Here is a 57,671-nt window from a genome sequence, read left to right on the forward strand (position 1 = left end):
CAGCTAAAGCGGTTTTGGGCGCCAATTATTCTGGGGTTGTCGTCAGTGACCAATATGGTGGTTACAACTGGATATCACCAAATAAACATCAGCTATGTTGGTCACACGTGATCCGAAACCTACAACAGATTGCGGATTACACAGGTAAAGGACATACAGCTAAAATAGGCCAACGACTTGTTATGCTGAGCAAATTGGTCTTTCGAACGCGACATCGTTGGGAGTCCGAAACGATAAAATATAGCCTGTACCTAAACAGATTAAGTCGAATAAGACAGCGTTTTAATTACTGGCTCAATAAAGGGAGCAAGCAAATACCAATTCAACGCTATCAAGGTCGCTGCAAAAAACTGGATGAGCATAGCCCAAGCTTGTGGTTGTTCTTAACTAACCCCAAAATACCATTGACCAACAATGAAGCTGAACGCCGGCTTCGTGGCTTTGTTATTCAAAGAAAAATCAGCTACGGCACTACCTCGGATGCAGGCGACAAGTTCCGAGACCGCCTACACTCGCTAATCGAAACTTGTAAAAAGCGAAAGATATCGTCACTTGATACGCTTTCACGCATAGTCAATGCTGTTGTTCGTCAGCAGCCGTACCCAAATGTGCTCGATCTTAAACACACGAGTTTTTACCTAAACACTTAGTCAACACGGTACTGGTGAACGCTTACTTTAAAACTGGTAATTGAGACTCACCCCTGCGCCATACTGATAGTCTGAGAACTTCATATCACGTAGTTCGACACTAATGACACCTCCAAGCCTTAAGGTGTTGAGTAACTGGTATTGCAGACTGGTTATAAGATCGGCGTTCAGACCATCTAACCAACTTTCTGGCTCAATGCTGCTATGAAGCCATAGCTTGTCTGAGACTTTTATCTCACCGAAGATTGCTCCTGAAATCCCAACGTCCTCTGTTCTAAGTCGGGTTCCGGATTTTAGGAACATATACTCTCGGCCGGAATAGATCCCTACACGTAAACCAGCATTGCTGAAGTCGTTTTGGTATTTGAATCCAATCTGGGCATGTAGTTGTAGCAAATTGAATTTATTTGAATCAACAAATGTCAGCTCATGGGCTAGCATTGTTGAGGCGTATAGACCGTACCAACTGCTAGAGTCGATTCTGGCTTTGACCTGAAAAGGGATTTCGTTGCTGCTTAACGACTGCTTTGATAGCAAGCCTCGAACGTCGAAGTTATCGAACCAGTTGTCTATTGTTGTCATTTGTCCGGCAGCACTGCTAACCGGAGACAATAGCATCACCATCAATAGCACTTTATTGGCGGTAGTATTCATAGTCTGGATACTCCGAGTTGAATTCGATTAGTGGGATATAACGGATATGACTTGATGAAATCTGAATCGCGATAGCGCCATGTTGAGCTGCTGAGAAAATGCTGTCGCTGCCAACTCCTGAAGATCTCAGTGCTGCACCGCCGCCTCCTGATACTAAGTAGGTGATTCCATTACTGCCGGTTTGGATTTGTAATTGGTGATCGTGTCCTGCCAGGCAGACGCAGACACCATATTGTTCGGCTAATACTTCAATCGTATCTTTCAGGTAGGTGTTATCGTGGTAGTAGCCATAGACCCGTAAAGGGTGATGAGTGACAATGATTTTTCTCTCTGCAGTTGATGTATTGAGTTGTTGGTCTAGCCAGGCAATTTGCTCATACCGAGTGCGGTTTTTTGTCATCGGGTAGCTATCTAGAAAGAAGATTTCAGTTTCTACCCCGCTTATGCCAACATGTTTGGTGTTTACTTTGTAATAGCGAGACGGAAGCTGAAGTATCTGGCTATGTTGCTTGGAAAATTCGATCATTGCATCAGCGTCACCATAATGGTCGTGGTTGCCTAAAACCGCGTATATTGGTACTGGCTGAGAGTCGGCTTTCATTAGCTCTGGACGTAGGTAATAATCTTCAAAGTGGCTATAACCTAACGTATCATCGGGAGAGCTTAGTCCATCGGGGTAGATAATATCTCCGGTATGTATGATCGCATCTACGGGATATTGCTGGTGATAGTTGGCTATTATGTCGCTAACTTGTTTTTGTTCGTCATTGGCGACGCCAGAGTCTCCCATCACGACGAGGTTGACAGTATCGTTGGGGATTTGACTACCTGACAGGAGAGAAAATGCGTTGGTTTTCTTGAAGGGAGGGTCGCCAATCTCGATGTAACGATCGGCCGCTCGTTTACCTTGTTCCTCCAGAGGATTGCACCCTTGTAGCAGTGAAGAGGGAAGTAAGGTAAGCGGAAATGCTTTTAGTAAGCTCCTTCTTTTCATAATTGCTGAACTAACTTAATCAATGAATTTGCGTGATTATCGGTGAGTTCTGAACGCAATAATGTTATCTGTTTAATTGTTATTGATAATTAAGATAGTTCTTAGGGCTTTTTAGTCTATTGCCTACAGGTTATTACAGGCATAAAAAAACCACTCTATTGAGTGGTTTTTAAAATATCAGCTGTACAGATAATTACTTCAGGATTGCTTCATTGCCGTTTTCACGGATGTGTTTAAGCATGCCTTTAATGCCGCGCGCGCTTGACGCAACTACGTTACCAGATTTCATGTAGTCAGTACCGCCAGCAAAGTCAGTAACGATAGCGCCAGCTTCGCGAGCAATCAATTCACCCGCAGCGATGTCCCATGGCTTTAGGCCAAGCTCAAAGAAGCCATCAACGCGGCCAGCAGCTAGGTAACATAGGTCTAGAGCAGCAGAACCAGTGCGACGGAAGTCAGCGCAGTCTACGAATAGAGCAGACATGATCTTTAGGTAAGATTCAGAGTGTTGCTTCTGTTTGTACGGGAAACCAGTTGCCAGAACTGTGCCTTGAAGGTCTTTAAGTTGCTTAACACGGATACGAGCGTTGTTTAGCTGAGCACCAGCACCACGTTGAGCGGTGAATAGTTCGTTTAGCATTGGGTCGTATACACACGCTACTTCTGTTTTGCCTTTAATGCGAACAGCGATAGATACAGAAAAATGAGGTAAACCTTTTACAAAGTTGGTTGTGCCATCCAGTGGGTCGATGATCCATTGAACGTCTTGGTCTTTACCTTCGATGACGCCATTTTCTTCAGCAACGATACTGTGATCAGGGTACGAAGCCTTGATTGTATCGATGATTATAGTTTCCGCTTCTTTGTCTACGTTAGTAACAAAGTCATTCGTGCCTTTTTGAGTAGATTCGATCTTCTCAACATTTTCTAAAGATTTAGCAATATGATTGCCAGCTTTTCGTGCAGCACGAATAGCGATATTAAGCATTGGATGCATACTAATTTCCCAACGGATGTTAAAGAACAGAAAAACGGGCGGCAGTATACCAGATAAATAGCCAAATGGAAGTGGTTAGTTTTTGTACTTTCAGTTTTAATCGCGAAAAGGGTCTGACCATTTTACTCAGGTATATGGTACTATCTTGCGGCTCGAATTTTACTCTTGGAAATCATTAATGCTCAACAACGTAAAAGTTGTCCTCGTTGGGACATCTCACTCTGGCAACATCGGTTCAGCTGCTCGTGCAATGAAGGTTATGGGCTTATCGAATCTGGTTCTCGTTGATCCTCAGTGTCGCGTTGATGAACAGGCTATTGCTTTGGCCGCAGGGGCAGCCGATATTGCACAAAATGCCACAATTGTAGATGACTTAAATGAAGCGGTTGCTGATTGTGCATTAGTTGTCGGTTCTAGCGCACGTTCGCGCACGTTAGAGTGGCCGATGCTTGAACCTAGAGAATGCGGTGAAAAATTTGTCTCTGAAGGTCAAAACTCGCCGGTTGCGCTGGTATTTGGTCGCGAACGTACAGGGCTGACAAATGATGAACTTCAAACTTGTCATTATCACGTGTGTATTCCCGCCAACCCTGAATACAGTTCACTCAACTTAGCAATGGCAGTTCAGACGTTAAGCTATGAAATACGTATGGCGTATTTAGAGCATGAGCAAAGTCAGTTCGCCAAGCAAGAAGAGTTAGAGTACCCAAGACACAAAGAGTTGGAATTGTTTTTTGCACACCTTGAAAAAGTGGTAAAGGATACCCAGTTTATCAGTGAAGCACAGCCAGGTAAGGTGATGAACAAACTGCGTCGTTTGTTCAACCGAGCAAGGCCTGAAGCGCAAGAATTAAATATCCTTCGTGGTGTGTTGACTGCGATCGAAAAGCATATCTCCAAGTGATTTATAACCCCATATTTAAGATGGTTAAATACCTGACTAAAATAGTCAATTAAATACTTGACCATTTTAGTCGGGTATGACAAAATTCTTACCACATAAACGGTGTGGATATGGTGTTATATGAGACTTACATCTAAAGGAAGATACGCAGTGACAGCCATGTTAGATGTGGCTCTGCACTCACAGCAAAACCCAGTACCTCTGGCTGATATTTCAGAGCGTCAGGGTATTTCATTATCTTATCTAGAGCAGCTTTTCTCTAAGTTACGTAAAGCTGGTTTAGTTGCGAGTGTTCGTGGACCAGGTGGTGGTTACCGCTTAGGTGAAGACGCATACTCGATTGCGATTGGTACAGTAATCGCAGCAGTGGACGAATCAGTCGATGCTACTAAATGTAATGGTAAAGGGGATTGCCAAGGCGGCTCACGCTGTCTGACCCACACCTTATGGCGCGATTTAAGTTCACGCATTAGTGACTTCTTGAATAACATCACTCTTGGTGAGTTGATGAAAGATAACGAAGTCTTAGAAATTTCAGATCGACAAGATATCGATCTTGCCGTTAATCATGGGTTTGCTAATAAAAATACAAGCACCGCGCCCATCGGTGTTAACGTCCGCTCTTAAGCGGTTTGCCTGTTACATTGGAGTAGAGAATGAAACTTCCTATTTATCTAGATTATTCAGCGACCTGTCCTGTTGATCCTCGTGTAGCTGAAAAAATGGTTCAGTACATGACTATGGACGGTACGTTTGGCAACCCAGCGTCACGTTCACACCGCTACGGCTGGCAGGCAGAAGAAGCAGTAGATACTGCTCGTGAGCAAATTGCAGATCTACTAAACGCAGATCCACGTGAAATCGTATTCACTTCGGGTGCGACTGAGTCAGACAACCTTGCAATTAAAGGTGCAGCTCACTTCTACTCGAAGAAAGGCAAGCACGTAATTACTTGTAAAACAGAGCACAAAGCAGTTCTAGATCCATGTCGTCAACTTGAGCGTGAAGGTTTTGAGGTGACTTACCTTGAGCCAGAATCAAATGGTCTGATCGATCTTAAGAAGCTTGAAGCTGCGATGCGTGATGACACTGTTCTAGTTTCAATCATGCACGTTAACAACGAAATCGGCGTTATCCAGGATATCTCATCAATCGGTGAACTATGCCGTGAGCGTAAGATCATTTTCCATGTAGATGCTGCACAGTCTGCTGGCAAACTACCAATCGACGTTCAAGAAATGAAGATTGACCTAATTTCTTTGTCAGCACACAAGGCTTACGGTCCTAAAGGCATTGGTGCTCTATACGTACGCCGTAAACCTCGCATTCGTTTGGAAGCTCAAATGCACGGCGGTGGTCATGAGCGTGGTTTCCGTTCAGGCACACTTCCTACTCACCAAATCGTTGGTATGGGTGAAGCGTTCCGCGTCGCTAAAGAAGACATGCAGAAAGATTTTGACCATGCACTAGCGCTACGTAATCGTCTACTTGATGGCGTTAAAGATCTTGAAGCTGTAACGGTTAACGGTGACTTAGAGCAACGTGTACCGCATAACCTAAATGTGAGTTTCGCATTCGTTGAAGGCGAGTCACTGCTTATGTCGCTAAAAGACCTAGCGGTTTCTTCTGGCAGCGCATGTACATCAGCAAGCCTAGAGCCATCATATGTACTACGTGCTCTTGGCCTGAACGATGAGTTAGCACACAGTTCAGTTCGTTTCTCATTTGGTCGTTTTACGACAGAAGAAGAAATTGACTACGCAATTGAACAGATTCGTACTGCAGTGATTAAACTGCGCGACATGTCTCCTCTATGGGATATGTACAAGGAAGGAATTGACCTAGATACGGTTGAGTGGGCACACCACTAATCGCAGGTTATTCCCAGGAAATAGATAGAGGATTCGAGGTAAATTATCATGGCATACAGCGAAAAAGTAATTGATCACTACGAGAACCCACGTAACGTTGGTTCATTTGACAAAGAAGACCCATCGGTAGGTAGCGGCATGGTTGGTGCTCCTGCGTGTGGCGACGTAATGAAGCTTCAAATCAAAGTAACACCTGAAGGTATTATTGAAGATGCGAAGTTTAAAACATACGGTTGTGGTAGTGCGATTGCATCTAGCTCACTGGTTACTGAGTGGGTTAAAGGTAAGAGCATTGATGAAGCTGCGGCGATTAAAAATGCTGAAATTGCAGAAGAGCTAGAACTTCCACCGGTGAAAGTACACTGCTCAATCCTAGCGGAAGACGCAATTAAAGCAGCGGTAGCTGACTACAAGAAAAAACACCAACAATAAGTAATCGGTATATAATAGGAGGTTCATCCTCCTATTCCATTCGCAATATAGACAAACTAGGGTGCAGTATGGCCATCACAATGACAGAAACCGCGGCGAGTCGCGTTAAAACATTCTTAGAAAACCGAGGCAAAGGCATTGGTTTACGCTTGGGTGTGAAGACGACAGGCTGTTCTGGAATGGCGTATGTACTGGAGTTTGTTGATGAGCTTAACGAAGAAGATTCAGTCTTTGAGCACGACGGCGTAAAAGTGATAATCGATCAAAAAAGCCTAGTGTATTTAGATGGCACTGAATTGGATTACGTTAAAGAAGGCTTGAATGAAGGGTTTGAATTTAATAACCCAAATGCGAAAAGCGAATGCGGTTGTGGTGAAAGCTTCAACGTTTAATTGATAGTCCCTGTGGGCGTTCAGGTCCACAGGGTTATTGCCAAGGACCGAACTCTCCATGAATTACTTTGAATTATTTGGGCTACCAAGTCAGTTTCAACTGGATGGTAGCCTTCTTTCTTCACAGTTCCGTGAACTTCAAAAACAGTTCCATCCCGATAATTTTGCCACTGCTTCAGAACGAGATCGTCTCATGGCGGTACAAAAAGCGGCTGAAATTAACGATGCGTACCAAGTGCTAAAAAGGCCAATCTCACGCGCTGAGTACTTGTTGGCGGAGAATGGTGTTGAGATTCGAGGTGAACAACAAACACTGCAAGATCCTATGTTTCTTATGGAACAAATGGAATTGCGTGAGGAACTTGAAGAGATTTCAGTAAGCTCGGATCCTGAAGAAGCTCTGTTCGACTTTGAATCTAAAGTGAGCAAAATGTTTAAGCAGCAGCTTACAGCTGTAGAGCAGGAGCTTAATGACTCAGACTGGCAGCAAGCGGCTGACCGAGTCCGAAAGTTAAAATTTATTGCCAAACTTCAAAACGAAATAGGACTAGTGGAAGACAAACTCCTCGGCTAGTGAAAAAAAGGACCACCCATGGCACTACTTCAAATTGCAGAACCGGGTCAAAGCTCGGCACCCCATGAGCATAAACTGGCAGCTGGTATCGACTTAGGTACGACTAACTCGCTAGTTGCTTCTGTGCGTAGTGGTGATGCTGCAACATTAAAAGATGAACATGGCCAGAGTATCTTACCTTCGGTAGTGAACTATTCTGGAGATACACCTCAAGTGGGTTATGCAGCTAAAGCGAAAGCAGAAGTGGACCCTGTAAACACTATCATCTCCGTAAAACGCTTACTGGGTCGCTCTCTAGAAGATATTAAAAATCGTTACCCAAGTTCTCCGTACCAGTTTAAAGCGAGTGACAGTGGTTTACCTATCATTCAAACCGCGAGCGGCGACAAAAATCCAATAGAAGTTTCTGCTGACATTCTAAGAACCTTAGGTCAGCGAGCTGAGCAAACATTAGGTGGCGAGCTTGCGGGTGTGGTTATTACTGTTCCAGCCTACTTTGATGATGCTCAGAGAGCGGGTACCAAAGACGCGGCTAAGCTAGCGGGGTTACATGTTCTGCGCTTACTCAATGAGCCAACTGCTGCTGCGATTGCTTACGGTCTTGATTCTGGTCAGGAAGGCGTGATTGCCGTTTATGACCTTGGTGGTGGTACATTTGATATCTCCATTCTGCGCCTGTCAAAAGGTGTCTTTGAGGTTCTTGCTACTGGTGGCGATTCTGCGCTGGGCGGTGATGACTTTGACCACTTGTTTGCTGACTACCTCATCGAAAAAGCAGGTTTGACGACCCCTTTATCTGCCGAGCACAACCGTATTGTGTTAAACGTAGCAACTCAAGCAAAGATCGATTTCTCTGCACGAGAAAGTGTTGATGTTGAAGTGCTGGGGTGGACTGGGACGGTTAGTCGTCAAGAATTTGAAGCTCTGATTCAGCCGTTAGTTAAGAAAACGCTGATGTCATGCCGTCGTGCATTAAAGGATGCAGAAGTCGATAGCGATGATGTTCTGGAAGTGGTGATGGTTGGCGGATCTACTCGCGCATTGCTGGTTCGTGAAATGGTGGGTGAGTTCTTTGGTCGTTCGCCATTGACAAGCATTAACCCTGATGAAGTTGTAGCGATTGGTGCTGGTATTCAAGCGGACATTCTCGCGGGTAACAAACCTGATTCAGAAATGCTATTGCTGGATGTTATTCCACTATCGTTAGGCATTGAAACAATGGGTGGATTGGTTGAGAAAATTGTTCCACGTAATACCACCATTCCTGTTGCACGAGCACAAGAGTTTACGACCTTCAAAGATGGTCAAACTGCTATGAGTGTTCATGTTGTACAAGGTGAGCGCGAAATGGTCGATGATTGTCGTTCACTTGCACGTTTCTCTTTGAAAGGTATTCCGCCAATGGCAGCAGGTGCTGCGCATATTCGTGTTACCTACCAAGTTGATGCAGATGGCTTACTCTCGGTTACCGCCATGGAGAAAAGCACCGGTGTTCAGTCGGAAATCCAAGTGAAACCCTCTTATGGATTGAGTGATGATGAAGTCGCCACCATGCTACGAGACTCAATGACTTATGCGAAAGAAGACATGCAGGCTCGTGCTTTAGCAGAGCAGCGTGTTGAAGCTGACCGCGTGATTGAAGGTTTGATTGTTGCAATGCAGGCGGATGGTGATGAACTCCTTTCTGAGCAAGAACGACAAGTACTGCTTCAAGCGATTGAGACACTCATTGAGCTACGAAATAGCGACAGTGCTGATGCAATAGAACAAGGTATCAAAGATACTGACAAGGCGAGCCAAGACTTCGCTTCTCGCCGTATGGATAAATCGATTCGAGCTGCACTGTCAGGTCAATCAGTAGATGATATTTAAGAGATAGAGTTATGCCTAAGATTATCGTATTACCGCATGAAGATTTGTGCCCAGAGGGTGCGGTTTTAGAAGCCAAGACAGGTGAAACGGTCCTTGATGTTGCGCTAAAAAACGGCATCGGTATTGAACATGCGTGTGAAAAATCATGTGCTTGTACTACATGTCATATTGTTATTCGTGAAGGTTTTGACTCTTTAGAAGAGAGTGATGAGCTTGAAGACGACATGCTAGATAAAGCATGGGGGCTTGAGCCTGAGTCGCGCTTAGGTTGTCAGGCAAAAGTCACTGATGAAGATTTAGTTGTTGAGATTCCTAAATACACACTAAACCACGCATCGGAAGACCATTAATCGTCTCAACCCGACCACCCATCGTAACGCTATAGTAAGGAAGGTAAGTAATGAAATGGACAGATTCTCGCGATATTGCTATTGAGTTATGTGATAAGTTTCCTGATACAGATCCTAAAACCGTTCGTTTTACGGATTTGCACCAGTGGATCATGGAACTTGATGACTTTGATGATGAACCAAACCGTTCGAATGAGAAGATACTGGAAGCTGTGATCCTATGTTGGATGGATGAAATGGATTAACCCTAGCGGTAAACCCCTTTCAGTTAACAAAATTTACTAAAAAAAGCGGACCTTATGGTCCGTTTTTTTATCAATTTCACATTAAAGTGTTAACATCCAGTGGTAAATAGAAGAAGGCGTAGACAACGCCAGTAAAGACAAGGAGAAACCATGTCTAGACAGATGTCAGTATTTCTAAGCCAAGAAGCTGCAGCCCCTCAATGGGGAGCTAACGCGATCGTTTCATTTTCTGATCACGGTGCGACTATCCACCTCGTTGAAGAAGACGATCTTGGCACGATTCAAAAGGCGGCTCGTAAACTTGATGCTCAAGGCGTGGCGTCTTTAACTCTCGCTGGTGAAGGTTGGAACTTGGAAAACGTTTGGACGTTTCACCAAGGTTACCGCGGCCCTAAAAAAATTAACCAGCTTGCATGGCAAGAACTTGCACAGGCGGATAAAGTAGAGCTAGAAGCGCGTATCAAAGCGACCGATTTTACGCGTGATATTATCAACAAGACTGCGGAAGAAGTGGCGCCTCGTCAGTTAGCGACTATGGCTGCTGAGTTTATTAAATCTGTTGCTCCAGAAGGTACAGTCACGGCTCGTATCGTAAAAGATAAAGATCTGCTAGCGGAAGGTTGGCAAGGTATTTATGCGGTCGGACGCGGTTCTGAACGAACCTCTGCAATGCTTCAACTTGACTTTAACCCAACAGGTGATGAAAACGCCCCTGTATTTGCTTGTTTAGTTGGTAAAGGGATTACGTTTGATTCAGGCGGTTATAGTATCAAACCATCGGGTTTTATGACTGCGATGAAAGCGGATATGGGCGGTTCTGGTACCATCACAGGTGCTTTAGGCTTAGCCATCATGCGTGGCCTAAACAAACGTGTAAAACTCATTCTTTGTTGTGCAGAGAACATGATCTCTGGTCGTGCGCTTAAACTTGGCGATATCATCACTTACAAAAACGGTAAGACTGTTGAGATCATGAATACTGATGCTGAAGGTCGCCTTGTGCTTGCGGATGGACTAATCTACGCGAGTGAACAGAACCCACAACTGATCATTGACTGCGCAACCCTAACTGGAGCTGCGAAAAACGCTTTGGGTAATGATTACCATGCGCTAATGAGCTTTGATGACGAACTGTCTCATCAGGCACTCATAGCCGCTCGTGAAGAGAACGAAGGTTTGTGGCCACTGCCGCTTGCAGAGTTTCACCGAAGCATGTTGCCATCTAACTTTGCTGACCTGTCAAACATCTGTAGTGGAGACTACTCACCAGGTGCTAGCACAGCGGCGGCATTCCTGTCTTATTTTGTGCAAGATTACAAGAAAGGTTGGTTACATTTCGACTGCGCTGCAACGTATCGTAAAGCGGCAACAGATAAGTGGGCCGCAGGTGCAACAGGCGTAGGCGTACGTAGTTTGGCTGCTTTGCTCATGCAGCAAGCGAGCAAATAACATTAAGAGGCCGCAGAGCCTCTTCTATTAAAACAAAGATAAAACGAAAGGATACCTTATGGCTCTTGAAAGAACTTTTTCTATCGTTAAGCCCGATGCAGTAGAACGCAATCTCATTGGTGAAATTTATCACCGCATTGAAAAAGCAGGTCTACAGATCATTGCAGCTAAAATGGTTCGTCTAACCGAAGAGCAGGCGTGTGGTTTTTATGCTGAGCATGAAGGCAAACCGTTTTTCCCTGCTCTAAAAGAGTTTATGACATCTGGCCCGATTATGGTTCAGGTGCTTGAAGGCGAAGATGCGATTGCTCGTTATCGTGAACTAATGGGTAAAACCAACCCTGAAGAAGCGGCATGCGGAACGATTCGTGCTGATTACGCAGTGAGCATGCGCTATAATTCAGTACACGGTTCAGACAGTCCGGAATCAGCAGCTCGTGAAATCGAGTTTTTCTTCCCAGAGTCGGAGATTTGTCCTCGCTAAGCTAAGGACAATAGCAAAATATGAGGTGCTGCTTGTTACCGAATGAGCAGCATTTTTATTCTGAGAAAGCTTAATCAATACCAGCAAATTTACCATTTAGTTGGTGAATTAACTGCTAATATTGGTGAGACAAGTTTTTTTTACATACAGCGCACGCAAGGGTATCAGTCTTGACAGATTGTGATATACTCTGCGCGCAATTTATACCTTATAAACAGAGTAAGACAATGGCAGATTTATCAAAGTACAGAAACATTGGTATTTTCGCGCACGTTGATGCGGGTAAAACTACCACCACTGAGCGTATTCTTAAGCTTACTGGTAAAATCCACAAAACTGGTGAAGTACACGACGGTGAGTCTACAACTGACTTCATGGAACAGGAAGCTGAGCGCGGTATTACAATCCAATCAGCAGCGGTAACGTGTGAGTGGAATGGCCACCGCCTAAACGTTATCGATACTCCGGGACACGTTGACTTCACAGTTGAAGTATACCGTTCACTTAAAGTACTTGACGGTGGTATCGGTGTATTCTGTGGTTCTGGTGGTGTTGAGCCTCAGTCAGAAACAAACTGGCGCTACGCGAACGATTCAGAAGTTGCTCGTCTGATCTTCGTAAACAAACTAGACCGTATGGGTGCAGACTTCTTCAACGTTGTTGACCAAGTGAAGAACGTACTAGGCGCTAACCCACTAGTTATGACTCTGCCAATCGGTCGTGAAGACGATTTCGTTGGTGTTGTAGACGTACTAAACCGTAAAGCTTACGTTTGGGACGAAACTGGTCTACCAGAAAACTACGAAATTCAAGATGTTCCAGCCGACATGCTTGATGACCTAGAACAGTACCGTGAAGAGCTAGTTGAGACTGCTGTAGAGCAAGACGACGAGCTAATGGAAGCTTACATGGAAGGCGAAGAGCCAACTATCGAGCAGCTAAAAGCTTGTATCCGTAAAGGTACACGTGACCTAGCGTTCTTCCCAACGTTCTGTGGTTCTGCATTCAAGAACAAAGGCATGCAACTTATCCTTGACGCTGTTGTAGATTACCTACCAGCTCCAAACGAAGTTGATCCTCAGCCTCTAACAGATCCAGAAACTGGTGAGCCAACTGGCGAAGTTGCTACTGTATCTGAAGACGAGCCACTAAAAGCGCTAGCATTCAAGATCATGGATGACCGTTTTGGTGCCCTAACATTCGTACGTATCTATTCTGGCCGCCTGAAGAAAGGTGACACAATTCTGAACGCAGCGACTGGTAAAACAGAGCGTATCGGCCGTATGTGTGAGATGCAAGCAGATGAGCGTAACGAGCTAACTGAAGCTCAAGCTGGTGACATCATCGCTATCGTAGGTATGAAGAACGTTCAAACTGGTCACACTCTATGTGATCCTAAGCACGAATGTACTCTAGAAGCTATGATCTTCCCAGAACCAGTAATCTCTATCGCTGTTTCTCCGAAAGACAAAGGTTCTACTGAGAAAATGGGTATCGCGATTGGTAAGATGGTTGCAGAAGATCCATCATTCCAAGTTGAGACTGACGAAGACTCAGGCGAAACTATCCTGAAAGGTATGGGTGAACTTCACCTAGACATCAAGGTAGATATCCTTAAGCGTACTTACGGCGTTGAGCTAGAAGTAGGTGCTCCACAGGTAGCTTACCGTGAAACTATCACTCAAGCAGTTGAAGATAGCTACACGCACAAGAAGCAGTCTGGTGGTTCTGGTCAGTTCGGTAAGATCGATTACCGTATCAAGCCAGGTGAAGCAAACTCAGGCTTCACGTTCAAATCAACAGTTGTTGGTGGTAACGTACCTAAAGAATTCTGGCCTGCAGTAGAGAAAGGCTTCGCGTCTATGATGGACACTGGTGTTCTAGCTGGCTTCCCTACTCTAGACGTAGAAGTTGAACTGTTCGACGGTGGTTTCCACGCAGTTGACTCTTCAGCAATCGCTTACGAAATCGCTGCTAAAGGCGCATTCCGTCAGTCTATGCCTAAAGCGGGTGCACAACTTCTTGAGCCAATCATGAAGGTTGACGTATTCACTCCAGAAGACAACGTTGGTGACGTAATCGGTGACCTTAACCGTCGTCGTGGTATGATCAAAGACCAACAAGCTGGTACTACAGGCGTTCGTATTAAAGCAGACGTTCCTCTATCAGAAATGTTTGGTTACATTGGTCACCTACGTACTATCACTTCTGGTCGTGGTCAGTTCTCTATGGAGTTCGGTCAATACGCACCATGTCCAGCAAACGTTGCTGAGCAAGTAATCGCAGAAGTTAAAGAGCGTAACGCTAAGAAGTAATTCTTATTGTTAGCTAAATAACTTTAAAGCCCCAGTCGCAAGACTGGGGCTTTTTTATATAGGGTAACGTGCTCCTAGCGCTTAGTTTCCCAAACTACCTTGTGCTACGGCTATCAATGATGCCTAAACCTAACGAATGGCTCTTTTTTGTTGCTTAGCCTGCTATTTCGCTATGTAGCCAGTTTGCAAAAGCAGCGATTCGATTTCGTCGAGGGGACTCATCATTGTAGAACAGGTTGAATTGGATGCCTGGGGTCATACCAATATCAAATGGCTTAATGAGTAACCCTCTCTCTACATAGTCGGCGGCGAGTGAGTCTGAGGCTAAACAAGCGCCATGACCAGCCATAACCGCATTCATCGCATGATCGAAGGTACTGACATCCATCCATCTCACCGACTCTTTGTTCATCTCAACACCAGCTTCGGCAAACCAAGCGCGCCATGGGTAACCTCCTGATTCATAGTGAATCAACCAGCAACCAAGTAGCTGTTCGGGCGTCGACAAGTTGATTGTTTTCGCTAGGTGGGGAGAACAAAACGGGTAGATCGTTTCTTCAAATAGAAACTCTTTATGTAGCTTGTGGTTGTCACTGACGTCGAGAGTATCGCCTTGCCATATAGCTAGGTCGGCATCATCCTGTTTTAGTTTGGGAGCGTCGCAACTGGTAATGATACGAATAGGGATACTTGGGTATTGAGTAGAGAATTTCCATAATCGCGGTAGTAACCAACGAGACGCAAATGACGGCGTTGAACTAACGCACAGCAAGCCTTCAACAGGCTCGCTCTGGATTTGATTCAGACCACTGATAATAGTTTCGAAGCCTTGAGAAACATGTTTAAACAAGATTTTTCCTTGTTCGGTTAAACGCATTTCTCGGCCATCACGGACAAATAGCTTACAGCCTAACCCATCCTCTAATTGGCGAATTTTTTGGCTCACAGCAGCCTGACTAATAAAAAGCTCTTCGGCTGCTCGGCTATAACTATTGAGCCTTGCCGCGACTTCAAAGTAGCGCAATCCTGGCAGGTGATGCAACCTAGCATCCATATACTGTCCCTATGTATTCTTGTGGCAAGTGAGCATCATAATCGCTTTACTTTATGCCGAAAAGTAAAAAGGAGAGCGTAGGCTCTCCTTTTAAATATCAGTACAAAACTACTCTTCCCACACGACGAGCTGACCTTTAGGCCAGTTGTGCCCAATCTCGTGGTATTTTTGCTCAAGAACATGACGTTTAATTTTCAAAGTCGGAGTCAAGATACCATTCTCAATGCTCCACGGATCTTTGATCATTAAGACGCCTTTTATCTGTTCGTGAGACTCTAGCTCGGTGTTCATTCTCTTGATGACTTTTTTCGTCGTACGCTCATAACGGGCACGATCAAAATTAGGGAAATCATGAGGAACCACAAGCAAAATTGGCGCTGGAAGTCCCAGACCAATCAGACACATCATTTCTATACGGCTGTACTCGAACAGTTTTTTCTCAATTGGAACAGGGGCGACAAACTTACCTTTAGCTGTTTTAAAGGTATCTTTTTTACGTCCCTGAATGTTTAAGTATCCTTCGCTGTCTATAGAACCAACATCACCAGTGTGTAGCCACCCTTCCGAGTCAAATGACTCTTGAGTCGCGATGTCGTTCTTATAATAGCCGGAGAATAAACCTTTTCCTCGGACCATGATTTCATTGTCTTCGGCAATTTTCAGTTCAATACCGGGCCCAGCATTACCAACACTACCGATTTTGTCTGCACGGAATGGGTAGTTAAGTGTGCTGTAGGCAAACGACTCAGTCATCCCCCAAGCTTCTGTGATGTTCAGACCGACGCTGTGGTACCACTCAAGTAACGCCGGAGACACAGGGGCAGAACCACAACCTAGCACGCGTGCTTTGTCCAAACCGAGTCCATCTGCGAGTTTCTTCTTAATCAAAGAGTTAACAAATGGAATTTTGAGCAAGATGTTCAGTTTTTTCTGCGGCAGTTTATCTTGAATACGCTGTTGGAACAGGGTCCATAGTCGAGGCACTGAGATAAACAATGTGGGTCTTTGCATTTTTACATCTTCGATAAAAGTATCGAGAGACTCAGGGAAGGCAGTCTGAACTCCTCCCATGATCGAAGAACCGAAAATATAGACTCGCTCTGTAATATGAGCGAGTGGTAAATAGGAGAACAGACGATCATTCTCTTGAATACCGATGTGATTGATGAGTTGTTGGACCGACCAACTAAACGCGCCATAAGTGAGCATTGCGCCTTTAGGTACCCCCGAAGTGCCGGAAGTATAAACTAACGACATCAATTTATCGTCGTAATGTTCAGGATGATACTGGCTTGGTTCACAATCAGCGATCAACTGTTTAAATTGGTATTGGCAACTTGGTGCAGAGTCATACGGCAGAGCGATGGTGATAAGGTTAGGCATCGTGTCGATCACTTGCTGTGTTGCTGCTGCATCATCAAGCTTACCGCCAATCAGCGCTTTACTTTCACTGTGCGTCAGACAGTATTCGATGGTATCAGCACCAGCGGTTGGGAAGATCGGCACGCTGACAAAGTCACCAAGCGTCATGGCTAAATCACAGATAAACCATTCGGCACAGTTTTTTGATACCAGTGCAACTTTGTCACCTGGCTGGATACCCAAATTATTGAGTGCTGTGACTAGCTTTAGTGCTTGATCAGCAACTTCCGCGTAGGTGAACTCGATAAACTGGCGGTTGATAATCTGTTTAAGATAAACCTCATTAGGGCGCTCCGCTGCCCATTTTAGGATCATCTCGTTGGGTGGTGGGAGAGCACAGGTTGGTTTGCTTAACTCGTTAGGCTGAATCATTCTCTAACTCCGTGTTATTGGCAAAATTATGGTTATTTTTGTTGTTAATAGATTGTTAACTCTAGCATGGTAAATAAATAGGAGGAAAGCACTAAGAGTAAGTTTAGGAGTTTCTTGTGACCAGCGCGTGATTAGTGAAGTTGACGATAGACTGCAGGGCTAATCCCCGTCTTTTTTTTGAAAATGCGGGAGAAGTAAGAGACATCGTTATAGCCGCACTGGAAAGCGATAAAAGATATTTTCTCTTTGCGCTCATTGGTTAGCAGCTGCTTAGCGAGATTGATTCTTTTGAGTGTCAGGTAATCCCGGAAACTGACTCCAATCGTTTTGTGAAAAAACTTAGAAAAATACGTCACTGAGTAGTGACAGTATTCTGCTACGTCCTCTTCTCTAATCGTTCTTGAGAGGTTCTTATCGATATACCTCAGCATTTCAACCAGATCTTTGTTGATATGTTTTTGTTGATGGTTCTCTACTAACTTATGGATATTAAGGATTTCTTGGTGTTTTGAAAACTGGTAGTAGACCTGCTTATTGAGTTCATCACTCCAAGCCCGAGAGTCATCGTGATTGAGGTTAAAGGTTGAATAAACCACATCCAATTCAGCAATTTCTTGGGGGAGTCCATTGTCGTATACCACGATTAGATTTTTATCTAGGTTTTGACAAAGCTTTGCGGCAGTCAGAAGCAGTGAGTGAAAAGAGGCTTCGTAACAGAAAAAACAGAAATGTATTTCAGATTCACTAAGGACAGACACATCATACCCATAGTCGAGAATATGAAAGTATCTTTCCAGATCTCGAACGATATCTTTGGCGACGTACGTCACCGATTGTCCGAGCCAGTAACCTTTGTGCAACACATCCACTGTGTAAAGTCCTTATTTTGTTTTAGTTTTAATCACACGAACTGTACCAATTAGCTTAGTATGTTAATTGATATTAACCAAGCCTCTCATTGAGAGATTGAATGATTAGCCGGTGTTTTAATGTGACTAATATCACTTAAGTGCAGTGGTCAGCTTTCTGTCAAGTATCAAAAGTGAGAATGGGTAGCTTTAATTGAGTGGCTATATAGTAGTAACTAAAAAGTGCTTTGTAAGCGCATTAAATTAAAAAGAAAATATATGAAGGACTATTCTTTGAATAAATAGCCTAATTTTAGAATTTGCTTATTTGACGAGCGGATGTACTTATTTTTTCTGATAGTTAATGGCAAAAAAGTACCAAAGATAGCCAAAATAATCCTAACTGTTATTGCTCAAATAAATCTAAATTATCAATAAGCGAAATGGCTTAATGAACTTTGGAAGGAGACAAATCATGAGCAAGCTTATTAAAAATATTTCTGAATTTATGAAAGACGAAGAAGGCTTAACGGTTGTGGAGTACGTTGTTGGTGCAGGTTTATTGGTAGCCGGTCTAGCAGGTATTTTTGGTACTTTCAGTTCTGCACTAGAAGCACAGCTAGGTACAGTTCTTGATAATGCACCAGATGGTTCAGGTAACTAATATACCGACATAAACGCATATCCTCGTCTATAGTTGATTAAGAATTAAGTTGCCCATAACTGTGTTGTGGGCAACTTCCTTTTGTTCAACTTGGAGGTTTTTGGCTATGTCTTTCATTAGTTTCTTTAGGGATGAAGAGGGGTTAACCGTCGTCGAGTATGTGGTAGGTGCGGGTTTATTGGTGGTTGGTTTTTCGGGGATATTTATTGTGTTCGGAGAACTGTTATCTCAACAATTTGGGTCTATATTTAGTGAGTAGGACTGACTAATTTTGGGGACAGTTAGATGGATGTTTTTATTTGGATCGTGCTATTTGCTATAGCCGTTTCTGATGCAAAAGAGCACCGAATACCTAACTCATTATTATTAGTGGTTCTTTTTGTTAGCTTTATTAATAAGGCTGTTGTCCTTCAGGACTATAATTTCCTACTCTGGTCATCTGTTAGTGGCATTACATGTTTTGGCGTTGCTTTAGTTTTTTATTTTTTAAAAGTGATGGCTCCCGGTGATGTAAAACTTTTGGGTGTCGTGGGTTTTTGGCTTGGCAGTAGGCATATTTTGGGAGCGGTTTATTGGATTGCAGTTGCAAGCGTAGTTATTGGCCTCTTCTATGCCTTTCTTCGCCTCGCAGAGTCACCTAACCAATTCAAATCGTTACTAAACAAATACTCGATCTATGTCATGTATGGTTCTTCGGGCAGTAAAGCTTTAACCAGCCCAAACGGTAGCAGAGGACGATATCAAATGCCTTTTGCGCCAGTCGTTGTTGTTGGAGTAGCGCTTTATTTCTATTTTCTGAATTAATCACAAGGAGTGTTTATGGTTCAGGCAATGTCCAAGGTTCAACATCGAACAGAGTTGACGCCGCAAGCTCCGCAACCCCCTGTGCCAACAAGCTTCGACGACTTAGGAATACCCAAAGCGGTGGTCGAAAATCTGGTCATCAAACACATTGCCGCCTATCCCAAGTCTGACATTCTCCAATTGACCAAGTTGTTATGTATCAATAGTCATATGATTGAGGATGTCATCGCAGGCCTAAGAGCAAAGTCAATGGTCGAGGTTTTTCAAGCTGCTTCCTCAACGTTTTCCACTCAATCTACCGGACATGTGCGCTATGGTTTGTCAGAATCAGGCATGCAGGAAGCCGATACCGCTTTTGTAAAAGATGCCTATTTAGGCCCAGTGCCCGTCTCTTTGAATCAATATTGCGAAATGGTCAAGGCGCAGGACGTTCGAGCTCAAATGGTTAATCGAGCCGATGTCGAATATGCACTCTCAGATGTGCTGGGCGCTCATCGTATGGTCGGGGTTTTGGGGCCTGCGATTAATTCTGGTCGGGCGTTGTTGCTTTACGGCAGTGCAGGTTCAGGTAAAACCTTTGTCGCGACAAAAATTCTTAACTCACTCAACACTTCGGTTTACATCCCTCACGCTGTCTTCGCCGCGGGTAACATCATCAAAGTCTTTTCGCCTCAGCATCACAAGAGGGTATCCAGCTCAGATATTCAGTCCATCACGTTTAAAGAACAATTTGACCGCCGCTGGTGCCTTTGTGAACGACCCAGTATCCAAGTCGGTGGGGAATTAACCATGGACATGCTGGAGGTCAACCACAGCGAGCACAACAAGGTATGGATGGCTCCGCTACAGATGATGGCGAACAACGGAATTTTTATTATCGACGATTTGGGCCGCCAGCCGATGCCAGTTGATACATTGCTGAACCGATGGATCGTACCGATGGAATATTTCTACGACTATCTGAACTTGCCCAATGGTCAACAGATCTCAATACCTTTCATCCTCACTCTTGCCTTTTCTACGAACCTAGATCCGGAAAAGATCAGTGACCCGGCTTTTTTACGTCGACTTGGCTACAAGATTCAGTTTGGTCCTCTACTCGAAGAAGAGTATCGCGAACTGTGGGGCATTATTGCGAAATCTAAAAATCTGACCCTTACCCAAGGGTGTTTTGAAACTTTATTTGACTTACATCGTCAGCATGACGTGGGCTTTTATCCTTGTTTACCAAAAGACATTGTAGGGATCAGCCGAGATATCATCGTATTTGAAGAAGTTGAACCTGTTATCTCCTCTGAAATCGTAAGCCGTGCGTGGGAAGTGTACTTTACAGCTGATGGCAAAGGAGGAGGTGCTCGATGAGTCGAAATCAAGTCATATTACTCTTTTTACTCTCCATTGCGTTTGGTTTAGGAGCCGTGTTTTTCGCCAAACAGTGGATGGACAACCAATTGCAGCCTCAAACTGAAGTAGAGGTGGTCGAGCGAGAGCCGGTGATCATTGCCTCTCAGGAAATACTCGCAGGGACGGTTATTGAGGAGCAACACATTACCAACAAGTTGCTAGAAAAAGCGTGGCGCTCTGAATCTCAATTTACATCGGCTGAAGAGTTGATCGGGCAAGTTGTTGCGAGCAATGTTTATCCGGGCGAGATAATCCATGTTAGCCGTCTAGCCAATCAGGGAGAGGGTTCAACGTTAGCATCTCTAATCCCAGAGAATAAACGTGCTGTGACTATTCGGGTAAACGATGTCATTGGTGTTGCGGGCTTCTTGCTGCCGGGCAATAAGGTGGATGTGCTAAATACGATTAAATACGGAAAAAACTCGGCTAATACCGTAACAGTGCTCAAAGAAATTAAAGTATTAGCTGTTGACCAAACGGCGAGAACCAAAGAAAACAAGCCAATTATCGTAAGGGCTGTGACGTTAGAGGTGACACCTAGTCAGGCCGAAAAGTTGTTGTCTGCCCAAAGTCGTGGAGACATACAGTTAGCATTACGTAATCCTCATGAAGAGGAAAAAGTGGTCAAAAAATATGTTGCCCCTAGTGTCACCATTATTAAGGGCACTGAATCCAGCAATATCCGCGTCAGGGACTGAGGTGAGCTATGAATAAAATAATAACACTGTTTTTTATCTTGCTGCTGTGCAGTGGTGTTACCTATGCGGCTTCACAATCAGGGAAAGTGGTCAAAGTTCCCCACCATAAATCCACACACGTAACATTAGCTGGCAAAGCAAAGCGTGTTTCATTGGGTGACCCGGATGTGCTTGATATCGTGATGCTCAAATCCGATGAGCTGTTTTTGATTGGTAAGAAGCTTGGCTCGACCAACCTGATGGCTTGGGATAGCCGTGGTCAACTGATTGAATCCATCAATATTGAAGTCACTCATGATTTAAACAGCCTCAAGGCCAAACTCTTTGAGTTTTTACCCAATGAAACCATTGAAGTGCACAGTGCCCAAAACCGATTGATTCTGAGTGGGCAGATAAGCAATCAAGCGGCAATGAATATTGCTTTGAGAGTGGCAGAAACCTACTCCGCTGGACGAGAAGCAGACAAGGAAAATGAGTCTCTGAGTAAGCAAGTTGATAAAACTGGCGTGATAAATCTGATGACGATTGGTGGTGCGCAGCAAGTCATGCTTGAAGTTACCGTTGCTGAAGTTCAGCGCAGCTTAGTGCGTAAGTTTGATGCTAACTTTGCTTTCTTCCAATCCAGCGGCTCTAAGTTTAAATGGGGCGGGGCATCTACCGCAGCTGGTATCGCGGGTGCGACGCCAATTTTTGAGATACCGACATCTGGTGATTACGGGATTTTAGGCTCCTTTATTGATGGCAATACCTTATTTAGTTTCGCCCTCGATGTCGCCCGACAAAACGGCACTGCGAAGGTATTGGCTGAGCCCAATTTGACTGCGTTGAGTGGCTCAAAAGCGGAATTTCTAGCTGGGGGTGAATTCCCAATCCCAGTACCGGATGATAAAGGTATAACGATCGAGTACAAAGAATATGGTGTGGGTCTGAAGTTCATCCCAACCGTGTTAAGCGACAAAAAAATTAATCTTAACTTAGCGGTGGATGTGAGTGAAATTGCCAACAGTTCTTCGCTGACTTTGTCTCCAGGTAGTACCAATAGCACCTACGTTATCCCTCCCATTACGCGTCGCAGTGCTTCGTCTACTCTTGAGCTAGCGGATGGACAGACGATTGGTATCGCTGGACTACTGAGTGAAAATGTACGTGATGTGGCGAGCAAGATGCCCGGTTTAGGCGATATTCCGATCTTGGGGCAAATGTTTAATAGCCAAGAGTATGTTTCAGGTGAAACTGAGCTGGTTATTTTAGTGACACCAAGGCTCGCGCAGCCAATTGACCGAAACAAGGTCACTCTGCCGACTGACTCTTTTGTCGAACCTAATGATTTTAAGTACTACTTACTCGGTCGTGGTTCGTATATCGCGCCTGTCAAGAAAACACCCAAAGCAAAACCTGCCGATGAACAAGAGTATGTTGACCGAAGTAAAGGCGGCACTGAAGGCACATTTGGACATAGTTTGTAGGAGAGCGATATGAAAAACGTAATAACTATAGCGATTGTTGTTTGTTGTTCCGCTCTGCTTCTCGGCTGCGCGAATAAACCGCGTTTAGGGCACCATGTGGCCAAGGTAAAAACACAACAAACATACAATCAAAATGCATCTCAAGAAAACTTGGGAGTCATTCCTTCGGGTAGTGGTGAACGAATGGAAAGTGCCTATCAAGTCTATACAGGCAAACAGAGCTCCGACTTAGGAGGCACTGATAGTCAAGTTTTGCAGGGGTTTGCTAATTAGACCCTAAGGATGGACGCAATGAGGTTGCCAAGAGAGCGAATAGGTAAATATTCGCGACAAAGGGGCTTGGTTTTGGTCATGGTGACGGTAGCGATGCTTGCTTTGGTAGGCGTCGCTGCCTTGTCTATTGATGTAAGCCATGCTGTGCTAAATAAAGCGAGATTGCAAAACAGTGTCGATGCTGCTGCGTTAGCTGCCGCCATTGTCATGGATAGCGAAGGGACAAATGCCCAAGCGACCACCGCGGCCAACTCAACATTGAATAACGTCGCCGCGGCTACTGGCAACTCCGAAATGGACTTCTCCAATGCGACCGTCACAGTAGAGTATTCAAACGATCCCACCATATTTCCTCAGTCGAGTGGCTATAACGCGAACTTGGATACTTATGTTCGTGTCACTGTAAGTGCATACTCGCTTGATAATTTCTTTGCTTACCTATTTGGCGTCGATAAACAGTTAGTATCGAGCGCGGTGGCAGGACCAAGCCCGGGTATTGATGTGGTCAATGTTGTGCCTATGGCAGTATGTGAAGGTGATTCAGGCACTGGAGGTTCGACTGGCTACGATACAGGAGAACTCTACGCACTTAAAATTGCTGAACAGAATCAGAGTGATATGGGATCGGGTAATTATCAACTGCTTGACTTTGGTTCTGGTGCAGACACGGTGAGAAAAGCTCTCGCTGGTGGTTATGAAGGAAGTGTTGGGGTAGGTGATACCGTTATAACCAAACCCGGCAATACGATAGGTCCGGTAGGCCAGGGGCTAAACACGCGTTTTGGTGCTTATAGCGGTGGTGGGCTATCTGCCAGTGATTTTCCTTCAGACATCTACGTAAAGGAACCGGACACCAAAGCGACTTTAGATAATGATGGCAATATCGTTTACAACGATGAGAGTGTTGAAGGTGAGCCGTGGGGATACGAAGATTATAACGATGCGTTGCCGGATTGCTCAGGCGATCCTGACTGCAAAATGGACTCAGGCGGACAGCATGATCGACGTATTTTGGTCGTTCCAATTGTGGACTGCACGGGAGCCAGTGGTGGGACAAGCAGCTTTACCGTTACTGCATTAGGGTGCTTCTTTATGCTGCAAAAAGCACCGACCTCCAATAGCGGTAAAGAAGCCGTGTTTGGGGAGTTTATTTCTGACTGTACTGCGTCGGGCGGGAATCCAGGTCAAGATTCTAGTAATGAAGGTCCTTATACCATTGTCTTGTATAAGGATCCGGGAGGGGATGAATCATGAACAAACGCGATAGGAATCACTCCCGAACAACAGGATTGGCAGCAGTGGAAATGCTGATTGTTCTGCCAGTATTAATGATGATTTTAATGTCGATTGCTGAGTTTGGTAATGCGTTTGTTCAATATACAAACTTAACCAAAATGGCTCAGAGCGGAATTCGTTATGCAACCGCTGGTGTAACTGGTACATCAAGCTATGACCAAATCGCCGATGTCGATGAAATTAAAAACATGGTCGTTTACGGTAAAACTGTTGTGGGGGACGGGGCTGTATCTTTGATGAGTGGCATAGACACGTCAGACGTCACTGTATTACATGAGAATGGTTATGTCACAGTCACGATTAATCATACTTATGTTCCGGTTATTACTGAGTTTAGCTCGACGCTCAATTTTGCAGTGCCTTTAAATGCTTCGGCAATGATGAGGACTGCACCATGAAGAAGCAAAAAGGTCTATCGATCATAGAATTTACCTTGGTCTCAACCGCGTTGTTATTGGTAATTTTTGCTGTGATTGAGGTAGGGCGTTACATCTATTCATTGCAGATGGTTAATGACATGACACGAATCGCCGCGCGTTTGGCGGTTGTTTGTAAAGTTGAGGATAAAGCCAATATTCCAGCCTTAGCGGTAGTCAGCGGAGCGCCGTATGGTTTCTCTGCTAGCAATCTGACCATTGAGTATCTCGATGCTTCGGGGAATGTTATTCAAGGAACTCTGACAGATGATGCAATCTTTCCTACAATTGAATATGTGAGGGCTAAAGTCGTTGATTTTGAATATCAATTTACTGGCTTGCTCAGTTTCATCAACTTGACTGGAGGCCTGTCTGTTCCGGAGTTTGAAACGACTCGACCAAGGGAAAACCTAGGTCATCACAGAGAGACCCCCTTTAATGAAGAAAATAGCACGGACTGCTAGGAGAACGAGATGGGAGAAGCAGTGACGCTAACGACTCATGGTGACCAACCCATAAGACTGAAAACAAACTTAACTGTTTGGGTATTCTATTTATCTGACGCCTTTCACCTTCATATCAGTCATGAGCTGTCAAAGTGCCCTAGTGTCAGCTTTGAAATGATTTCGTTCCATGGTCTGGTGGTAGGTAATCTTGCACACTTCTCTCCACCTGATCTTATTTTTGTAGAGACGGGGCCGAATTGGGCACAAAAAATTGTTGAGCTTCAACAGTATGAGGGGCCAGAGCATGCTACTGGCCATGAAGCGTCATTGATTGTTTTCGGCAATGAGAATGACAATGGCGCACTTAAAATCGCTTTACGCATTGGAGCCGCAGACTTTATTTCCGACAAAGCGACCTTGGGGGATCTGATTCCGCTACTTAGGAATGTTGCTGAAGAAAAAGTGGCAAGCAGAAACCTTGGTGAGCTGCTTGTATTTATGAATACTAAAGGTGGTGCGGGTGCATCAATGTTGGCGCTCAATACCGCCATTACGATTGCAGAACAGAACCCAGATAATGTTCTATTTGTTGATCTAGATACTCAGTTTGGCGTGATAGAAGATTATCTTAACGTTTCTTGTACTTACGGTCTCACAGATGCCATCGCGAATCTTTCTGATTTGGATGAAGTCTCTCTGGGTGGGTTAGTCACTAAGCATGAATCTGGTCTGCACACTATCGGTTTTAAACGTGAAAATAGCCATGAGAATTTCGAAAAAGCCCCTCAACTCAATCAGTTAATCCCTATCTTACGTGAAAGATACCCATACATTGTGATCGATTTATCTCGCGGGCTTGATCGGATGTTTGGTTCGGTTATCTCACCCGCGACGAAACTGTTCTTGGTGACTCAACAAAACTTAGTCGCGATTAAAAATACGACGCAGATTATCAAAGTTCTGACGTTCGAGTTTGGTGTCTCTAGAGATCAAATGGAAATTATCGTCAATCGTTATGAGAAGCGACAGTCGATCAAATTAAAAGATATTCAAGAAACCATAGGTGGCATGAAAATTCACACCATACCTAATGAATTTAAAGTTGCGCTTGAAAGTGCCAACTTAGGCCGACCTTTTATTCTGTCCAAAAAAGGCAGCGCAATTTCCAAGTCAGTTCAACGATTAGCACACTCTTTAGTTCCGGATAAGGAGAGTGAGAAAGGTTGGTTTAAGAAAATGTTCTCCTAACAAAGCTTGATAATAACAAGGGGCTAATATGTTCTTTAAAAGGAAAAACATAAACCCGGAGCTACAAAAGAAAGTGGTTGAAGCTGAGGAGCGTCAAATCCAGCAAGCGAATCAACGACAAGAGGCTGTGACTACAGAGCCACAAACAAGTCAAGTGGTAGAAGAAAAGGCTGCTGAATCTTTTCAAGAAAGAAAACGTCGCGAGGCTGAAGCGAAAGGTCATGCCGTTGAAGAAGAGAAGAAGCAACTCGAGCTAGAGCTTTCGGTTAAACATTATTATCACCAAATGTTGCTTGAAACGCTCGACTTAGGCTTGTTGGCGAGCTTGGAAAAGGAACGTGCTAAGTCTGAGTTGCACGACGCCGTTGTACAGCTAATGGCGGAAGACCAAACGCACGCATTGAGTGCGGAAGGACGTAAACGGGTAATACAACAAATCGAAGATGAGGTTTTTGGTTTAGGTCCTCTTGAGCCACTGCTCAAAGACCCGACTGTGTCGGATATTTTGGTGAATGGACCTAAGCACGTCTTTGTTGAGCGACGTGGTAAGTTGGAATTAACTCCTTACACCTTTCTTGACGAGCGACATCTTCGCAACATTATTGATAGAGTCGTGAGTCAGGTCGGTCGACGTATTGATGAAGCATCACCTATGGTCGATGCTCGTCTGACTGACGGGTCACGTGTAAACGCTATTATTCCACCTCTTGCGCTTGATGGTTCATCAGTGTCGATTCGCCGCTTTGCGGTAGAGAAGTTGAATATGGATAACCTGCTCAACTATAACTCTCTGTCTCCCGAAATGGCTCAGTTTGTTGAAGCAGCGGTGCGTGGGGCGATGAATGTACTCATCTCAGGTGGTACCGGTTCAGGAAAAACCACCACACTTAATATCTTCTCGAACTTTATTCCTTCTGATGATCGTATTGTGACGATAGAAGACTCGGCAGAACTTCAATTGCAACAACCTCATGTCGTTCGACTAGAAACACGTCCCGCTAACCTTGAAGGCAAAGGGGAGATCACCCAGCGAGATTTGGTGAAAAACTCACTGCGTATGCGCCCCGACAGAATTGTACTGGGGGAGGTTCGTGGTGCTGAGGCGGTTGATATGTTAGCTGCGATGAACACTGGCCACGATGGTTCGTTAGCGACAATACATGCCAATACGCCGCGCGATGCTCTCTCTCGGGTAGAGAATATGTTCGCGATGGCGGGCTGGAATATGACCGCCAAAAACCTACGCTCTCAAATTGCGTCGGCCATTCATTTGGTTGTGCAAATGGAACGTCAGGAAGACGGTAAGCGACGTATGGTCAGCATTTGTGAGATCAACGGCATGGAGGGTGAAATTATTACCATGTCGGAGATTTTTAAGTTCCAACGTAGAGGAATGGATGAAGAAGGGAATGTCTTAGGACACTTTACGGCGACGGGAGTCGTGCCGCAATGTCATGACCAGCTCTCTAAAAAAGGCCTTCATCTTCCTTTCGAAATTTTTAATGAGTCACACTCATAGAAGGGGGCATTATGCAGCAGGATGCGACACTCTTTTTTGTCTTACTTTTCTTCGCAGTGGTGTTTATTTCGCAGGCGCTGATTCTGCCTGCAGCAGGGAGTAAAGCAAAGCATAAAGAGTTATCAGAACGATTAAAGGAGTCCCAGTCTAAATTAGATGAAGAGGCACGTTCACTGCTTCATGAACATTACTTAAAAAGCCTGACCCCTTGGGATCGTCGTTTAGTAAAAATTGAGGCACTGTCGTCACTCAAGAAAATGATTGAGCTGTCTGGATATGACTGGAGTTTAACTCAAACCCTACTCATTACATCTATCTCGTCGGTTTGTTGTTTTTTTATCGCGCTGTTTATTGGTCAACCTCTTTATGTCGGGATCGCAGCGATTATTGCGGTTTGGATGTGTCTATATTTTTGGTTAGGTAAGAAGATTTCAGATCGCTTGGCGGCCTTTGAAGAACAGTTGCCTGAAGCCCTAGATATCATGCGTCGTATGTTACAAGCGGGTCAGCCGGTCACCCAGGCCTTTAATGAGGTGGGGTTGGAAATGCCTGCACCAATCGGAGTTGAATTCAAAAACACGTTCAACTTACTCAATTACGGCTATGACATGCGGATGGCGATCATGCAGATGGCGGAGCGTACACCAACGGTTTCCATGCTCGCGTTTTCCAGTGCGGTTTTGTTGCAAAAAGAAACTGGCGGTAATCTATCGGAGAACCTTGAGAAAGTATCAAGAGTGCTGCGGGCACGTTTTAAGCTGCAAAGAAAAATCAAAACCTTGTCAGCGGAAAGCCGCCTGTCGGCGTGGATATTGGTTCTTTCACCTTTTGTTCTGTTCATTTTCCTCAGTGTGATTAACCCTGGCTATGTCGAGCCGCTCTATACCGACCCAAGGGGAATGAAACTTGTGAGTGGGGGGGTCGTTAGTCTATTTTTTGGTTCACTGTGGATCAGAAAAATCATTAACTTCGAGGTGTGATATGGACTCTGTACTGACCTTTATTTCGTCCTTTAACCTTGATGAACAGACTGTTTTTTTAGGCTTGATCCTATTGGCAACCGTGTTGATCATTTTCACTCTATCGCTGTTACTCGTCGGCTCAAAATCGCCGTTAAAAGCCAAACTTAGCCAACTTAAAAGTACTAGTGGTGTCGAAAAGCAGCGGACAAAACGCTTAGAGAATACTTTAGAGTCGCTTGCACCAGCCATGAAACCTTCCAACTCTAAAGAGAGTGAAAGCATTCGTGAAAAGCTGATGCATGCGGGCTATCTTGATGCGAGTGCGCTCACTATCTTTTATGCAATTAAAGCGTTGTCGTTAGTGGTAGGGCTACTGATGGCGGCAGGATTCTTCTTCTTTGCTCCAGATATGCCAATGCGTAACCTTGCCATGATTGTTAGCGTTGGTGTCGGCATGTATGGACCGAATATTGTGCTCGGATATATGGTTGATAAGCGGCAATCAAAGATTCGCAGTGGGATTCCAGATGCCTTAGATTTATTGGTTGTGTGTACTGAGTCTGGGTTAGGGTTTAACGCTGCTCTTCGCAGAGTCGCGGATGAGTTGACCATATCGCACCCTGAATTTGCTGATGAACTGGATACCGTATGTGTCAAAGTAAAAGCAGGGGTCGAATTGTCGGATGCGTTTAATGACTTGATTCATCGGACGGGGCTGAAAGAGATCGCTGGTCTGGTGACTATGTTGGCCCATGCATCAAGAATAGGCGGTAGCTTGTCACAAACGTTACGTGAGTATACTGAAGACTATCGAGACAAGCGTAATCAAGAAATCGAAGAGGTTGCAGCTAAGATTCCAACGAAAATGATTTTTCCTCTGTTGATCTTTATTTGGCCTTGCTTCTTTATCGTTGCAATTGGTCCGTCAATGCTGCTCTTCACTGCATCTATGGGAAAATAAGGACGGACTATGAAAGGAATTCAACTGGTTGTATTCGCTTTATCTGCGATATTACTTTCCGCATGTGCCTCTAAAGAGTCGAGCTTAGACACTTCTCTCTATGATGGTAAACCTATCGACTCACTTTCGTCAGAAGAACCACCGACGACAGAGAAAGAGGCCATCGAACGGGGTGACAAGGCGCTGAGTGGCGGAAACACCGATTTAGCCTTGTATGAATACATTCGCTCTCTTTCGTTTGAAAACGGTCAGTATAGAGATCGTTCACTGTTCAACATTGGTCGTATACACCAATCTAGAGGGAACTTAGCGCTGGCTGAAAAAGCCTATCTGATTGCGATTGAGGAGAATCCCAACAATATCCAAGTCCTTGAACAGCTTGGTATCCTCTACAGTCGCAATGGAGATATTCAGCAGGGTGCCAGCTATTTTATGCGAGCAGTCAATGCGGATCAGGTGAGGTTTAATAACAACAAGACCTTGAGTAACACTGACCTAAGTACGGTGGAAGCCGTCAATAAGCTTCAGGTTGATAGTTACTCGCCTGAATATGCCTTAATGGGGTTGGGGGTCATCGCTGACTTGGACAAAAACCACGAATTGGCTCAAGCCTTCTATAAGCAGGCGCTCAGTATTGATCCTGACTCGGTGAAAACCTTGATCAATGTTGGATACTCTTTCTATATGGCAGGGGATTATCGCAAAGCCCAGCGTTTCATTATACAGGCATTGGATAACGAGCCCAATAATGATAAAGCTTTGAATAATTTAGCGTTAATTTATCTAGCTAAAGGTGAGATTAATCGTGCTCTGAACGTATTTTCTCAGCATATGACGAAACCAGAAGCGTTAAATAATGTGGGTTATTTCCTTACCCTTCAGGGTAAACCAGAACAAGCGATTCCATATCTCCAGCAGGCGATTGATTCGAGACCGACTTACTACAAAGTCGCTAATGAGAATCTAGAAAAAGCCCTTGCTATGGTTAGGGAGGAGAAAGCTAGATAAGATCAATAGAAAAGGGGGAGCACGCTCCCCCTTTTCTCTACCCGCATTCTTGTTAAGCGATATAGCCAGTAGCGAACCCCGCCAGCATAAAGAATGCGACCATCCAAACAATCGGCAGTTTCTGTTGCTTGAGTAAATAGAAGCCAACGAGAACCAGCGAGATATCAAGTGGATTCATCACTGCGCTGGTAAATACCGGTTGGTATAAAGCGGCGACCAGTAACCCCACAACCGCAGCATTTACTCCGTTGACGGCGCCAGAAACTTTGTGATTTTTAGCCAGTGATTGCCAGTTCTTTAGTACTCCAAGTAGCAATAAAAAGCCCGGTAAGAAAACCGCTAAAGTCGCCATTAACGCACCCGTAATCGGGGCTGAAGGCATCAACTCATAACCTATGTAAGTTGCAAAGGTAAACATAGGCCCAGGAACCGCTTGTGCTGCCGCATAGCCTGTTAGGAAGGCATCTTGGCTTAGCTGATCACCGACAATGTTTTGTAGCAGTGGAAGAACCACATGGCCGCCACCGAAGACCAAACTACCTGCTTGGAAAAAGTCGCTGAATAGACCTAGTGCGGGTAATACTTGCGCCGCAAACGGCAGTCCAACAAGCAAAGCAACAAACAGGGCAAGAGGCGTAATAGAAGGCTCAAACTTGCTGGTGCTGAGCGCGTCGTCATTACCTAAATATTTTACACCGATCAAAGCAGCCATTATCAGGACACCCATTTGGGTCGCAATACCAGGTAAAAGTAAGAGTGCGACAGCCGTTATCAAACAAAGTGCCACCGATAGCTTCTCTTTGCAGAAGTTTTTGTACATCCCCCAAGTTGCATCGGCAACCACTACAACCGCAAGTAATTTCAAACCATGAACCACATTATGAAAGGTGGTGGTTTCAGTCAGTTGGCTACTTAACATAGCTAACGCCAGCATGATAAGTACGGAAGGTAGTGTAAAGCCAATAAACGCCATACACGCGCCGCCAAGGCCACCTCGTTTGTAACCTAGAGCAAAGCCCACCTGGCTTGAACCGGGTCCGGGTAAGAACTGGCTAAGCGCAACAATTTGCGCGTACTCTTTATCATCTAGCCAGTTGAGTTTTTCAACAAAGGTATTTCTGAAATAGCCAATATGTGCCGCAGGACCGCCAAAGCTAATCCAGCCAAGCATAAAGAAGGTTTTGAAAATCGACAGCATGGTTACGTTACTCTTTTGCTAGGTCAAGAGACCTTTAATACTGCCAATAATGTACGCAATGAAATAAAATGATTCAAATTGATAGTCTTAATACAGACTATGAACAAAATGGGACGGGATGAGTGAAAGAGTTTAATTGGAAAGGGGTCGACCTCAATTTGCTGGTGGCTTTTCAAGCCTTGTTTCAGACTAACAGTGTCAGCGCGGCTGCAGAGCAGTGCTTTGTCAGTCAGTCTGCTATGAGTCATACGTTGCAGAGAATGCGAGCGCTATTTGATGATCCTTTATTCGAACGAGTGGGGGCGACGATGCAGCCGACTCGGTACGCTCAAGACATTGCTCCAGTGATCGATAAGCTGCTTGGTAGCATTAAGAATGACTTATTGGTTAAGAAGCACTTTGTTCCGCAAAGCTATACTGGCGTATGGAAAATAGGACTAACAGATTACGCTGAGCAGCTTTTTGCGCCAGCGTTGTACGACGCGATCAAACACCAATCACCAAATTCACAGGTCAGTTTTTTTAACGTCAATCGCAGCAATTATGTAGATATCGTTGAGAGCGAAGCGCTGGATATCGTGATTGGAAGTATCGAAAACCTTAATCGACGTTTTCTGTCTGAGCTGCTCTATACAGAGCAACACTTGTGCTTATTCGATCCTAATACGGTTGAAGCAGGTGATACGATGTCGATTGAGGAGTTTGTAGCAGTAGAACATGCCTTAGTTAGCCCTGATGGTAGTCTGCAAACTCAAGTTGATAAATCATTGTATAAGCTCGGATATACCAGAATAGTAGGTGTGGCATCACGCAACTTTCTTACTATCAGACGCTTGTTACTAGGTCGGAAATTACTGTGTATTGTGCCGAAACGTTTTGCTGAAATGGAAATGTATTCACATGATCTGCAAGCGATCACTAGCCCGATTGAGATCCCTGATTTTGATATTCGCCTATTGTTTGCCAAAGCCAATCAGTATGAAGAAAAGAACTGCTGGATTCGACAAATCGTTACTGAGACGGTTCGCTAGTGAGTCGATGAGATATCCAACCACAGCCTTTCCAGATGAGTAACGTCAATATGATGCTTAGATAGCCATCAATCGCGTAGTGCCATGCAAGATGGACAGAGCCTATTTGGATAAAAATCATGTATGCCCACATGAGTAAGCCAAGTTTCTTGTTGTACTGGTAGCTGGCTAATGCCATCAGCATCGCAACGGAGACGTGCATACTCGGCATCGCCGAAATACCCGCTCCAATGCCTCCCTCGCGACCTAAGTAGTTAAGCCAAAGGGTATCCTGTACATCTAAGGCCCAGACGGGAAACCATCCCGCCTCAACCATGATGCGACTTTGATCGTTGAGCAAATCGATCAACGGCAAATAGTGAGTATGCTCGGGATTGAGTAAGTGGGTATAGCAAGGGCCTGCAGAAGAGAGCAGAGTGGCGGTAATACCACCTATCAAAAGCCAGCTTGACATATAAGCGATCAAGTACTGATTGCGAAGATGAGTTAGGTCACGACGAACGATAAAAAACAATGTCATCCCCCACATAAGCAGAAACCATAGGTGGTAGAGAAAGTTGATCCCATAGGTCGCAAAGGGGGAAGAGAAGATCCCATGAGTGATCTCCCAGGGTGAAACTCCGAAATGAAGCCACTTATCTAATTCATAGAAAGCCAAGTCATACTGAAATGGTTTGATGTCCGGTATCACAGACTTAAGATACGAATAGCATGAGTAAGTGAGATTCAGCGCTAATACCAACAGAATAAAGCTTATCGCCTTTGAAAGTGGATTAAAGAAACCGATCAGGGTTTTGATATAGGCTTGTATCGGATGAGGTCGACGGTGATAAAGAAGATAAAGGTAATAGGCGCTGCTCCATGTGAGAAAGGTGATGTAGCAGATTCGAATCAGGGTGCTGAGGTAAGTAAATGCGCTGTACTCGATGTGAGAAGCGTAGCTAAACATTAGCGACATCAAATACAAAGCAATGGTCGTAAACAGGACGTAACCATAAAGGAGCTTGTCTTGATAAAAGGCCTGCTTAATTTGTTGCCAGTGGCGAGTCCGTGCTTCTGACGTCAGTATTTGCATATAAAGTAATGATTTCACATAGCTTTAAGTCAAGTATAGAACATGCCTAACGACTCGATTTATCAACTTAGCCTAATGTATAGCGCGTCCAGACTTTTGAACGCCAGTGATATGACAGAACAAGCAAGTGGCGGCCGCGCACCTTGCTGATCACTATATCTGGTCTTGAGCGGGATAAATGATCCGAAAAGACGCTTTTCTGTTCGTGAAGGTCGTAGTTGACAGTGATAGACAAAACAAAAAAGGGCACCACTAGGTGCCCAAAAGGGGTTGTTATTATTATTTTAGGGTAACGGCAGGAGCGGCCTCTTGTAAGCGCTCTTGATCATTGAGTGACTTTTCGTATTGGCTGTACTTCCACCAAGCAAAACCTAGGAAGATAACAATGCCGCCAACGTTGTAGAAAATGATGGTCATGATGTCTGCGCCTGTTGGGAACGTTGACGCTAGGAAGCCCACAGTGAAGATACCGATCAGAATCAAAACCACGGCAATCCCTGTCATGCGTGAACCCATTTTGAAATCACGTTCTAGATGATCCAGTTTTAGGCGCAAGTTTAGGTAAGCCAGCATAATGAACAGCGGTGGGAGCATTGAAGCCGCTGCGGTCATATTGATCACCGTATTCATAAGATCCTGAGCTGTATTTGAGCCTAAGGTTGGGATAATCATTAGTGGGAATACGATGGCGTACTGTACCCAAGCTGCACGTGCTGGAACGCCATTTTCATTAAGCTCTACCGTTTTCTTACCAAAGATACCTTCAGGAATTTCTGAGAAGAAGATTTTTACAGGTGTTGCAGTCCACATTAGTAGAGAGCCAAACATGGCTGTGAATGAAACCAAGCCCACGAAACGGTTCATCAGGATTTCAGGTAGGCCAAAGTAACTTGCTAGCCCTTCAAATACCTGAACTGAGCCACCTGTGTATTTTAGCTCTGAGCTAGAGACAAATACGTTGATGAGTACAGAAGAGACAGAGTAAAGCGCACCAATAAAGATACCTGCAATAATGATCACTTTTACAAAAGACTTAGAACCACCTTTAACGTCGTTGACGTAAACCGCGACAGACTCAGCACCGCCCGCAGCCATAAAGATCCATGTAGTAATACCAAGGAATGCCCAACTGAAATCAGGGATCATTGCTTCAACAGTTACTGGGTCAGCCGGTTCTACGCCGCCAAGTAGCGCAGCGCCAGAAAGCAAGATGTACGAGATAGTCAGTAACAGCATTAATGATGAAGTGACGGAAGTAATTGGCCCTAGCATTTTTGCGCCGTTGGTAGACACATAAGTTGCGAACGCAAACAGGATCATACTGAGAGCAGTGGTCGCGAATGGTGTCAGAATGTACTCATAGCCGAGGAAAGCATAGGAAGCGTAGGCGATAACGCGTGGCAGTAGTGAGGTAAAGAAGAACAGGTTTACGAACCAGTAAGTGTAAGCAGAAATAAATGCCCAGCGACCACCGAGTGAGCTTTTAACCCAAGCATAAACCCCAGCTTCTGAATCTTTGTTGAGAGAAACGAACTCAGCGATGATTAAGCAGAAAGGGATGAAATAAAAGATGGTCGCTAAGAAGAACATTGGTGCCGATGCTAGACCGATTTCAATATTGTTGTTAATGACGTTGTTGAAACTGAATACGGCAGCGAAGGTTAAGGACAGCAAGCCAAACTTGCCTATGGTGTTACGTTTGGTATCAGACATTTGTTATATCTCCGAAGAGTCACGTGTTTGTAGGGTTTTATCGAGAGGCTGATGCGACAGGCATCGCCCCTCGTTGTTATTGGTATGAATGTCTTGGTTACTTGTTGAGGAAGTAGCCATCTTCGATGGTTACTTTCAGCACCACTTTGCGCACTCGGTTGTCACCTAAGAAACGATAGCCTTGGCTATTGTCAAAAATGGCCAACTGACCTGCGCTCAGTTCACGTACTTGCCCTTTACCTATCAGGTATTCACGATCCGTTTCATCGCTATACGCCTCAAGCTGTTGTAGCTGAGACTTATCCGCAAATTCTACTGATTCTTTGCCTTCCAGATAGTAGTGCACATCAAAGTAGCGGCGGTTACCGATAAAAGTGTCATTGTTCAGTGAAATGCCATCTTCAATCATGTACACCAGTGAGTCGCCAATGGAGTGCATTACGCCATCTTTGATGTTGACGCAGTTTTCAATCGCCTCAACACAGCGGTTCCATTTACGACCATTGCGGTACACTTGTTTGAATTGCTCTAAGCTTTCTAACACGATCATGGGTTATGCCTCGTTTACATCAGTTGTTGTGACACGCTTGTTCTTAAAGAAGGCGTCACCAAAGTTGTGTGCAGCCAGTGCTTGGGCGTTACAGTCACCCGCTTGCAGTGGCATTAGTGTCAGGCCATAGCAAAACTCATCCATGTAGACACGGTATGAATCGAGCACTTCACTGCCCCAAGAATTGGAACCAAGTCCCATCAATTTGTGGTCGAGATTCAGAGTGATGTAACCACTTTTCTCAAGCTCAATTGTGTGCTGAGCTTGATGTAGATTTTGGTTGGTGTAGAACCAAGCGCTGAAGTTGATCTCTTGCTGAGGCTTTACTAACAAACCGGTGCCATTGCGATTAGTCAAAGCTGCCCAGCGAACGTTTTGACGGTTGCCGTTAGTTTGAGGGAATGGGTAGTTCTCAAACATATCAGCGACGGTTGTCTGGTAAACATCAATCATGTTGGCTTGCTTGCTGTCTTGGTAGTTTTCTTCTGGGCCACGACCATAGTATTTGACCTGTTCGAACTCACCATTGATCCCAAGATCTAAACCGATCACAGGAATGACATGCGGGTAATTGCCATAGCGTTCGCCGCTCAGTTCTAGGTTGAGTTGTCCTTCAGCGTTGATCTGGTAGCGGTAGCTACAACGCATCCCGAAATCGAATACTGGTGGCGCGATGATACTGGTCGTGGTGATTTCGACTTTGCCATCAATCAGCTCAACATTGAGGGTGCGGAAGTGCTCTTGCATGATTTGAAGGTGGGCAGGTTGCCACAATCCTTCATGCTCTTGCTTGTGGTTGTCGATCATTGGTTTGAAGAAGTTGAGCTTCGGTTCAGATTTGATCAGCTCCTCACCATTGACCAACCACGAGGTTAGCTTGCCATTGACTTTCGAGAAGTTAATTGCAAAGTTATGGCCCTCAATCAAATAACCAAGACGGCTCTCCTCGATATTTAATCTGGTTGCGTTGGCGTTACTATAAGTTGTAGTGGTTGCCGTATTTGCTTTGATTGGGTATTGGTAAACCGCAATGTCGTGGTTAGCCGCGCTGTAGAGAGTGCAGCTATCTTTACGCACGGTAAAGTTAACGAAGACTTCACGTTGATCCAATTCCGGGATCGCAATCTCAATGTCTCGTTCAGAGTTGGCGGCTAAGTCAGCTACTTTGAATTGAACGGTGCGTAAAGTCTCACCTTCGGCGCGAATATCTGCGGTAATGGTGTAATCGTTGATGTCTGAGAACCACAGCTTGTTTTCAATGGCAAACTTACCCATTTGTGGGTCGATAGCGCGGATTTTTACTGGCGCGATCACCTGCTTGTACTCTTTCAAGCCTGGGCCTGGAGTTTGGTCAGGGTAGATCAAACCATCCATACAGAAGTTGTAGTTGTTAGGGTAGTCGCCATAGTCACCACCGTATTTGTAGAAAGACTCACCTTTCTCATCGTGGGCTAAAATGCCATGGTCACACCATTCCCAAACATAATGACCTTGGATGTGATCATGTTTGTAGAACACATTTTGATATTCAGTCAGACCACCTGGGCCATTACCCATAGCGTGGGCGTATTCACAGATGATGCGCGGTTTTTCGTGCGGGAACTCGCCGAAATAGTTCATCAATTGTGCACGTGAGTACATGGTTGAAATGACATCAACAACCTCCGCGTCACGGTCTTCTTCATAGTGGACGAGGCGAGTGTCATCAATCGCTTTGGTTGCCGCGCACATCGCGCGGATGTTACAGCCGTAGCCTGATTCGTTGCCCATCGACCACATGATGATGGATGGATGGTTTTTTTGTGCGTGGATGTGGCGTTCGGCGCGCTCGACAAACACAGCTTCCCAGGCGGCATCATTCGTGATTCGGCTCAAATCTCCCACGTTGGCAAAACCATGAGTTTCTACATCGGTTTCCGCCATAACGAACAGACCATAGATATCACACAGTTCATAGAAGCGAGGGTCATTAGGGTAGTGAGCTGTACGCACAGAGTTAATATTGTGTTGCTTCATCAACACGATGTCTTTCTCGACGCGATCCATTCCCACCGCGCGACCCTTTAGATGATCGTTGTCGTGACGGTTAACCCCGTGGAGCATTACATATTGATTGTTGATGTAAAACAGGCCATCACGCACCTTAATGTCACGGAAGCCAACTCGTTGTGGGATCACTTCCAAGATGTTGCCTTGATTATCACGCAGAGTGATCAGAAGTTGATAAAGGTAAGGATTTTCAGCGGTCCAGTGAACTGGGTGGGTCATTTCGATGTTAAAGCGAGCCTGAGCAGATTGGTCGATAGTCAGGTTACTGCATGAGCCTTGAGCAATAACCTGACCTTTATCCATCAGAGCGTAGTCTAGTGAGTAGCCATGCGCTTGCTGGTTACTAAGGTTCTCAAGTTCCACCTGACAAGAGAGCGTTGCTGCGACGTAGTCGTCGGCAAAGTCAGTGCGGACGGTAAAATCTTGCACATGGGTTTGTGGTCTACCCACAAGGTAAACATCACGGAAGATGCCGGCGGTCCACCACATATCCTGATCTTCGATGTAGGTAGAGTCAGCCCACTGCATCACGCGCACTGACAGAAGGTTATCACCTTGTACTACGTATTTTGAAATGTCGAATTCGGCGGTAAGTCTGCTCCCTTTGCTAAAACCGACATATTGACCATTTACATAGACTTCAAAGTAGGTTTCCACACCATCAAATTTGATGATGGTTTGTTGATCATTCCAACTCTCGCTCAGAGTGAAATTACGCTGATAAGCGCCAGTTGGGTTATCGCTTGGCACAAAAGGAACATCAATTGGGAAAGGAAAACCTTCATCAGTGTATTGAAGATCGCCATGGCCTTCCATTTGCCACATATTTGGAACCGTAATCTGGCCCCACTGTTCCATCTTGTCAGTGTAAAACTCCTCAGGAACCAAGAGCGGGTTTGTGAAGTAGTTAAAACGCCACTGTCCGCTTAGCAGCATAAAGTGGTTGCTGAGCTCGCGTTGAAAAGTTTGTGCGCTGTTGACGGAATCGTATGAGAAAAAATAGGCACGTGGTGCCATGCGGTTCTCATGTAGGTGTAGGAAGTTTTCCCAATTGTTCACGATTGCTCTCCCTCGGCTTAAAGCGTCCGATGACTGCCGACGTTCTGTTAAAAAATGCTCAGTGAGCTTATGGGAAAGATATTAGTAAAACTTTTACTAAAATAAATTAGTGAAAACGTTTTACTTTAACTGGATCACGATTTATTCGAGTCGGTAGGTGAAAGCTGTGATCACGATTAAAGAATAATGTTTAACCACATCTTATTGCTGGGTGAGGGGGGAGTAGCTGCATGGGTTTGAGTTTTAAATAATAAAAAAGGCACTGAAATTCAGTGCCTTAGAGATGCTGTTTGATTGATTTTATTTGAATCGTTGTTCAAGATGCGGAGTGAGAATGGCTAGCCACTGCTCTGGAGTCATTGAGTGGTGCCTCTTAGTTTTAGCTTGCTCGGAACATAAACCTGTAATGGTAGGGCGCGACCATCACGAACTTTTTCAATGAGAAGGTTAACGCCTTGAACTCCCATCATCTCTGAGTGAATTCGCACCGTAGACAGGGATGGGAACGTAAACTTTGCGGTAGGAATATCGTTAACACTAATAAGCGAAATGTCTTCAGGGATATTAAGCCCGTGCTCATGAATGGCTCTTAACACCCCAATCGCAATTGAATCCGAGGCAATAAATAACGCTCTAGGGAAGTCTGGTTTTGCCAGCATTTCTTTAGCAAGCTTATAGCCAGATGAGCTGGTGAACTCGCCACGATAGATATCATCAAGTGACACTACGCCTTTAAGTTGCCCATATTCAGCGAAGGCAATTTCACGAATGTCGGCACAATTGGGTTTATCCTGCCCCCCAATAAAACCAATACGTTTAAAGCCCTGGTCGATGAAAAAATCGGTGATTTGTTTGCTGATTCGTTTGAGGTCAATGTCGACAGAATCGAATTCAGAGTCACAGTCACTGAAGTCGACATAGCAAATATTGTCAGTCATCTTAGTCAACTGGGCTAAGGTGGTCGGATTGCTTCGTCCAACCAAAAGAACACCCGTTATCTTATTGCTTGCTGCGATGATTTCATTGTTATAACAATTTGTTAGCTCAATGTTTAGTTTATCGCATTGAGTTTCGATGCCGTGGCGGATAGAAAGGTAATAGGGGTCGTTGACTTCCGCTTCCTGAGGGTAGTTGTATACCGCCATAAAGTGATGATTTTGTTTTCTAGCTAGCGCCGCTTTCTTGGAGCTACTGGTTTTATACTCTAGCTTTTCTGCGATCTCAAAAATGCGGTGCTTAGTCTCTTCTTTAACACTTAATGTTGGATCGTCGTTAAGTACCCTTGATACGGTAGCTAAGGAAACCCCCGCTTCCGTCGCAATATCTTTCAATGTTGCCATTAATTATTACGTCCCTTTATTACTTGTTGCGCTTACGTAGGCAATCTAACTATGCCAAGTATTGTAAACAATCACACCGATCAAGTACCGATTTTTAGTAAAAAATAGCAAACATTGTTATCTATTCGAATGCTGAATGGAAAAAGCTTCAACGGTAATCTGTTTACTGCGGCCAATCGGTCATCAACTTTGATTAACTAAACCATTTATCACACTAATCTTGAAGGTCATTTATGGTTAATTTTGTGGAAGCGTTTACATAACGCGAAATTGATCACGGATCTTGGACGTCGTTGATTGATAGACTTTTGCCATCGAAGAGATTTGAGCATGGTATTGCTCACCGATTGATGGAGATCGAATAGTGAAAGTTCTTGTTACCGGCGGTATGGGATACATAGGCAGTCATACTTGTGTGCAGATGATTGAAGCAGGTATTGAACCCATTATTGTAGATAATCTTTGCAACGCCAAAGAAGAGGTGCTTACTCGTATCGATGCTCTGACTGGTAAAACACCGACGTTTTACCTGGGTGACATCCGTGATGAAGCATTTCTCGATTCTGTATTTTCGAAACATGACATCACGTCGGTGATCCACTTTGCTGGGCTAAAAGCGGTTGGTGAATCTGTTGAAAAGCCCCTCGAATACTATGACAACAATGTTAATGGCACTGTGGTTCTTGCTCGTTCGATGCGTAAAGCGGGTGTCAAAAGCCTTGTTTTCAGCTCTTCTGCCACTGTTTATGGCGATCCTCAACAAGTTCCTATCACCGAAGAGTCGCCAACTGGAGCGACGACAAACCCTTATGGTCGCAGCAAATATATGGTTGAACAGTGCCTCAGTGATCTGTTTACTGCTGAGCAGGACTGGAGCATCACGTTGTTACGCTACTTTAATCCTGTTGGAGCACACCCTTCTGGAACGATGGGGGAAGATCCCCAAGGTATTCCAAATAACTTGATGCCATTCATTGCTCAGGTTGCTGTCGGGAGGCGTGAGCGCTTGTCTATTTTTGGTGACGATTATCCTACACAAGATGGTACCGGTATCCGCGACTATATACATGTCATGGATCTCGCTGACGGGCATATCGCGGCACTGAACTCTGTGGGGAGTCAACATGGTTTGCATGTCTACAACCTAGGCACGGGGAAAGGATCGAGTGTATTGCAGATGGTGGAGGCGTTTAGTCGTGCTTGTGGACATGCCGTTCCTTACCAAATATGCCCTCGTAGAGCTGGTGATATTGCAGAGTGCTGGGCAAGCACTGAAAAGGCTGAAAAAGAGTTGGGATGGCGCGCGCTGCGCAGTATCGATGAAATGACAGCCGATACTTGGAGTTGGCAGTCAAACAACCCTCAGGGTTATTCCGCCTAACACCATATTTGATTTGAAAATAGTTTAAGTAGTTGAGTAAGTACGATGTCGAAGATTGAGTTTAACCCTGTGGATCATCCACACCGCCGATTCAACCCATTAACTGGGCAGTGGATTCTTGTATCGCCACATCGAGCTAAGCGACCTTGGAGTGGCGCTGATGAGAAAGCGGCTGTAGATGAACTACCTGAATATCAAGCAGATTGTTTTCTATGTCCAACAAACCAACGTATTTCGGGGGATGTGAACCCAGATTATCAGGGCACTTATGTGTTTAGTAATGACTTTGCTGCATTAATGCCAGATTCACCAGATGCACCTGAATCAGACAATCCATTGTTCAAAACACAAGGCGTTCGAGGGCTGAGTCGAGTTATCTGTTTTTCTCCTGATCACAGCAAAACCTTACCAGAACTCTCTGTGACTCAGATCCGCGGTGTGATAGATACTTGGAACCGTCAGATCGAAGAGTTAGGTGAGCACTACATCTGGGTTCAGGCATTCGAAAATAAGGGGGAAACCATGGGCTGTTCTCAGCCTCACCCACACGGTCAGATTTGGGCGAACAGTTTCCTACCGAATGAAATCGAACGCAAAGAGCAGAATCTTAAAGCCTACTACCAACAACACGGCAGCAATTTGCTGGTGGACTATGTGAATGCTGAATTGAAAGATGGTTCACGAGTTGTGGTGGAAACCGAGCATTGGGCAGCTTTGGTGCCATATTGGGCGGCATGGCCATTTGAAACCCTGTTACTGCCTAAAAAGCATATTCGCCGTATGAGTGAATTGACTGACGAACAACGCGATGATCTTGCCGTGGCGATCAAGAAGTTGACCAGCCGTTATGACAACTTGTTCCAATGCTCATTCCCTTACTCAATGGGCTGGCATTATGCCCCCTTCTTTGAACAGGGGACGGATATTGAACATTGGCAGCTTCATGCACTGTTCTATCCACCACTTTTGCGCAGTGCCACAGTACGAAAATTTATGGTTGGTTACGAAATGTTGGCCGAAAGCCAACGTGATCTCACCGCAGAACAAGCTGCACAACGTCTTCGTGACTTGAGTGATGTTCATTACAAAGAACAGAAGTAACCAACCATTTTAGCCAGCAATGCAGTGCAAGCGCTGGCATGAAAAATTTAACAGAATTCTAGAGGGCTTTATGTCAGAACTAATCAACAGTGTGAAAGCATCATTTAGCCAAGTACTTGGCTACGCAGCGAGCCATATCATTCAGGCTCCAGGGCGCGTCAATCTTATTGGTGAACACACCGACTACAACGATGGTTTTGTATTGCCATGTGCGATCGACTATCAAACGGTCGTTGCTGCGGCGAAACGTAACGATAGTATTGTGCGAGTTGTTGCCGTTGATTACGAAAACCAAACCGATGAGTTTGATATCACCCAAGAGATCACTTTTGTTAAGGATAAAATGTGGGCCAACTACATCCGCGGTGTGGTCAAGTGTTTGCTCGCCCGAGGCTATGAGTTTGGCGGTGCAGATATTTCTGTGAGTGGTAACGTACCGCAAGGCGCGGGCTTGAGTTCTTCTGCTGCGCTAGAAGTCGTGATAGGTCAAACTTTTAAAGTGCTTTATCAGCTAGAGATTTCTCAGGCGGAGATTGCGCTCAATGGTCAACAGGCAGAAAATGAATTTGTTGGCTGTAATTGCGGCATTATGGATCAGATGATTTCCGCTGAAGGCAAAGAAAATCATGCAATGTTGCTAGATTGTCGAAGCTTGGAAACCGAATCTGTCTCTATGCCTGCTGATATGTCCGTCGTGATCATCAACTCCAATAAAAAACGCGGTCTGGTGGACAGTGAGTACAACACTCGCCGTCAACAATGCGAGCAAGCGGCCAGTCTCTTTGGTGTTAAAGCGTTACGTGATGTCACTATGACTGAGTTTGAAGCGAAAGCAGATCTACTTGATGAAGTGGTCGCTAAGCGTGCTCGTCACGTAATCACCGAAAATGAGCGAACACTTGCAGCCGCTCAAGCATTGCGTGCAAACGATCTCAAGCGTATGGGGCAGTTAATGGCACAATCGCACATTTCTATGCGTGACGATTTTGAAATTACCGTCAAAGAGATTGACACCTTAGTGGATATTGTTAAAGCGGTTATCGGCGAGCAAGGCGGTGTACGTATGACGGGGGGCGGCTTTGGTGGTTGTATTGTTGCAGTAATGCCGCCTGAACTTGTCGAGCCAGTCAAAGCAGCTGTTGCTGAGCAATATCAAGTCGCAACCGGAATAAAAGAGTCTATCTACGTTTGTCAGGCCAAAGATGGCGCCGGCCTGATTGAAATGTGCTAAGGACTGTTGATGGAAAATTCTCTTTTTCGCACCATGACTGAGCAGCTTGCCTATGACGGTCAGCCCGCTCAGTTATTTGAATTAACCAATGTGAGTGGGGTTCGCATTGTGTTGATGGACATCGGAGCAACATGGCTCAGTTGTCGTTTGCCTTTGGCGTGTGGTGAGCTGCGTGAAGTTTTGTTAGGTGTAGGGACCATGGCAGACTTTGAGCGTCAGCCTAGTTACATGGGGGTAACGGTTGGCCGCTATGCGAACCGCATTGCCAATGGGCTTTTTACGCTTGATGGGCAGTCATATCAGTTGTCTGTGAACCAGGCTGGTAACTGCTTGCATGGTGGCATCTCGGGTTTTGATAAGCGGCGCTGGCAAGTGGTCGAACAGCAAACCAATACCATTATTTTTGGCTTGAGTTCAGCCGATGGGGATCAAGGTTTCCCTGGGAATCTTGATGTTCAACTGCGCTATCAGCTCCATGATGATGGACGATTCGATATTGAATACATCGCTCATTGTGACAAAGCGACGCCGATAAATTTGACCAATCATGCTTATTTTAATCTCAATGGTACAGAGAGTGAGTTGGATGCCCGTTCACATCAACTGCAAATCGAAGCGGATTACTACTTGCCGACGAATGAGAATGGTATCCCACTTGACGATTTGGTCAGTGTCCAAGGTACTGGTTTTGATTTCCGCAGAGTCAAAAGTGTCGCTCAAGACTTATTAGCGGATGAACAACAACAAGCCGCTAAGGGATATGATCACAGCTACTGGTTTGATCCACAACGTGATACCAGTGCACCTGTAGCGACGTTGACCAGTCAGGATCAGCAAGTGTCTCTTTCGGTGATAACTGACAAACCCGCGATGCAACTCTATTGCGGCAATTGGTTAGCGGGTACGCCAGCGAGAGCGGGAAAAGAGTATGCAGATTATGCGGGATTAGCCCTAGAAACGCAGTTTTTGCCGGACTCGCCCAACCACCCACAATGGCCGCAGTCAGGTGTAATTCTACGTCCGGGAGAGGAATATCGTTATCAAACGACATTCCAATTTTCCCGCTCGCGATAATCGCCAGATTGAAAAAGCCAGTCACACGACTGGCTTTTTATTATTTAAGGAAGCGTCAGCTACGCCGTTTAGAATCCTTCATGCTGGTCAATTGCAACGCGAGCTTCACTCATCGAGCAACCGGTTTCTTGCACGAGTTGACTAACGGTCATGGCGGGATTGCTGAGCAGTATTTGAGACAAATCGACGTCAGGTTCGGGCAAGGATTTGCCAATCGCTGCAACTATCCACTGTTGATCCTCATCTTTTAGAGTTTCTATCAATGAGCGCAATTGCTGTTCGTGTCCGCTCAACTGCCAATGCCTTGAACGTCGAATTCGCTTTAACTGACAACCATGCTGGTTGGCACATTTGATCACCGCTGTTTTGTCAGCAACTCGGTGGACGAAACTGTTGAGAGTGATGGACAACATGCCTTAGAGTTCCTCAAACCAATGTTGGACAAAATCGATGAAGGCTGACAGCTTGGTGCTACGACGAAGCTGAGGAGGGAAGATCAGGTAGATGTTGCTTTGAGTCATTACATAGTCAGGTAAGACTTGCAACAGTTTGCCGCTATCCAGCGCGGGCTTGACTAAATAACAGGGCATCTTGATCACACCTTTGCCTTTCAACGCCGCATCAAGCAGTAGAAGGTTATCGTTGATGAGCATATCGCCATCTGTTGCCACTTCAATCATCTGATTATCGTTTGTGGAAAATGGCCATTTACGTAGATTTGGATCAGATAAACAGTTGTGTTTAGTGAGATCTTGCGGATGAGTCGGGATGCCGTTTTGAGCCAAATAGTCTGGTGAGGCGCAGCAAATGTGTTGGTACGGCATCAGTTTTTTCGCCACCATATTCTCTGGTGGGGTATTGGTCGCACGGATGGCTAGGTCGAAGTTGCTTTTGGTGAGGTCTTCTCTGGTATAGCCAATGTCTAAGTCAAATTCGATGTCAGGGTGCAGCAGTTGAAATTGATGGCAAATCTCGATCAGAAAGCGGTGGCTGAAAATGGTGGGGGCGGTAATTCGTAGCAGTCCGCCGACGGTACTCTTGGTGTGATCGAGTTCCTTTTCTAACTCAAGGATTGACGCATTGATACCTTGCATTTTTGCTAGAATCTTTTCCCCTACGGCTGTTAAGCGAACACTGCGCGTAGAGCGGATTAATAAGCTGGTTTCTAGCTCCTGCTCTAGCTGGAGTATTTGCGATGAGAGATAGCTCCTCGAAATGCCGAGATTATCTGCGGCTTTAGAAAAGCTAAGTTGTTTGGCTACCTCGCCAAATAGTGCGTAGCGCTCGAAACGCTTGTGCATTTTATGCATCAACACAAACCTATAATTCGAAATCTGTTGTTGATTATATCGTTCAATATAGAAAATTAAAGTAAGTTAATTGTGCGTTATACCGAATTATCTTTTCGTCTTTATGGTCTTAATCGTCCTGCTGGCTAGCAGTATACTGAATCCAGAACAGCGCAAGTATCGCTGATAAATTGCATCTTTCAGGGGACAAATATGAACAAGTCACACCCGGTTTTTTCACCGATGATCCAAGGTTACTGGCGCATGGCAGAGTGGGGTATGAATACTCAGCAACAGCATGCGTTTGTACAGCAACATCTTGAGTTGGGTATCACCACGGTTGATCATGCTCCAGTGTATGGACCAGACTCTGCATGTGAGAAAATGTTTGGTCAGGTGCTGGCACTCGATAGTCGCTTGCGTGACCAGATTCAGATCGTTTCAAAATGTGGTATTTACCGTGGTGAAGGCAAGCAGGTCAATCACTACAACAGTAGCAAGGCTGCGATTATCGAATCGACTGAACAATCTCTTCGCCGTTTAAATACCGATCATCTCGACGTCTTGCTATTGCACCGTCCAGATCTGCTGATGGATGCCGATGAAGCCGCCGAAGCGTTCGCACAGTTAAACAGTGCTGGTAAAGTAAAGCATTTTGGTGTGTCTAACTTTACCCCAGATCAGTTCGCGTTACTTCAATCTCGCCTTGATGTACCACTTATCACCAATCAGATTGAAATTAATCCGGTGAACTTACAAGTGACGGAAGATGGTACGCTGGAGCAGTTACAAAAGCAGCGAGTTCAGCCGATGGCTTGGTCATGTCTTGCTGGTGGTCGAATATTTAGCTATAGCAGTGAACAGGCATGCCGTCTACGTGACACATTATCTGAAGTTGGCCAAGAAATTGGAGCCGACTGTATTGACCAAGTCATTTTTGCTTGGGTGATGAGAATGCCTGCGCGCCCAGTTCCTATCATTGGTAGCGGTAACATCCAGCGCGTGAAGACAGCGGTCGGCGCATTACAGCTGGAGTTGACACATGAACAGTGGTACCGCATCTGGGTTGCATCGAAAGGTCATGGTGTCGCGTAACTACCTGAATCAAAAGAGGGCTCTAGTTTGAGCCCCCCTAAATACCGTTACGCTTGTTGGCTACTTGGCAATTTTTGCAACCGAGTTACGACGTACTAACGTTGGTGTAAACATGATGGCTTCGTTGTTAGTTGCTTCTTGTTTGGCGAGATTTAATGCTAGTCGCGCAGCGCGCTCTGCCATCATAGCGATAGGGTAACGAATCGTCGTCAATCGAGGGCTGATGTAACGAGCAATCAGACCGTCATCGAACCCCATCATAGAGATTTGATCTGGCACTTTGATGCCATTTTCATCGAGTACAGACAGTGCTCCCGCAGCCATGTAATCGTTATAGGCGACCACACCAGTGATATCGAGTGATTTGGTGAGTAAGGTGGTCATAGCAACTTCACCACCATCGTTGTTTGGCTCACCACGTTCGATATAGCTGCTAGGCAGTTCAATATTGTTGTCTTTTAGCGCCGCGAGATACCCTGCAACTCGTTGCGAAGAGTCTTCTATTTCGTGAGCTGACGCTACACAAGCAATTTTAGTGTGTCCATGACGGATCAGGTATTCAGTCGCTAGATAAGCCCCTTTGAAGTTATCGAGTGCGATGCAGCGTTCCGCAATTTCTTCAATAAATCGGTTTATGAGCACCAGACCTTTGACTTCTTTCGCGTAGCCGATGAGCTCTTGATCAGATAAGCCTTTTGAGTGGATGACCAGAGCCTCACAGCGATTGTTGATAAGCAGTTCAATCGCTTTGCGTTCTTCTTCAGCATCATGGTAACCATTTCCGATCAGTATATGTTTACCATGTTCGTGAGCGACATTGTCCACTGCTTTGACGAGGGCTCCGAAAAAGGGATCGGACACATCACCAACCAATACGCCAACGGTATTGCTGCTCTGGCTAACAAGCGCTTTGGCGGCGGCATTGGGTCGGTAGCCTAGTTTTGCCATCGCTTTTGAGACCGATTCTATCGATGCTTTGCTCGCTTTAGGAGACTTATTGATCACTCTGGATACTGTAGCAATCGATACGCCAGCTTCCTTGGCGACATCTTTTATGGTTGCCATATTTGACCTCGAAAAATACGAATGAAGTTATTTAACCTTGTTGATGTAAATAAGGCAAATACTGTTATGAATACATTTTTAAATTGAGATCTTTACCACTTGCAATATAAGTGATTGCTGATAGTGTAAACGTTGTCTTTTAGTAAAATTTTACCGGTATATTAACATGGAAAAAGTCGCTTATTCAGATTTCGCTAAATTGGAAATTCGTACAGGAAAAATCATTGAGGTTGTCCGCCATGAGAACGCGGATAAGCTATACATTGTGCAAATTGATGTTGGTGATAAAACACTACAAACTGTGACCAGCCTTGTGCCTTATTACACAGAACAACAGCTGATGGGGAAAGAGGTAGTTGTGCTGTGCAATCTGGAAAAAGCCAAGATGCGCGGTGAAACATCAGAGTGCATGCTGTTGTGTGCAGAAACAGATGATGAATCGGAAAGTGTACTGCTGACTCCTGAGCGTTCGATGCCAGCTGGTATTCGTATTGTCTAAAGGTAGACACCAAGCTCGAAGGCTTGGTGCTCCATTTAACTTATCTCTTTTTGGCTGAGGGTTTTCAGGCTCTTACTTCAGCCACCAGAGCATCAATTTGCTTGTGGTGCTCTGGTTTTACTCCTGCTAGGTTGCCATATTTTGGTTCATGGCGATCATTTTCGAGCGGAAAATGCCAGCCTATCGTTTGCTCAATAAACTGTTTGGCAAACTGTTCCGATATTTCTAGACACCCAACGAGAACAGTACCCACATAAGTTTGCATTATTGGACTGAGTGTACAAGGTGGCTCAGGATTGTCTTTGATGTAAACCCAAACTTGATCGTTGTCGCTAAGTGGCAACTGTGACTCAACTTGATTCACTTGGACTTGAACGCGATGGTAGCCTCGTTCACGAATATCGAACTCTTTAAGACCGCATTGACTTACTTCGAGTAAAACACCATTAACGTACCCGTGTCCTTTATCGACCACCAAGGGTGAGAGCGTATAACTCTCATCCACTTTGCCCCAATAGCGTTTAAACCCCTCTACGGTTGCGGTGGTTGCCGCCGAAGTTTGCCCTGTTAATTGGCGTGATGCGGAATTCATCAGACTGCCATAACCGAAGATATAGTTTGCCACTGTTGTCACCTCATCTTGGATGTGAAATAGGAGTATTCGTTAAACTAACCAGTTTCACTGAGAATTGAAAGTCGTTCATATCGTATCTATCGTGTCTTTTTGACATTTTTAAATTGGGTTAATTTGACTTCTTTTTTGGCTTGTTTATATCACTAAGCCTTTGAGATAAAAGAGTTACAAGGGTTGGAATATTTCTTGCGATAGCCTAGGAAGATTTCAGTTTTTTATAACTTTTAGGAGTCACTTAGTGCTCAATATTACTGATAAAAAAGTAGAAGAAGCGATCCCAGCCGTTTTACGTTTAGGTTTTAGACCTTTCTTCCTATTAGGATCCATCTACGCGGTTATTGCTATTGGCTTATGGGTTTGGATGTTCCAAAGCGGACAACCCGCGATGCTTCAAGTGCCTGCATTATGGTGGCACGTTCATGAGATGTTGTTTGGTTTTGCCATGGCGATTGTGACTGGATTTGTCTTAACCGCGGTTCAGAACTGGACGGGAATTAATGGTACAAAGCATCACCGTTTAGCTGCGATAGTGGCACTGTGGTTGTTGCCGCGATTGTTGCTATGGACTCCAACGCCGCTTTGGCTGGTTTCTAGCCTTGAAGCCTTGTTTTTAGCTTTTGTCGCCTACGAAGTCGGCAGCCGAGTCGTCAAAGCGAAAGGGTGGCGTAATCTGTTTTTTATTCCGTTATTTTTGTTGGCTATCGTGGCTAATTTTGCCAGTTATGCGGCGGTAAAAGGTATGCCGCCATTTCCTGCTTCAGCGGTTTGGCAGGCGATGCTTTGGTGGTTTACTTTGCTGCTCTCTGTTATGGGCAGCCGTGTTATCCCATTTTTTACCGCTCGTCGTTTTAACTTTGAAAAACCTCAGCCAATAGTCTGGTTGGACTGGTTAGCAAACCTACCTCTGATCGGCTTATTTATATTAAGTTTTTCCCCGATGACCTTTGCTCAACTTGGTCAACCATTGATGTTGTTAGCCGGTGTGGCGCATCTGATCCGAATCATACGCTGGAAACCGTGGCTTACTTTGAGCGAACCTTTGGTTTGGTCACTGCATGCTACTTACCTGTGCATCCCAGTGAGCTTGCTATTACGTGGTTTGCTGGATAATCCATTTGCCAGCCACAACATGTTGCATTTATTTGCGATTGGGGCCATTGGCGGTGTGATTTTGGCGATGATCGCTCGCGTGACAATGGGGCATACTGGTCGTGCGATTTACCAAGGTCCAAATATGAACCTAGCCTTCGGTGCTTTGGTATTGGCTGCAATTGTACGTGGGATAGGGGTGGCGTTCTTCCCTCAGTATCTGATTTCTGCGCTAAACATCAGTGCAGCGTTGTGGATATTCGCTTTTGTCATGTATGTCGGTCTGTTTGGAAAAATGCTAGTCACCCCAAGGGTCGATGGTCATCCTGGTTGATCGCCAGTTTCGATTAGAGCTAAAAAGGCTTGGTGTCGTAACCAAGCCTTTTAATGATAAATTGCCTTACTTAGGTGGTTAGCCAGCTTCAGACAGGCTGATCACCTGCTGAGGTTGTTTCCCTGAAATGTACTTGGTGACAGCTTCAATCTCGTCCTGATTGAGGTAGAGACCAAGTTTGGTTCGACGCCACAGCAGATCATCGGCTGTGAGAGCCATTTCATGTTCAATTAGATAATCAATTTCTTGCTGATAAACGCCTTGCGCAGAGTCAGAGAACGGGACACCCATACCTTCAATACTTGTTACCCCTTGAAGTAGCTTCCACGTATAAGTACCAAACTGAGTGACATAGCGCAGTAGCAACGCTTGTGATAGCCAAGGGTACTGAGCATGGATCGTTGCAGCCAGTTGTTCTCTGGTGCAACTAAAGTTACCACCTGGCAGGGCGTGGTTGGCTGTCCATGGTGTCCCCATATTAGGTAAATATGGGGCGAGCTTTGCCAATGCCGCTTCACCAAGTTTACGGTATGTGGTTAATTTTCCGCCAAAAATTGATAGCAGAGGAGCTTGATCGTACTCAGATTCAAGTTCCAGAGTGTAGTCTCGGGTGATGGCTTGTGGAGAGTCAGATTCATCATCACAAAGAGGTCGCACGCCACTATAACTCCAGATGACATCCTCACGTGAAAGTTGCTGGACAAAGTGCTGATTGACGATATCGATCAGATAATCCACCTCTTGATCTGAGATCGCCACTTCTCTTGGATCTCCTTTATATTCAACATCGGTCGTACCTATTATCGAAAACTGATCCAAATAAGGGATCATAAACACGATTCGATGATCTTTGTTTTGCAGGATATATGCTTGTGGCTCATCGTGAATGCGAGGAATCACAATATGAGATCCTTTGATTAGACGTATATTACGTGGTGAATGGTTTTCTAACCCTTGATCAAAGAACTGCTTGACCCAAGGCCCTGCAGCGTTCACTAGCGCTTTCGATTTACGCTCAAAGGTTTCTCCTGTCATGACATCGCGAATGGTCACGCGCCAGATATCGCCTTCGCGTATTGCGCCTTCTACATGGCAGTAGTTACGAATTTCAGCATTATTTTCTTTTGCAGCCAACACGTTTAGCAATACTAATCGCGCATCATCTACCCAACAATCAGAGTACTCGAAGCCTTTTTTCATTTCCGGTTTGAGCAAGCCAGATTGAGCCAAGTCGATGCTTTCACTTGCCGGCAGCGTCGTTCTTTTGCCTAGGTTGTCGTAGAGGAATAAACCGCAGCGAATCATCCATGCTAGACGTAAGAAAGGGCGGTGTGGGAGTCGAAAGCGCATTGGTTGCGCGATATGTGGCGCTTTTTTCAGCAGCACCTCACGTTCTGCGAGCGCTTCCGAAACTAAGCGAAACTCATAGTGTTCGAGATAGCGCAACCCACCGTGAATGAGTTTTGAGCTGGCAGATGAGGTTGCAGAGGCGAAGTCTTGGGCTTCATATAAACCGACAGATAAGCCTCGGCCAGCAGCATCAGCAGCGATGCCTGCACCATTAATGCCACCACCAACTATGATTATGTCTAACGTTTTGTCTGATTGTGCAGCATTAGCTGAAATACTCATGAATTTAACCTTTTGTTGAGCGAACGAGCATTTTTGACCATAAAAGAATCCTAACGCAGCTTTCGTTTTGGATCATTATTTATTTTCGTTTGTGCTCGTTTGTGTGATTTATGCACAAAAAAACCTTTATTAAGGAATAAAGGTTTCTTGAAGGTTAAATTTGATTGAAATTACTGTGACTATTTACTGTCGTTAATTACTTCAAGCGGAATTGAGTGTTCTGTGAGGATAGACAGTATTTCTTTTGGCGGTTGTTTGTCAGTAAACAGCATATGGAGTTGAGAGATATTGCCCAGCTTGACCATCGCATTACGGCCAAATTTAGAGTGATCAACAGCAAGAAAAACACTCCGGCTATTCTCGATAATGGCTTGCTTTACACGAACCTCATGGTAGTCGAAGTCAAGCAGTGAACCGTCATAGTCGATACCGCTAATCCCCAAGATGCCGAAATCAAGTCGGAACTGTTTCACGAAATCAAGAGTGGCTTCACCGACGATACCACCATCACGGTTGCGTACTTCTCCACCAGCAAGGATGACTTTAAACTCTGGGTTTTGCAGCAAGATGGTTGCGACATTAATATTGTTAGTAACCACTCGTAGTTGCTTGTGATTTTTGTTTAGTGCTCGTGCAATGGCCTCTGGAGTGGTACCAATATCAATAAACAAGGTCGCCCCATCGGGAATGTGTTTAACCACTTCTTCTGCAATAACATCCTTCTCGTTGAAATTCATGCTCTTGCGCGCGGTGTACGAGGTGTTTTCTGAACTCAGTGGAATGGTTGCACCACCATGGTAACGGCGAATTTTATTGTCATCGGCAAGTTCGTTGAGATCGCGTCTGATGGTCTGCGGACTGACATTAAATTTCTCTACCAGCTCATCGGTGCTGACATAGCCTTGCTTTTGAACCAACGCAATTATTTGCTGATGTCTTGGAATTTGTTTCACGGGCAGCTCCCTGTGCATTGAGCCAATATGCTCATTACACTGATTTTCGAAAATAATAACTCGCGTTATTGTGCTCGAATTAGCGCATTGTGAGAAGAGAACGATGTAAGGAATAGGGGATATAACGCAAAAAGAGCGCCATAATCGGCGCTCTTGAATAGGAGTTTGTGACTTTAATCTTCCTCGTTATGCATTTCTGCCCAAACCTGCGCACACTTAACGGCGCGCTTCCATCCCTTGTAGCGGCGATTACGTTTTTCTTCATCATGATGAGGTAGGAAGGTGCGATCGAGCTCGGCTTTGTCTTTCAGCTCATCAATACTATTCCAGTACCCAACGGCAAGACCTGCTAGGTAGGCTGCACCTAAGGCGGTAACTTCCGTGACTTTAGGGCGGTGAACTTCAGTATCTAGAACATCAGATTGGAACTGCATTAAGAAATTGTTTGCCACCGCTCCACCGTCGACTCTTAAGCTAGCCAGGTTAATGTTGGAGTCCGCTTGCATTGCATCCAAAACGTCGCGAGTTTGGTAGGCAATACCTTCAAGCGTTGCTCGGATAATGTGGTTTGAGCTGACGCCACGCGTTAGACCGACAATGGTCCCACGCGCCCAAGCATCCCAATAAGGAGCACCAAGGCCAGTAAAGGCAGGTACAACGTAAACACCGTTGGAAGAGTCAACTTTGGTCGCAAAGTACTCTGAGTCTTTGGCATCTGCGAGTAGCTTCATCTCATCGCGTAGCCATTGAATTGAAGCGCCTCCCATAAATACCGCGCCTTCTAGTGCATAGGCAGGCTCGCCATTTGGACCACAGGCTAGCGTGGTCAAAAGACCGTGAGTTGATGTTACTTTCTCTTGGCCGGTGTTCATAAGTAAGAAGCAACCTGTGCCATAGGTGTTTTTCGCTTGTCCAGCCTCAACACACATTTGACCGTAAAGCGCAGCTTGTTGGTCTCCGGCAATACCTGCGATAGGAATACGAGTACCGCCTTTACCACCGATGTTGGTCTGACCGTAAACTTCCGAAGAACGCTTCACTTCAGGCATCATTGAGGCTGGGATTCCTAGTTCGTCGAGCAGTTTTTGATCCCAGCTTAAGTTATTGATATTGAAGAGCATGGTGCGAGAAGCATTGGTATAGTCTGTGACGTGTACTCGGCCTTGGGTCATTTTCCATACCAGCCAAGTATCGACAGTACCAAACAACAATTTGCCTGCTTCTGCGTCTTCACGTGCGCCTTCGACATTATCCAGAATCCACTTAATCTTAGTGCCGGAAAAGTATGGGTCGAGTACTAATCCGGTGTTTTCGCGGACATACTCTTCTAGGCCACGTGCTTTGAGCTCTTCACAAATTTCCGCAGTGCGACGACATTGCCACACAATGGCGTTGTAGACAGGTTTGCCAGTTTCTTTGTTCCATACAATGGTGGTTTCACGTTGGTTGGTGATACCAATGGCCGCAAGCTGGTCGCTACTGATTCCTGACTTGGCGAGAGTTTCGATGAGAGTTGAACTTTGTGTCGCCCAAATTTCAAGAGGATCGTGCTCGACCCACCCAGACTGAGGGTAAATTTGGGTGAACTCACGTTGAGAGATGCTAACAATATTGGCATCGTGGTCCAGTATCACCGCGCGAGAGCTTGTTGTGCCTTGGTCTAGGGCAACAATGTACTTTTGCTCAGTCATGGTAAGAATCCTTTTGTCTTATTATTACTATTTTAGCTAATCTTGGCTTGCTTATCGTTTGAGCGAGTTCGATGTGTGGCAGCAGCAGATTGGTGTATTCCCTATTTACGCAGAGTAATTTTGCATAAATAGTCGAATTCGAAAATAAACGAGCACTAAAAATGAGTGTTTGAGCATAAAAATATCAGTAAGTCGGAATATATTGTCTGACTGAAAAGGTGTAAATCTCCCCCCTGTCGCTAGTGGATATAGGGGATTGACGAGGATAATAACCTTTACTTCTGAGGAATAAGAAACAAAAAAGCCGAGCATTGAAGCTCGGCTTTATCAACTCGCCTTGGATTAGTTGTTGCTGTGTAGCTCTGAGTTCAGCTCTACCGCAGACTTGTTCGCAAGACATTCGATTTGGCCTGTCACTGAGTTGCGACGGAACAGTAGATCAGATACACCAGCGAGATCGCGAGCTTTCACTACTTCAACTTCTTGGCCAGATGAATCTAACATGCGTACTTTAGAACCTGCCGTCACATATAGACCAGATTCAACAGTACAACGATCGCCTAGAGGGAAACCAAGACCCGCATTCGCACCTAGTAGTGAGTTTTCACCAATTGATACCACTACTGTACCGCCGCCCGATAGTGTACCCATGATAGAAGCGCCACCACCGATGTCAGAGCCATTGCCGACAACAACACCCGCAGAGATACGACCTTCAACCATGCTCACGCCTGTAGTACCAGCGTTGAAGTTGATGAAACCTTCGTGCATAACTGTGGTGCCTTCACCCACATGAGCACCAAGGCGCACGCGAGATGTATCAGCAATACGAATACCAGCTGGAACAACGTAATCGACCATTTTTGGAAATTTATCGACACAGTCAACAGACAGTGAGCGGCCAGCAAGACGCGCTTCAATTTGACGGTCAGCCAGCTCAGGCAAGTCGATTGGACCTTCGTTAGTCCATGCAATGTTATGCAGCAGACCGAAGATACCATCTAGGACAGTACCGTGTGGTTGAACTAGGCGGTTAGAGATAAGTTGCAGTTTAAGGAAACCTTCAGCAACGGACTCAGGTTTCTCATCTGTTGCTAGAACCACAACAACCAGAGGTTGAGAAGACTCTGCCGCTTTTGCAGCGAAAGAAGCATTCGCTGTATCTCCGTTTGCTTCAAAGGCACTAACTAACTCAGCACTTTGAGCTGCAGAGATTTCGATAGCTTGGTTACCTTGCTCATAACCTGCAACTTTAGCAACGGCTTCAACCAGTGCATCTGATGGGTTTAGAACTGGGTTTGGAAAAAATGCTTCAATGATTTTTCCATCGCGGTTTTTAGTTGCTGTACCAAAGGCTAGAGAAAAGTAAGCCATTTTAAATCTCCATGTTTATATTCATCCAGAAAGAGCAATGATGCTCAGTCTCAAATTAAGTTAAATTCATCATAAAGAGAGCTATGCAGACTTTAAAGGGCTGAATCCGAGAAAGTCTGTAAGACGATATTTTTTGTCTCTTTAGCGATATATTGTCTTTTTATCAATAT

Annotated in this window: 56 protein-coding genes; 36 read left to right on the forward strand and 20 right to left on the reverse strand. The window is 45.1% G+C overall.

Going from position 1 to position 57,671, the window contains the following annotated elements:
• The coding region (locus DA100_RS00745; RefSeq protein WP_138970395.1) for a transposase at positions 1-650 on the forward strand (650 nt) is incomplete at its 5' end.
• Between the two features lie 27 nt (positions 651-677).
• Here DA100_RS00745 and DA100_RS00750 read toward each other — a convergent pair.
• The 3 genes from DA100_RS00750 to suhB all read right to left on the reverse strand — a co-directional run bounded on the left by DA100_RS00750 (position 678) and on the right by suhB (position 3,295).
• Positions 678-1,304, reverse strand: a complete 627-nt coding sequence (locus DA100_RS00750) for a hypothetical protein (RefSeq protein WP_138970396.1) — start codon at positions 1,302-1,304, stop codon at positions 678-680.
• Positions 1,285-2,298 carry a metallophosphoesterase gene (locus tag DA100_RS00755; protein ID WP_138970397.1) on the reverse strand — a complete coding sequence of 338 codons (1,014 nt, stop codon included), beginning with the start codon at positions 2,296-2,298 and terminating at the stop codon, positions 1,285-1,287. The genes DA100_RS00750 and DA100_RS00755 overlap by 20 nt, the downstream gene beginning before the upstream one ends.
• A gap of 193 nt (positions 2,299-2,491) precedes the next feature.
• Positions 2,492-3,295, reverse strand: coding sequence for an inositol-1-monophosphatase (gene suhB, locus DA100_RS00760; protein WP_138970398.1), 804 nt, complete (start codon positions 3,293-3,295; stop codon positions 2,492-2,494).
• 178 nt (positions 3,296-3,473) lie between these two features.
• Between suhB and trmJ the strand changes: the two genes are divergently transcribed.
• From trmJ to fusA, 12 genes are all read left to right on the forward strand, one after another.
• The gene (gene trmJ / locus DA100_RS00765) at positions 3,474-4,199 is read left to right on the forward strand and encodes a tRNA (cytosine(32)/uridine(32)-2'-O)-methyltransferase TrmJ (RefSeq protein WP_138970399.1); all 726 of its coding nucleotides are present in this window, start codon (positions 3,474-3,476) and stop codon (positions 4,197-4,199) included.
• Positions 4,200-4,319: 120 nt separating this feature from the next.
• The gene (gene iscR / locus DA100_RS00770; RefSeq protein ID WP_040896212.1) at positions 4,320-4,826 is read left to right on the forward strand and encodes a Fe-S cluster assembly transcriptional regulator IscR; all 507 of its coding nucleotides are present in this window, start codon (positions 4,320-4,322) and stop codon (positions 4,824-4,826) included.
• A 29-nt stretch (positions 4,827-4,855) separates the two neighbouring features.
• Positions 4,856-6,070, forward strand: a complete 1,215-nt coding sequence (locus DA100_RS00775) for an IscS subfamily cysteine desulfurase (protein WP_138970400.1) — start codon at positions 4,856-4,858, stop codon at positions 6,068-6,070.
• 48 nt (positions 6,071-6,118) lie between these two features.
• Positions 6,119-6,502 carry a Fe-S cluster assembly scaffold IscU gene (gene iscU / locus DA100_RS00780; protein WP_138970401.1) on the forward strand — a complete coding sequence of 128 codons (384 nt, stop codon included), beginning with the start codon at positions 6,119-6,121 and terminating at the stop codon, positions 6,500-6,502.
• 68 nt (positions 6,503-6,570) lie between these two features.
• Positions 6,571-6,894 (forward strand): iron-sulfur cluster assembly protein IscA, encoded by a 324-nt coding sequence (iscA, locus tag DA100_RS00785; protein ID WP_038139847.1) that lies wholly within the window; start codon positions 6,571-6,573, stop codon positions 6,892-6,894.
• 58 nt (positions 6,895-6,952) lie between these two features.
• Positions 6,953-7,468 (forward strand): co-chaperone HscB, encoded by a 516-nt coding sequence (hscB, locus tag DA100_RS00790; protein WP_138970402.1) that lies wholly within the window; start codon positions 6,953-6,955, stop codon positions 7,466-7,468.
• A gap of 18 nt (positions 7,469-7,486) precedes the next feature.
• Positions 7,487-9,340 (forward strand): Fe-S protein assembly chaperone HscA, encoded by a 1,854-nt coding sequence (gene hscA / locus DA100_RS00795; protein ID WP_138970403.1) that lies wholly within the window; start codon positions 7,487-7,489, stop codon positions 9,338-9,340.
• A gap of 11 nt (positions 9,341-9,351) precedes the next feature.
• The gene (fdx, locus tag DA100_RS00800; protein WP_138970404.1) at positions 9,352-9,690 is read left to right on the forward strand and encodes an ISC system 2Fe-2S type ferredoxin; all 339 of its coding nucleotides are present in this window, start codon (positions 9,352-9,354) and stop codon (positions 9,688-9,690) included.
• A 50-nt stretch (positions 9,691-9,740) separates the two neighbouring features.
• A complete protein-coding gene (gene iscX / locus DA100_RS00805; RefSeq protein WP_138970405.1) occupies positions 9,741-9,935 on the forward strand; it encodes a Fe-S cluster assembly protein IscX in 195 nt (64 codons plus the stop codon).
• 150 nt (positions 9,936-10,085) lie between these two features.
• A complete protein-coding gene (pepB, locus tag DA100_RS00810; protein ID WP_138970406.1) occupies positions 10,086-11,384 on the forward strand; it encodes an aminopeptidase PepB in 1,299 nt (432 codons plus the stop codon).
• 58 nt (positions 11,385-11,442) lie between these two features.
• On the forward strand, positions 11,443-11,868 hold the full coding sequence (ndk, locus tag DA100_RS00815; RefSeq protein WP_138970407.1) for a nucleoside-diphosphate kinase: 426 nt from the start codon (positions 11,443-11,445) through the stop codon (positions 11,866-11,868).
• A gap of 227 nt (positions 11,869-12,095) precedes the next feature.
• Complete coding sequence (gene fusA, locus DA100_RS00820; RefSeq protein ID WP_138970408.1) at positions 12,096-14,183, forward strand: elongation factor G; 2,088 nt, start codon at positions 12,096-12,098, stop codon at positions 14,181-14,183.
• A gap of 154 nt (positions 14,184-14,337) precedes the next feature.
• Here the strand turns inward: fusA and DA100_RS00825 are convergent, their stop codons facing one another.
• From DA100_RS00825 to DA100_RS00835, 3 genes are all read right to left on the reverse strand, one after another.
• Positions 14,338-15,237 carry a LysR substrate-binding domain-containing protein gene (locus DA100_RS00825; protein ID WP_138970409.1) on the reverse strand — a complete coding sequence of 300 codons (900 nt, stop codon included), beginning with the start codon at positions 15,235-15,237 and terminating at the stop codon, positions 14,338-14,340.
• Positions 15,238-15,345: 108 nt separating this feature from the next.
• The gene (locus tag DA100_RS00830) at positions 15,346-17,031 is read right to left on the reverse strand and encodes an AMP-binding protein (RefSeq protein ID WP_138970410.1); all 1,686 of its coding nucleotides are present in this window, start codon (positions 17,029-17,031) and stop codon (positions 15,346-15,348) included.
• Positions 17,032-17,162: 131 nt separating this feature from the next.
• On the reverse strand, positions 17,163-17,900 hold the full coding sequence (locus DA100_RS00835) for an AraC family transcriptional regulator (RefSeq protein WP_138970411.1): 738 nt from the start codon (positions 17,898-17,900) through the stop codon (positions 17,163-17,165).
• Between the two features lie 454 nt (positions 17,901-18,354).
• Here DA100_RS00835 and DA100_RS00840 point away from each other — a divergent pair, with 454 nt between their 5' ends.
• The 15 genes from DA100_RS00840 to DA100_RS00905 all read left to right on the forward strand — a co-directional run bounded on the left by DA100_RS00840 (position 18,355) and on the right by DA100_RS00905 (position 31,044).
• Positions 18,355-18,543 (forward strand): Flp family type IVb pilin, encoded by a 189-nt coding sequence (locus tag DA100_RS00840; protein WP_138970412.1) that lies wholly within the window; start codon positions 18,355-18,357, stop codon positions 18,541-18,543.
• Between the two features lie 106 nt (positions 18,544-18,649).
• Positions 18,650-18,802, forward strand: a complete 153-nt coding sequence (locus DA100_RS20820) for a hypothetical protein (protein WP_171052108.1) — start codon at positions 18,650-18,652, stop codon at positions 18,800-18,802.
• A gap of 26 nt (positions 18,803-18,828) precedes the next feature.
• Entirely contained in the window at positions 18,829-19,347 is a 519-nt protein-coding gene (locus DA100_RS00845) for an A24 family peptidase (RefSeq protein WP_138970413.1), read from the forward strand.
• Positions 19,348-19,362: 15 nt separating this feature from the next.
• Positions 19,363-20,709 (forward strand): AAA family ATPase, encoded by a 1,347-nt coding sequence (locus DA100_RS00850; protein ID WP_138970414.1) that lies wholly within the window; start codon positions 19,363-19,365, stop codon positions 20,707-20,709.
• Positions 20,706-21,449 carry a Flp pilus assembly protein CpaB gene (cpaB, locus tag DA100_RS00855; RefSeq protein WP_138970415.1) on the forward strand — a complete coding sequence of 248 codons (744 nt, stop codon included), beginning with the start codon at positions 20,706-20,708 and terminating at the stop codon, positions 21,447-21,449. The genes DA100_RS00850 and cpaB overlap by 4 nt, the downstream gene beginning before the upstream one ends.
• 8 nt (positions 21,450-21,457) lie before the next feature.
• Positions 21,458-22,915 carry a type II and III secretion system protein family protein gene (locus tag DA100_RS00860; protein ID WP_138970416.1) on the forward strand — a complete coding sequence of 486 codons (1,458 nt, stop codon included), beginning with the start codon at positions 21,458-21,460 and terminating at the stop codon, positions 22,913-22,915.
• 9 nt (positions 22,916-22,924) lie between these two features.
• Positions 22,925-23,188 carry a hypothetical protein gene (locus DA100_RS00865; RefSeq protein ID WP_138970417.1) on the forward strand — a complete coding sequence of 88 codons (264 nt, stop codon included), beginning with the start codon at positions 22,925-22,927 and terminating at the stop codon, positions 23,186-23,188.
• An 18-nt stretch (positions 23,189-23,206) separates the two neighbouring features.
• Positions 23,207-24,442 carry a pilus assembly protein TadG-related protein gene (locus DA100_RS00870; protein ID WP_138970418.1) on the forward strand — a complete coding sequence of 412 codons (1,236 nt, stop codon included), beginning with the start codon at positions 23,207-23,209 and terminating at the stop codon, positions 24,440-24,442.
• Complete coding sequence (locus DA100_RS00875) at positions 24,439-24,882, forward strand: TadE/TadG family type IV pilus assembly protein (protein ID WP_138970419.1); 444 nt, start codon at positions 24,439-24,441, stop codon at positions 24,880-24,882. Before DA100_RS00870 ends, DA100_RS00875 begins: the two co-directional genes overlap by 4 nt.
• The gene (locus tag DA100_RS00880; RefSeq protein ID WP_138970420.1) at positions 24,879-25,364 is read left to right on the forward strand and encodes a TadE/TadG family type IV pilus assembly protein; all 486 of its coding nucleotides are present in this window, start codon (positions 24,879-24,881) and stop codon (positions 25,362-25,364) included. The genes DA100_RS00875 and DA100_RS00880 overlap by 4 nt, the downstream gene beginning before the upstream one ends.
• A gap of 9 nt (positions 25,365-25,373) precedes the next feature.
• Positions 25,374-26,594 carry an AAA family ATPase gene (locus DA100_RS00885; RefSeq protein WP_138970421.1) on the forward strand — a complete coding sequence of 407 codons (1,221 nt, stop codon included), beginning with the start codon at positions 25,374-25,376 and terminating at the stop codon, positions 26,592-26,594.
• A 28-nt stretch (positions 26,595-26,622) separates the two neighbouring features.
• Positions 26,623-28,113, forward strand: coding sequence for a CpaF family protein (locus DA100_RS00890; protein WP_138970422.1), 1,491 nt, complete (start codon positions 26,623-26,625; stop codon positions 28,111-28,113).
• Positions 28,114-28,124: 11 nt separating this feature from the next.
• On the forward strand, positions 28,125-29,093 hold the full coding sequence (locus DA100_RS00895) for a type II secretion system F family protein (protein ID WP_138970423.1): 969 nt from the start codon (positions 28,125-28,127) through the stop codon (positions 29,091-29,093).
• A gap of 1 nt (position 29,094) precedes the next feature.
• Positions 29,095-30,036 carry a type II secretion system F family protein gene (locus DA100_RS00900; RefSeq protein ID WP_138970424.1) on the forward strand — a complete coding sequence of 314 codons (942 nt, stop codon included), beginning with the start codon at positions 29,095-29,097 and terminating at the stop codon, positions 30,034-30,036.
• A gap of 9 nt (positions 30,037-30,045) precedes the next feature.
• Positions 30,046-31,044 (forward strand): tetratricopeptide repeat protein, encoded by a 999-nt coding sequence (locus tag DA100_RS00905; protein ID WP_138970425.1) that lies wholly within the window; start codon positions 30,046-30,048, stop codon positions 31,042-31,044.
• 52 nt (positions 31,045-31,096) lie between these two features.
• Here DA100_RS00905 and chrA read toward each other — a convergent pair whose 3' ends face one another.
• Entirely contained in the window at positions 31,097-32,242 is a 1,146-nt protein-coding gene (chrA, locus tag DA100_RS00910; protein ID WP_138970426.1) for a chromate efflux transporter, read from the reverse strand.
• 122 nt (positions 32,243-32,364) lie between these two features.
• Between chrA and DA100_RS00915 the strand changes: the two genes are divergently transcribed.
• Positions 32,365-33,273: a LysR family transcriptional regulator gene (locus DA100_RS00915; protein ID WP_138970427.1), complete on the forward strand. Its 909-nt coding sequence runs from the start codon at positions 32,365-32,367 to the stop codon at positions 33,271-33,273.
• Here the strand turns inward: DA100_RS00915 and DA100_RS00920 are convergent.
• The 5 genes from DA100_RS00920 to ebgR all read right to left on the reverse strand — a co-directional run bounded on the left by DA100_RS00920 (position 33,254) and on the right by ebgR (position 41,059).
• The gene (locus DA100_RS00920; RefSeq protein WP_138970428.1) at positions 33,254-34,348 is read right to left on the reverse strand and encodes a phosphatase PAP2 family protein; all 1,095 of its coding nucleotides are present in this window, start codon (positions 34,346-34,348) and stop codon (positions 33,254-33,256) included. The genes DA100_RS00915 and DA100_RS00920 overlap by 20 nt on opposite strands.
• Before the next feature lie 279 nt (positions 34,349-34,627).
• Positions 34,628-36,061, reverse strand: coding sequence for an amino acid permease (locus DA100_RS00925; protein WP_138970429.1), 1,434 nt, complete (start codon positions 36,059-36,061; stop codon positions 34,628-34,630).
• Between the two features lie 97 nt (positions 36,062-36,158).
• The gene (locus tag DA100_RS00930; protein ID WP_138970430.1) at positions 36,159-36,611 is read right to left on the reverse strand and encodes a beta-galactosidase subunit beta; all 453 of its coding nucleotides are present in this window, start codon (positions 36,609-36,611) and stop codon (positions 36,159-36,161) included.
• Positions 36,612-36,614: 3 nt separating this feature from the next.
• Entirely contained in the window at positions 36,615-39,719 is a 3,105-nt protein-coding gene (ebgA, locus tag DA100_RS00935; protein WP_138970431.1) for a beta-galactosidase subunit alpha, read from the reverse strand.
• Positions 39,720-40,075: 356 nt separating this feature from the next.
• Entirely contained in the window at positions 40,076-41,059 is a 984-nt protein-coding gene (gene ebgR, locus DA100_RS00940; RefSeq protein ID WP_138970432.1) for a transcriptional regulator EbgR, read from the reverse strand.
• Positions 41,060-41,423: 364 nt separating this feature from the next.
• Here ebgR and galE point away from each other — a divergent pair, with 364 nt between their 5' ends.
• From galE to galM, 4 genes are all read left to right on the forward strand, one after another.
• Positions 41,424-42,440, forward strand: coding sequence for a UDP-glucose 4-epimerase GalE (gene galE, locus DA100_RS00945; protein ID WP_138970433.1), 1,017 nt, complete (start codon positions 41,424-41,426; stop codon positions 42,438-42,440).
• Between the two features lie 45 nt (positions 42,441-42,485).
• The gene (locus DA100_RS00950; RefSeq protein WP_138970434.1) at positions 42,486-43,541 is read left to right on the forward strand and encodes a UDP-glucose--hexose-1-phosphate uridylyltransferase; all 1,056 of its coding nucleotides are present in this window, start codon (positions 42,486-42,488) and stop codon (positions 43,539-43,541) included.
• 70 nt (positions 43,542-43,611) lie between these two features.
• Complete coding sequence (galK, locus tag DA100_RS00955) at positions 43,612-44,772, forward strand: galactokinase (RefSeq protein WP_138970435.1); 1,161 nt, start codon at positions 43,612-43,614, stop codon at positions 44,770-44,772.
• A gap of 9 nt (positions 44,773-44,781) precedes the next feature.
• The gene (gene galM, locus DA100_RS00960) at positions 44,782-45,846 is read left to right on the forward strand and encodes a galactose-1-epimerase (RefSeq protein WP_138970436.1); all 1,065 of its coding nucleotides are present in this window, start codon (positions 44,782-44,784) and stop codon (positions 45,844-45,846) included.
• A 68-nt stretch (positions 45,847-45,914) separates the two neighbouring features.
• On the opposite strand, the gene DA100_RS00965 is transcribed toward galM, so the two are convergent.
• Both DA100_RS00965 and DA100_RS00970 read right to left on the reverse strand, forming a co-directional pair.
• Positions 45,915-46,259: a ribosome recycling factor family protein gene (locus DA100_RS00965; protein ID WP_138970437.1), complete on the reverse strand. Its 345-nt coding sequence runs from the start codon at positions 46,257-46,259 to the stop codon at positions 45,915-45,917.
• Positions 46,260-46,262: 3 nt separating this feature from the next.
• Positions 46,263-47,156, reverse strand: a complete 894-nt coding sequence (locus DA100_RS00970) for a LysR family transcriptional regulator (protein WP_138970438.1) — start codon at positions 47,154-47,156, stop codon at positions 46,263-46,265.
• Between the two features lie 192 nt (positions 47,157-47,348).
• Here DA100_RS00970 and DA100_RS00975 point away from each other — a divergent pair, with 192 nt between their 5' ends.
• On the forward strand, positions 47,349-48,230 hold the full coding sequence (locus DA100_RS00975; RefSeq protein ID WP_138970439.1) for an aldo/keto reductase: 882 nt from the start codon (positions 47,349-47,351) through the stop codon (positions 48,228-48,230).
• Between the two features lie 60 nt (positions 48,231-48,290).
• On the opposite strand, the gene DA100_RS00980 is transcribed toward DA100_RS00975, so the two are convergent.
• On the reverse strand, positions 48,291-49,295 hold the full coding sequence (locus DA100_RS00980; RefSeq protein ID WP_138970440.1) for a substrate-binding domain-containing protein: 1,005 nt from the start codon (positions 49,293-49,295) through the stop codon (positions 48,291-48,293).
• Between the two features lie 166 nt (positions 49,296-49,461).
• Here DA100_RS00980 and DA100_RS00985 point away from each other — a divergent pair, with 166 nt between their 5' ends.
• Complete coding sequence (locus DA100_RS00985) at positions 49,462-49,794, forward strand: tRNA-binding protein (RefSeq protein WP_138970441.1); 333 nt, start codon at positions 49,462-49,464, stop codon at positions 49,792-49,794.
• Between the two features lie 64 nt (positions 49,795-49,858).
• On the opposite strand, the gene DA100_RS00990 is transcribed toward DA100_RS00985, so the two are convergent.
• Positions 49,859-50,419, reverse strand: coding sequence for a gamma-glutamylcyclotransferase family protein (locus DA100_RS00990; protein WP_138970442.1), 561 nt, complete (start codon positions 50,417-50,419; stop codon positions 49,859-49,861).
• Positions 50,420-50,666: 247 nt separating this feature from the next.
• Between DA100_RS00990 and DA100_RS00995 the strand changes: the two genes are divergently transcribed.
• Entirely contained in the window at positions 50,667-51,851 is a 1,185-nt protein-coding gene (locus DA100_RS00995) for an NnrS family protein (protein ID WP_138970443.1), read from the forward strand.
• Between the two features lie 78 nt (positions 51,852-51,929).
• Here the strand turns inward: DA100_RS00995 and glpD are convergent, their stop codons facing one another.
• The 4 genes from glpD to dapD form a co-directional block, all read right to left on the reverse strand.
• Entirely contained in the window at positions 51,930-53,483 is a 1,554-nt protein-coding gene (gene glpD, locus DA100_RS01000; RefSeq protein ID WP_138970444.1) for a glycerol-3-phosphate dehydrogenase, read from the reverse strand.
• 179 nt (positions 53,484-53,662) lie between these two features.
• A complete protein-coding gene (locus tag DA100_RS01005) occupies positions 53,663-54,436 on the reverse strand; it encodes a DeoR/GlpR family transcriptional regulator (protein WP_138970445.1) in 774 nt (257 codons plus the stop codon).
• A 173-nt stretch (positions 54,437-54,609) separates the two neighbouring features.
• Entirely contained in the window at positions 54,610-56,127 is a 1,518-nt protein-coding gene (gene glpK, locus DA100_RS01010) for a glycerol kinase GlpK (RefSeq protein ID WP_138970446.1), read from the reverse strand.
• Between the two features lie 342 nt (positions 56,128-56,469).
• On the reverse strand, positions 56,470-57,501 hold the full coding sequence (gene dapD / locus DA100_RS01015) for a 2,3,4,5-tetrahydropyridine-2,6-dicarboxylate N-succinyltransferase (protein ID WP_138970447.1): 1,032 nt from the start codon (positions 57,499-57,501) through the stop codon (positions 56,470-56,472).
• Positions 57,502-57,671 lie beyond the last annotated feature (170 nt).

The organism is Vibrio sp. Hep-1b-8, assembly GCF_006124995.1.
Lineage (GTDB): Bacteria > Pseudomonadota > Gammaproteobacteria > Enterobacterales > Vibrionaceae > Vibrio.

Bases quoted from the DNA above. Each gene is read 5' to 3' on its own strand.
- DA100_RS00875 (WP_138970419.1), top strand. From the start codon at position 24,439: ATGAACAAACGCGATAGGAATCACTCCCGAACAACAGGATTGGCAGCA.
- DA100_RS00970 (WP_138970438.1), bottom strand. From the start codon at position 47,156: ATGCATAAAATGCACAAGCGTTTCGAGCGCTACGCACTATTTGGCGAG.
- DA100_RS00950 (WP_138970434.1), top strand. From the start codon at position 42,486: ATGTCGAAGATTGAGTTTAACCCTGTGGATCATCCACACCGCCGATTC.
- iscA (WP_038139847.1), top strand. From the start codon at position 6,571: ATGGCCATCACAATGACAGAAACCGCGGCGAGTCGCGTTAAAACATTC.
- dapD (WP_138970447.1), bottom strand. From the start codon at position 57,501: ATGGCTTACTTTTCTCTAGCCTTTGGTACAGCAACTAAAAACCGCGAT.
- pepB (WP_138970406.1), top strand. From the start codon at position 10,086: ATGTCTAGACAGATGTCAGTATTTCTAAGCCAAGAAGCTGCAGCCCCT.
- DA100_RS00895 (WP_138970423.1), top strand. From the start codon at position 28,125: ATGCAGCAGGATGCGACACTCTTTTTTGTCTTACTTTTCTTCGCAGTG.
- iscX (WP_138970405.1), top strand. From the start codon at position 9,741: ATGAAATGGACAGATTCTCGCGATATTGCTATTGAGTTATGTGATAAG.
- DA100_RS00985 (WP_138970441.1), top strand. From the start codon at position 49,462: ATGGAAAAAGTCGCTTATTCAGATTTCGCTAAATTGGAAATTCGTACA.
- DA100_RS00975 (WP_138970439.1), top strand. From the start codon at position 47,349: ATGAACAAGTCACACCCGGTTTTTTCACCGATGATCCAAGGTTACTGG.
- galK (WP_138970435.1), top strand. From the start codon at position 43,612: ATGTCAGAACTAATCAACAGTGTGAAAGCATCATTTAGCCAAGTACTT.
- DA100_RS00850 (WP_138970414.1), top strand. From the start codon at position 19,363: ATGGTTCAGGCAATGTCCAAGGTTCAACATCGAACAGAGTTGACGCCG.
- iscR (WP_040896212.1), top strand. From the start codon at position 4,320: ATGAGACTTACATCTAAAGGAAGATACGCAGTGACAGCCATGTTAGAT.
- DA100_RS20820 (WP_171052108.1), top strand. From the start codon at position 18,650: ATGTCTTTCATTAGTTTCTTTAGGGATGAAGAGGGGTTAACCGTCGTC.
- trmJ (WP_138970399.1), top strand. From the start codon at position 3,474: ATGCTCAACAACGTAAAAGTTGTCCTCGTTGGGACATCTCACTCTGGC.
- DA100_RS00825 (WP_138970409.1), bottom strand. From the start codon at position 15,237: ATGGATGCTAGGTTGCATCACCTGCCAGGATTGCGCTACTTTGAAGTC.
- ndk (WP_138970407.1), top strand. From the start codon at position 11,443: ATGGCTCTTGAAAGAACTTTTTCTATCGTTAAGCCCGATGCAGTAGAA.
- DA100_RS00925 (WP_138970429.1), bottom strand. From the start codon at position 36,061: ATGTCTGATACCAAACGTAACACCATAGGCAAGTTTGGCTTGCTGTCC.
- DA100_RS00870 (WP_138970418.1), top strand. From the start codon at position 23,207: ATGAGGTTGCCAAGAGAGCGAATAGGTAAATATTCGCGACAAAGGGGC.
- DA100_RS00965 (WP_138970437.1), bottom strand. From the start codon at position 46,259: ATGTTGTCCATCACTCTCAACAGTTTCGTCCACCGAGTTGCTGACAAA.
- DA100_RS00840 (WP_138970412.1), top strand. From the start codon at position 18,355: ATGAGCAAGCTTATTAAAAATATTTCTGAATTTATGAAAGACGAAGAA.
- DA100_RS00865 (WP_138970417.1), top strand. From the start codon at position 22,925: ATGAAAAACGTAATAACTATAGCGATTGTTGTTTGTTGTTCCGCTCTG.
- DA100_RS00830 (WP_138970410.1), bottom strand. From the start codon at position 17,031: ATGATTCAGCCTAACGAGTTAAGCAAACCAACCTGTGCTCTCCCACCA.
- chrA (WP_138970426.1), bottom strand. From the start codon at position 32,242: ATGCTGTCGATTTTCAAAACCTTCTTTATGCTTGGCTGGATTAGCTTT.
- iscU (WP_138970401.1), top strand. From the start codon at position 6,119: ATGGCATACAGCGAAAAAGTAATTGATCACTACGAGAACCCACGTAAC.
- galM (WP_138970436.1), top strand. From the start codon at position 44,782: ATGGAAAATTCTCTTTTTCGCACCATGACTGAGCAGCTTGCCTATGAC.
- DA100_RS00980 (WP_138970440.1), bottom strand. From the start codon at position 49,295: ATGGCAACCATAAAAGATGTCGCCAAGGAAGCTGGCGTATCGATTGCT.
- fusA (WP_138970408.1), top strand. From the start codon at position 12,096: ATGGCAGATTTATCAAAGTACAGAAACATTGGTATTTTCGCGCACGTT.
- DA100_RS00890 (WP_138970422.1), top strand. From the start codon at position 26,623: ATGTTCTTTAAAAGGAAAAACATAAACCCGGAGCTACAAAAGAAAGTG.
- hscB (WP_138970402.1), top strand. From the start codon at position 6,953: ATGAATTACTTTGAATTATTTGGGCTACCAAGTCAGTTTCAACTGGAT.
- suhB (WP_138970398.1), bottom strand. From the start codon at position 3,295: ATGCATCCAATGCTTAATATCGCTATTCGTGCTGCACGAAAAGCTGGC.
- hscA (WP_138970403.1), top strand. From the start codon at position 7,487: ATGGCACTACTTCAAATTGCAGAACCGGGTCAAAGCTCGGCACCCCAT.
- DA100_RS00920 (WP_138970428.1), bottom strand. From the start codon at position 34,348: ATGCAAATACTGACGTCAGAAGCACGGACTCGCCACTGGCAACAAATT.
- ebgR (WP_138970432.1), bottom strand. From the start codon at position 41,059: ATGGCAACATTGAAAGATATTGCGACGGAAGCGGGGGTTTCCTTAGCT.
- DA100_RS00750 (WP_138970396.1), bottom strand. From the start codon at position 1,304: ATGAATACTACCGCCAATAAAGTGCTATTGATGGTGATGCTATTGTCT.
- glpK (WP_138970446.1), bottom strand. From the start codon at position 56,127: ATGACTGAGCAAAAGTACATTGTTGCCCTAGACCAAGGCACAACAAGC.
- cpaB (WP_138970415.1), top strand. From the start codon at position 20,706: ATGAGTCGAAATCAAGTCATATTACTCTTTTTACTCTCCATTGCGTTT.
- DA100_RS00860 (WP_138970416.1), top strand. From the start codon at position 21,458: ATGAATAAAATAATAACACTGTTTTTTATCTTGCTGCTGTGCAGTGGT.
- fdx (WP_138970404.1), top strand. From the start codon at position 9,352: ATGCCTAAGATTATCGTATTACCGCATGAAGATTTGTGCCCAGAGGGT.
- DA100_RS00755 (WP_138970397.1), bottom strand. From the start codon at position 2,298: ATGAAAAGAAGGAGCTTACTAAAAGCATTTCCGCTTACCTTACTTCCC.
- DA100_RS00900 (WP_138970424.1), top strand. From the start codon at position 29,095: ATGGACTCTGTACTGACCTTTATTTCGTCCTTTAACCTTGATGAACAG.
- DA100_RS00880 (WP_138970420.1), top strand. From the start codon at position 24,879: ATGAAGAAGCAAAAAGGTCTATCGATCATAGAATTTACCTTGGTCTCA.
- DA100_RS00775 (WP_138970400.1), top strand. From the start codon at position 4,856: ATGAAACTTCCTATTTATCTAGATTATTCAGCGACCTGTCCTGTTGAT.
- DA100_RS00845 (WP_138970413.1), top strand. From the start codon at position 18,829: ATGGATGTTTTTATTTGGATCGTGCTATTTGCTATAGCCGTTTCTGAT.
- glpD (WP_138970444.1), bottom strand. From the start codon at position 53,483: ATGAGTATTTCAGCTAATGCTGCACAATCAGACAAAACGTTAGACATA.
- DA100_RS00930 (WP_138970430.1), bottom strand. From the start codon at position 36,611: ATGATCGTGTTAGAAAGCTTAGAGCAATTCAAACAAGTGTACCGCAAT.
- DA100_RS00885 (WP_138970421.1), top strand. From the start codon at position 25,374: ATGGGAGAAGCAGTGACGCTAACGACTCATGGTGACCAACCCATAAGA.
- DA100_RS00905 (WP_138970425.1), top strand. From the start codon at position 30,046: ATGAAAGGAATTCAACTGGTTGTATTCGCTTTATCTGCGATATTACTT.